The organism is Bacillus sp. TL12 (genome assembly GCF_022625245.1).
Taxonomy (GTDB): Bacteria; Bacillota; Bacilli; order Bacillales; family Bacillaceae_G; genus Bacillus_A.
The window spans coordinates 1-57,671 of sequence record NZ_JAJJBY010000022.1 but is presented as its reverse complement, the minus strand read 5'-3'; the positions used below and the strand labels follow the sequence as shown (position 1 = coordinate 57,671).

Below are 57,671 nucleotides of genomic sequence, written 5' to 3'. Positions count from 1 at the left end.
AGTGCTTCATATACGAGACTTCCTTTCAGAAGAGAAGAAATTGACGGAGCGTATTGCGGAGTATCGTGTAGAGATTGCGAATTTAGAAGAAGGCAGTACGTACGGTGATTTATTACATGAATGGGAAATGAAAAAATCACAAGTACGTGAGCAAGTGAAAAAATGGGCTGCGTATGCCACGGCAAAAACGGTGTTAACAAAAACGAAGCAATATTATCATGAAGTACAGCTGCCACGTATTTTACAAAAGGCCGAAGAATATTTTGTATACTTAACAGGCGAAAAGTATAGTAAAATATTTTCACCATCTGAAGCAGAGCCGTTTATTGTTGAGCGGAGTGATGGGATTCGTTTTTACAGTCATGAACTGAGTCAAGCGACAGCGGAACAACTTTATTTATCACTAAGATTTGCGTTAGCGCGGACGTTTGAACATGATTACCCATTTGTTATTGATGATAGTTTTGTGCATTTTGATGCGATAAGAACAGAACGAACAATCCAGTTAATAAAAGAAATTGCGAAGGATAGACAAGTGATTTTCTTTACATGTCATGCCCATCTATTATCCTTCTTTACGGAAAAACAGATTATAAAATTATCACATGAGCGTAAAGAAAATAAGGTGTAGTGTGCTATACTAAAAGTACTTAAGTTGGTGGAGGAATCAGAATGAAAAAGAAAATTGCAGAGTATGAAGTTGGTGAACAAGTCGATATCTTCCTGCTAATTAAAACAGCGACAAAAGGTATCGCGAGTAATGGAAAGCCATTTTTAACAGTAATCTTACAAGACCAAAGCGGCGATATTGAAGCGAAGCTATGGGATGTATCACCAGAAGTTGAGAAACAATATGTTGCAGAAACGATTGTGAAAGTAGCTGGGGATATTCAAAACTATAAAGGGCGCATTCAACTTCGTGTGAAGCAAATCCGCGTTGCAAATGCGAATGAAGTAACAGATATCTCAGACTTTGTTGAAAAAGCACCAGTGAAAAAAGAAGACATGGTCGAAAAGATTACACAGTACATATTTGAAATGAGAAACCCGAACATTCAGCGTCTTACAAGACATTTGTTGAATAAGCATCAAAATGAATTTTTAGACTATCCAGCAGCAACGAAAAATCATCACGAGTTCGTATCAGGACTTGCGTATCACGTTGTATCGATGCTTGATTTAGCGAAAGCAATTGCTACGCTATATCCATCTTTAGATAAAGACTTACTGTATGCAGGCGTTATTTTACATGACCTTGGAAAAGTAATTGAATTATCTGGCCCAATTTCAACAACATATACACTAGAAGGAAACCTATTAGGTCACATTTCTATCATGGTAAACGAAATTGGAAAAGCAGCAGATGAGCTGAAAATTGACGGAGAAGAAGTATTAATCCTTCAGCACATCGTTTTATCCCATCACGGGAAAGCGGAATGGGGTAGTCCAAAGCCACCACTAGTAAAAGAAGCAGAAATTCTGCATTACATTGACAATTTAGATGCAAAGATGAATATGATGGATCGCGCGCTTGGACGCACGAAACCAGGCGAATACACAGAGCGTGTCTTCGCGCTTGATAATCGTTCATTCTATAAGCCTTCTTTTCATAATTAAATAACACTTATGAGGCAAGTGATTTTAGCGTATAGCTGAGGTCGCTTGCCTTTTTTATTTTCAAAAGTAAGGGGGATATGAAAAGCAGATTTTATGGGATGATTTTTAATTGCGCTCGAATGGTGAAATATTCTGACAATTATTTTTCAATTAACGTAAAGAAGGGGTTTGATATACAATTTGTGTAATTGTATTAATATTCAGGATATTTCACGTGGAAAATAAGAAGGAGGAATCGTTATGAGTGCACATGTAATAACGAAAGAACAGATTAAGCATTCATTAGACGCTTGGTATCAGTCGATGTTGCAGCAGCAAGTGGAGAAAGCGACACGATTGAAAGAAGAGATTGATGGGAAGATTGCTAATATCGAAGAAGATCAAAATTTATTGTTATATTATGCCTTATTAGATTTTAGATGTAAAGTGTTGACTGATAGTTTAAGTATTACAAAAAATAGTTTTGATGTAATTGAATCGTATAACACACCGTCTGATGGGGTTCTTTTGTATTATTACCACTTTTTTAAAGCGATACATGCTACCTTAACAACGAATTATAATGATGCTAGTGAATATTACGAGAAAGCCGAAAAACTGTTGAAGCATGTGCCTGATGAGTTAGAACGTGCAGAATTCTATTATCGTATTTCTGCATTTTTTTACTATACAACGCAACCAATGAATACTATAAAATATGTAAACAAAGCTAAAGAAATTTTCTTAAAGCACACAGGATATGAAATGAGTATTGCCTTATCGGAAAACCTTTTAGGATTAACTGCTATCCAAATAGGACAATACGAACAAGCTGAGGAATGTTTGAGTTCCGCAATAGATATTTTACAAAAACAAGATAATGAAACTTTGCTTTTGAGGGTGCGTCATAACTTGGGATGGTTATATGCAAGTCAAAACCTTTCAGCATTGGCAATTCGTCATCTATCCGAGGTTACAACAAAAATGTCGACACACTTTAAAGCTATTTTTCTACAAGCTAGGGAACATCGTAAACTAGGCGAAATAAATATTGCTGAGGAGTTACTTATAAAAGGCTTAAATATTTGTGCTGAATTGAATAATGAAGAATATATACATCACTTCACTATTTTAAAAGCACTAAATAATAATATTTCAACAGAAGAATTAGAAAAGATTATTCTTGAAGGAATTACCTATTTCGACAAAGAATCACTATATAATTACACTCAAGAATATACAGAAAAGCTAGCAGTTAAGTTTTACGGTGAAAACAATCATGTCAAAGCAAGTGAGTATTTCCACACAGCATTACAGGCAAAAGAAAAAACGTTTGAGAAAGGGGCATTAAAATAATGTTTAAAAAAATTCGTGTTGTGGTAACAGGAGTAGCGTTAGTTGGTATCATATCTGTTGGTTTAAATAGTTCATTTTCACAACAAGCTAATCACGGGGATGTACCAGCACCAGCAAGACCTGACTTAGCATACAATGTTGGAGATGGTGGAGCACCTTCCAACTCACATGGGAACACTGGTGGAATTGTAGCACAAGAAATTTAAGTGAATTTACAGCAAAAACAGAAGAACGTTTACCCTCACTAATAGACGTTCTTCTTTTATTTTGCACTCTTTACCTCCAGCGCCATGCGATTGTTGTATCTTCTATGTAAATGGCCGGTATATCGATTTCTAAGTATTTACCTTCATTTTCATCAAAAATAGACCAATTACTTTCCGCTAAAAATTCTGGATCTACGACTTCAAAATCAAATTCATTTTCCTCATCAACCATCCCACGGAAATATTCATGAAATGGCTGACTATTTTCATTTAAGTGAATCGTTCCATGCATCCACGGTGCATCTGTGGATACTTCTGTGATTTTACCTAATTCAATATCTTTAAAGTATAGTTTCATATGGACACCTGCTTATCTGTAAATTTTATCCCGCATTAACGGGCAGTAAGACCCCCGCCTCAAGATTCAGAGAGAAACGAGGAAGGTAGGTGGGGGATCAACTGCCCGTAAAAGCCCGATTGGTGAGGGCTGATAATCAGTGGGGGATGAAGAAAACCCCCACTGATTAAAGTTTCACTTTATCATTTCCCGACAGAAAACTCCCACCTCAAGGAATGGATAGGATATGGTCCAATGAGTAGGTGGGAGATGAATGGCGGTTAGGCAAAAGGCTAAGAGTTCTTCTTGTTGAAGAGTTAGTATGAGGTATCGGAATTCGTTCGTTCCTATAGAAGGAAAGTGATGCAGTAAGAAGCATTCTTGCATATAAGGAATTGTTCCATCATAAAAGTCCGTCCATATGTATACATTTTTGAAGGGCGGGAGAGGAATTTCGACAAAAAAGAAGAAATGATACGAGAGAAGTATTTTTTTGGGTACATTCTAATATCGTTCTCATGAATAACGTGAAAAAAGCATGTAGAAAAACCAAAATAGGAAGTGAGGTGGAAAGTGGTGCTCGTCCATAAAGCGTATAAGTTCCGGATCTACCCTAGCGCAGAACAAAAAATACGTATTGCGAAAACAATGGGTTGTTCTCGTTTTGTATTTAATTACTTTTTGGCAAAATGGAATGATAAATATAAAGAAACAGGAAAAGGATTAACCTATGGCACTTGTTCTTCGCAATTACCTGCTCTCAAAAAAGAATTTGTGTGGCTCAAAGAAGTGGACAGCACGGCTCTTCAATCTTCTCTTCACAACCTCGCTGAATCGTATTCACGATTCTTCAATAAACAAAATAAAGCACCTCGGTTTAAGTCGAAAAACAATACAGTCCAATCGTATACAACGAAGCATACGAATGGGAACATCGCGATTGTAGGTAATAAAATAAAGTTACCGAAACTTGGCCTTGTTACGTTTGCCAAAAGTCGTGAGGTAGAAGGACGTATTTTGAGCGTTACTGTCAGAAGGAATCCAAGTGGGACATACTTTGTCTCGATTCTTGCCGAAGTAGAAGTGCAAGAATTGCCAAAGACAGGTTCTGCTGTTGGTGTGGATGTTGGCGTGAAAAACTTTGCGATTCTTTCAACTGGAGAGGTATTTGGTAATCCGAAATGGTTTCGGGTATTAGAGAAGAAGCTCGCTCATGCCCAACGTATTTTGTCTCGCCGTACAAAAGGTGGAGCGAACTGGCATAAACAGCGAATCAAAGTGGCTCGTATTCATGAACGACTCACAAATGCAAGAACCGATTACTTGCAAAAACTCTCTACTATGATCATTAAAAACCACGATGTGATTGGGATAGAAGATTTGCAAGTATCCAATATGTTACAGAATCACAAGCTAGCAAAAGCGATTCAAGAAGTATCTTGGTCACAATTCAGAGCGATGCTTACGTATAAGGCAGAGTGGTATGGGAAACAAGTCGTCGTGGTATCAAAAACATTCGCCAGCTCTCAACTTTGTTCGCATTGTGGAAACAAAAACAAAGACGTGAAAGATCTGGAATTGCGTGAATGGAAGTGTCTTTCTTGTGGTATGCATCATGATAGAGATATCAACGCAGGACAAAATCTGAGAAAAGAGGCCTTAAGGCTTCTAACCGTAGGGACTACGGGGATTGCCTACTTATAAAGCCGAGGGATACTTTGGTGTTCGTAGGAATCCCCCACTTCAAACAGTTCGTTAGACTGTTAAGTGGGGGTAGTTCAAAAGACTAACGGTGTTTGATAAATCATCTCAATCTTTTAGTAGAGTACAAGGAGTATAAATTTCGTAGAAAAGAATTGACTTACTTTTTGTTTGTAACTATAATGATTACAGATAGTTAAATAGTATGAAAGTAATCTAATGTATTCTTATATAGACAGAAAACATATTTTTTTGTTATAGTTGTAACTGATTTGATTACAACTGTAGTGGCTATAAAATATGTGTAAAAAGTGAAAACTAATTTTAAGTATATGTGTCCATAGTTACAATGGCAGAAAGGAGATATTTTATTTGAAGCGATTAAAGTTCTATATAATTAGTTGCCTTGCGCTTGTTGTGCTGGTCGTTTGCAATATCGTTGAGAAGCCGACAGCGAAAGTGGAAGAAGTGAAAGATGTTTTTGTTACGAAACTACACACAAAAGAAAAAATGGCAGAAATCGATGGGCAAACAATCTATTTTAAACAGATTGGGGAAGGAAAAACGCCGCTGCTTATGCTTCATGGCTTTGGAGGTTCTTCGGATGGATTTCGTGATATTTATCCGGAACTCGCGAAAGATCATACGATTATTGCGGTTGATATTTTAGGGTTCGGACGTTCTTCGAAGCCGGTGGATTTTCAGTATTCCTTCCCAGTGCAAGCAAATTTATATTATAAGTTAATGAAAAAACTAGGCTATGATCAGTTTGCGCTGCTCGGTCATTCGATGGGGGGAGAGATTTCTCTTAATTTAACTTATTTATATCCTGAGGCGATTACGCATCTCATTTTAGCGGACTCGACAGGAATCGAATCTTTTCAGCAAAAAGGAGATATTCAAAAGCCAAAATTATCAGCTGATATAAATACTGTATCTACTATTACGGATTATGATAAAAATGAAGTGAAAAATAGCAGAGATGATAAAGAACATTATCGTGAACTGACGAAAATGAGAGAGCGCCGCATGGTGATGGATGCAGATACGATTCAGGTGCCGACGTTAATTATTTGGGGGAGAAATGATAAAAGTGTTCCGTGGAAAAATGGTGAGACCTATCACCAATTATTCAAAAATAGTACATTCCATATAATCGAAAAAGGATACCATGCGCCATTTCGTCAAGAGCCGGAAGAATTTATGAAATATGTCCAAGCTTTTTTCGAACAACATGCGAATCATTAACTGATGTTTCATTATGAAAAGGTAACAGATTTTTGTTTGTGTCGTTATTTGCCGAATGGTCGATATATTTCAATTTGCGCCGATATATGGTGAGGAATGATCGATATATTTGAAAAATCGCCGATAAAAATTTCTCCACAACCTGAAAAAGGTTCTGCTTAAGCAAGCAGAGCCTTTTTTTTGTATGTTTAATTATCAGAAAAATATTTCTCAACCTTTTTTATATCTTAATTTTTAAAATATATTGAAAATTGAATAACCAAACAATATTATTTAAATATCGACAAAAAATGATAATTCGCAGGACATAGGGAGGGAATGGATTGAAAAAGAATAAGAAATTAAAACCTTTATCAGTATTAGCAACAGCGGCAGTGTTAAGTAGTACGTTTGCATTTGGGGGGCAATCTGCATATGCGGAAACGCCATCAGCATCGTTGCCGATTGACGAGCATTTAATACCGGAGGAACGTTTGGCGAAAGCGTTGAAAGAGCGCGGAGTCATTGATCAATCAGCATCACAAGCTGAGACGTCAAAGGCTGTAGAGAAGTATGTTGAGAAAAAGAAAGGGGAAAACCCTGGGAAAGAAGTAATAACAGGGGATAGCCTTACGCAAGAAGCTTCTGATTTTATGAAAAAAGTAAAAGATGCGAAGATGCAGGAGAATGAAAAAGCGCAACAGCCAGCAGTAGGTCCAGTAGCTGGTCAATATGCGGGAGTGAATACTAGGAAATTAAATGGAAAAGTTCCGACTACACCAGCGAAACAAACAGAATATAACGGTGCAGTTCGCACAGATAAAGTGCTTGTTTTACTTGTAGAATTTAGCGATTTCAAACATAACAATATTGATCAAGAACCGGGATATATGTATTCGAAGGACTTTAATCGTGAGCATTATCAAAAGATGTTGTTTGGCGATGAGCCATTTACGTTATTTGATGGGTCAAAAATTAATACATTTAAGCAATATTACGAAGAGCAATCAGGCGGTAGCTATACAGTTGATGGAACTGTAACGGAATGGTTAACTGTTCCAGGAAAAGCTTCGGATTACGGTTCGGATGCTGGTACTGGTCATGATAATAAAGGGCCTTTAGGACCACGTGATTTTGTGAAAGAAGCATTAAAAGCTGCAGTAGCAAAAGGGATTAACTTAGCTGATTTTGACCAATTTGATCAATACGATTACAACGGAAATGGAAATAAAAACGAGCCAGACGGCATTATTGATCATTTAATGGTTGTTCATGCGGGTGTAGGACAAGAAGCTGGTGGCGGTAAGTTGAAAGATGATGCGATTTGGTCTCATCGTTCAAAACTTGGATCAAAACCATATGCAATTGATGGTACAAAATCTTCTGTTTCGAACTGGGGCGGAAAGATGGCGGCATACGACTATACAATTGAGCCTGAAGATGGAGCGGTTGGTGTGTTTGCACATGAGTACGGTCATGATTTAGGTTTACCAGATGAATATGATACAAAGTATACAGGGAACGGTGAACCTGTTGAATCTTGGTCTCTTATGAGTGGCGGCAGCTGGTCTGGAAAAATTGCAGGAACAGAGCCAACGAGTTTTTCACCACAAAATAAAGAGTTTTTCCAAAAAAATATGAACGGAAACTGGGCGAATATTTTAGAAGTAGACTATGATAAGCTTCGCGGTGGTATTGGTGCAGCAACATATATCGACCAAAGTGTTACGAAATCTAAACGACCAGGAATCGTTCGCGTGAACTTACCTGATAAAAATATTAAAAATATCGAAGCAGCATTCGGTAAGCAGTTTTATTACAGTACAAAAGGGAACGACATGCATACATCACTTGAAACACCAGTATTTGATTTAACAAATGCGGCGAATGCTAAGTTTGATTACAAGGCATTCTATGAGCTTGAAGCGAAGTATGATTTCCTTGAAGTAAATGCAATTACAGAAGATGGAACAAAAGTGCGTATTGATAGAATTGGTGAAAAAGATGTAAAAGGCGGTATGGATACAACTGATGGTAAGTGGGTTGATAAGTCATACGATTTAAGCCAATTCAAAGGAAAGAAAGTAAAATTACAGTTTGAATATGTAACAGATATTGCAGTGTCTTACAAAGGATTTGCGTTAGACAATGCAGCATTAACTGTAGATGGTAAAGTTGTTTTCTCTGATGATGCAGAAGGACAATCAGCAATGACATTAAAAGGATTTACTGTATCTAACGGATTTGAACAGAAAAAACATAATTACTATTTAGAGTGGAGAAATTATGCTGGTTCTGACACGGCATTAAAACATGCGCGTGGTCCAGTATTTAATACAGGAATGGTTGTATGGTATGCGGATCAAAGCTTTACAGATAACTGGGTAGGCGTTCACCCAGGTGAAGGATTCTTAGGAGTAGTAGATTCTCATCCAGAGGCAATTGTAGGGACATTAAACGGAAAGCCGACTGTGAAGAGCAGTACGCGTTATCAAATTGCGGATGCGGCATTCTCATTTGATCAAACGCCAGCATGGAAAGTAGATTCACCAACTCGCGGAATCTTTGATTACAAAGGATTACCAGGGGTTGCGAAATTTGATGATTCTAAGCAGTATATCAACAGCGTCATTCCAGATGCAGGACGTAAGTTACCGAAACTAGGATTAAAGTTTGAGGTAGTAGGTCAAGCTGAAGACAATTCTGCAGGAGCAGTTTGGATTCATCGATAGAATAAGGTGAAACTAAGAGGAGTTGTCCCATAAGCCGGTGAAACCGACTTATGGACAGCTCTCTTTTTATTGTGGAAACGGGGCAGTTTAGTTTAGGAACCAGTTCATTGGATAGGAAGATATAAAGTTCATTTTCAATAAAAACGAGAAATGATATTGCTAGAGAATTGCCTATTCTTTTAAAGTGAAAGAGACCATAGTAAAAAAATATATAGACTATCAAAATATTAAGAGATGAGCGCATGCTACTATATAAATACAAATTGAAAAACCGACATAAAAGCCCTCCTTTCTTTTTAGGGAGGACAAGAGCATCTGGCCGTACATAGGAGTGGTCAGTGCCTTTTCCTGCCACATGCGAGATTAAAACAAAGGGAGCAAGCCAGTAGCCGTCCTGCTATATTCTGCATAGCAGCGATTTGTATGTCGAGAAATCAAAATGGATTTATATAGCATGTTGCTCTCTTTTTTTATTGTATGAGAATAAAAACACTCAAGTCATGCCGCCTTTTACCCCCTAAATTCCTCTATCCATAAATCATTGTGAAAAAGGATGTTTCTATAACAAAGAATAGAATTACCGAGAATGAAAAAATGTGAAAATTTAAAATTTAATATATGTAATTTTGCATAAATAACCACAAGATAATGTTTTATTTGTATACTCCTTAACAAGATGCATCTTTATTATTTGTAGTATTGAGAGGAGAAATAGAAATGAAGAAATCCGTCGTTACATTACTAGCAACAGGGATGGTTTTAGGTGCTCCATTTTCAAGTGCCTTTGCAGAAGAACAAGTATCGCAGCAAGAAGCTTTGGACAAAATGGAAGTCGTTCAAAAACAATGGAATGATGAGCAAGGAAATCCATCCTTCCTTTCGGGAGAATTATCTGATAAAAAAGTGGATTCAGAAAAAGCAGTAAAGGTGTTCCTTGAAGAAAATAAAGAATTATTTAAAATCAACCCACAAACGGACTTAACACTGAAAGAAGTAAAGTCAGATGATTTAGGAATGAAACATTATGTGTACATTCAATCTATTAATAAAGTTCCAGTTGATGGTGCACGTTTCATTGTTCATACAAATCGTGATGGCAAAGTAACAACGGTAAATGGAGACGTACATCCCGCTGCCGCTGACCGTTTGAAAGGAAATACAAAGGCAAAGATTTCAAATGAAACTGCCCTTTCAAATGCATGGAAACATATTAATCTAGCAAAAAAAGATACACTTGTAGAAACAAATGGGACTCCGTTAGAACAAATAAAAGAAAAAGCAAAATCTACAAATGAAAAAGCAGATTTAGTTGTTTATGAAAAAGACGGGAATTATTACTTAGCTTATAAAGTACAATTACAATTCATTAAACCTTATGGAGCAAACTGGCAAATCTATGTAAACGCGGAAGATGGAACAATTGTAAATTCATATAATGCAGTTACAGATGCAGATACTCCGCAAAAAGGCTATGGCACCGGCGTATTTGGGGATCGAAAAAACCTGAATACAACTTATAGCAGTCAATATGGAAAATACTATTTAAAAGACACAACAAAGCCGATGAATGGTGGCTTTATTGAGACAACTACAACTAATCATGGCACTGACTGGCAAAATCCAGATAATTACTATCTATTCGATAAAGATAATGCTTGGATAGATAAGAGCCAAGCTCCTGCAGTTGATGCTCATTTTAATGCAGGAAAAGTATATGATTATTATAAAAATGTTCATAACCGCAATAGTTTTGACGGAAAAGGTGCAACAATTCGTTCTGGAATCAATTTCGGAACCAACTACAATAATGCATTCTGGAATGGACAACAAATGATTTATGGTGATGGCGATGGTGTTGAATTTGCACCGCTGTCAGGTTCGCTTGATGTTGTTGCACACGAACTAACACATGCGGTAACTGAAAAGTCAGCTGAGCTTGAATACCTAAATCAATCCGGGGCACTAAATGAATCTTTTTCTGATGTATTTGGATATTTCGTTGATCCAGCCAACTGGGATTTAGGAGAAGCTGTAACTACGCCAAAAGTTGCAGGAGATGCACTTCGCAGCTTATCAAATCCTGAAAAGTATGGACAACCTGCTCATATGAATGACTATCAATATTTACCACCAACAGAAGAAGGAGACAATGGTGGCGTACATATCAATAGCGGTATTCCAAATAAAGCTGCTTATTTAACAATCAATGCTATTGGTAAGGAAAAAGCAGAAAAAATCTACTACCGTGCTTTAACAACGTACCTTACACCAACAAGTGATTTCAGCAAGGCACGTGCTGCTTTATTACAATCTGTTGCTGATTACGATGGCGTTAATAGCGCGACATATCAAGCTGTGCAAAAAGCTTGGAATGACGTAGGAGTAAAATAATAGTTTCATTGATAGAAAAATGTAAAAGGACACGCTTGCTAGGAGTATCTGGCGAGGGTGTCCTTTTTTCACTATCATTAAAGAAAGGGTTCTGGTGCAAAAACTTCAGGACAATTGCAATGAATCTATCAATCTTGGACATACTGACACTATTACTCTAAAAAGGGTGCGTGATTTGTATGGAAAAAAGTCATAATCTTGTCCTTCCTCTCATACAGTGAAACTAATAAGGCTTGTCTTAGGAAAGGAAGGAAATCAAGTGGAAACTTTACCATGGTGGATTTATCTTGTTATTATCGGGATTGTCGTAAGTGGCTACATGGTTTTATATACTTCTAAAAAAGAGCAAGATATGGATAATGAGTTTATTGAAAAAGAAGGGGAAGTATATATGAAGCGTTTAGAAGAAGAGCGCGAGAGACGGAATCAAGAAAGTGATAAGGATTCTGTGTTGCTTTAATAAAAATACTTTGAGAAGAGAAATGCACTATATTTCTCTTCTTATTTTATTTTGTAGGAAATAATGATAGTAACGATTTGCGTGTTACAATAGCGCTATTATATGGTGTAACGCATAAGTTGCGCAGTTTATGCAACTACAACTATCTTTACTCTTCATCATTCATTTACTCATACTAGAAATAGAGAGAGGCGGTGAACGCATTATGATTTTTAGCGAACGTTTAAAAGAAGAAAGAGAGAAAAGAAATTGGTCACAAAATGATTTGGATGAAAAAATTCATGTAAGTCGTCAGTCTGTTTCGAAATGGGAGACTGGAAAGAACTATCCAAGTATCGAAATTATCATTCATTTAAGTGATCTATTTTGTATTACGATAGATGAGTTATTGAGGAGTGATGAGGAGTTGAAGCAGAAAGTAATTCAAGATAGTAAACAATTAGCGCATCCAAAATGGAAGATGTTTTTTGATAGTGTATTTATGTTGGGATTATTTTTGTTACTATTAAAAATCAGTGTACTACTGTTAAATAAGTTTGCAGGAGCAAGTATAACAATTTTAGCAGGTGCACCGTATGTCATGAATTTTTTACCGTTAGTCCTTATGGTTATAGGCGGTATGGGATCTGATAAGTTGAAAAAAATATACCAATAAAAGCTGCCCCTGAATTGGGGGCGGTTTTTTATCGGCGATTTTTCAAATATATCGACCGTTTCTCACCGTATATCGGCGATTCGACATAGGATATCGACCATTCGACGCCGCGCGACAAGAAAGAGAGCTGAAAATTTCTCCTACTAGCTTTTCTTTTCGCCTAAATTGTGTACTATAAAAGGTATGATGACGTAAAGAAGGGGACTTTTTGAATGGAATTTCATGAACAAAAGATTTTGCCAGCTGTTCGGCAGATTAAGGATTTAGAAAAGTTACTACATAGCTCTTATGAGTATATGGTTATTTTAGATATTCATATCGGTCAATTGAAAAGTGTTGTGAAACTGGCGAAGCAACATGACAAAAAAGTATTTTTACATGTTGATTTAATTCACGGATTGCAAAGTGATGGCCATGCGACAGAGTTTTTGTGCCAAGAGTATAAGCCGTACGGGTTATTATCGACAAAGGCAAGTGTAATTATGAAGGCGAAGCAAAAGGGTGTTGTTGCGATTCAACGTATCTTTTTAATTGATTCGAGTGCGATGGAGAAAAGTTGCAATCTTTTAGAGAAAACAAAACCAGATTATATTGAGGTGCTTCCAGGCGCTTTAACAGGTGTGATCGCGGAAGTGAAAGAACGGACGGGTGTGCCGATTTTAGCAGGCGGATTTATTCGTACGGTGGATGATGTGGAAAGAGCGTTAGCTGCTGGTGCGACAGCGATTACAACGTCGAAAAAAGAACTATGGAAACATTACCAAAAATAGAAAAGCTTTCTTTTAGGTAGGAGAGAGGATCCACTAATGCATAGAAGCGGGTCAGTGCCTATTTTCGCTCCAAGCCGTGTGAAAACAGAGGAAGAAAATGAGTGGAAGGTTGCTTTTGTCTTCATAGCACTGGCTTGTATGTTGAGAAATTGAACCACCCCCACCTACCTCTAAACGAGCTTGAGGTGGGGGATTCTCCTGCTTCTGCTCGGGCAAAAACAGTTCCTCTCGTTCAACAAAGAGGATACAACGATATAGAGTTCGGTAGTGTCTGTATGTAAGACGACCTATTCTATCTTCCGACGAAAGGCAAACAAAATAGGTACCTCTACTTTTTCTTATATCGAGGCTAGAACACTTTATCATGCATCCAGTTCCTAGACTTATTATCTGCTCTGGTAATAAGCGTAAAAATCTGGGACAAAGTGTTCTTTTTTATCATGCAAATATTTTTGCTAATTTTTTCTTTTCATTTTCAAACAAGTGTAACCGTTCGATTTGTAAGACTTCTGTCGGCTGATCTACATCGTATAGCTGATAGAAATGATGCGTGCGAATATCCAATTGATTGTTTAATTGATGCCAATGGCTCCAGTGATGTGCTTCTTTATTTGGAATATAAGACTGCAATACCTTGGGCACTTTTTCTTTATACCCTAACCCACGGCGTCCAATCGTAAAAGCTGCGGATTGATGAATAGAGATGCCGAATTTCCGCATATATTTCATCTTTCCGGAGATTGAAGTGTACGCGGGATTCACTTGAAAGACAGCCACGCCCCTTTTATCTGCACGATTCAGAATGGCACTTGTCATCTTCTCATACGCAAACATACTCCTCATTCGATTCGCTCGCTTATTTCCGTAGCGATTCCCTGTTTTCGATTGGGTTGTATCTAACTTCTCGATGACAATCGGCTTGTTATACCGCTCCGCTAAGTCTACTAAGCGAATGGATTCCGCTTCGATGATTTTTGTGATTTGTCCTGTAGATTTCCCTATGATAGAAAAACGAAGGGAACCACTTCCTTTATAATTTCCATCCTTCGTTACATGTGCCCAAGCAAAATGCTCAAGATTACAATCTACACCGATGACACCATCTGATGTACTATAATTTGTGTTTGGATTTTCTGGTACATCGACTAAACATTTCACAATATAATAGGTACCATAGTCTTCCACAGACCATGCGATCGGTTTACCATGTTTCTTCTTGTTCTTACACTGTAATTGAGTTGTGATTACTTTCTCAATGACTTCTTGTCCATACGGGAACGTAACAGCTGGAAACATAAGTGTTTCCCCAGAACTTGTCGTCATCCATAATTCTTTTGTTTCCAGCACATACTGAAATACAAAATTGCCATGTTTGGCATCTTTCCGTCCAGATAGTATCAATTGTTTATTTCGAGCACGAGAAAATAATGTTTTCCATTTATCATGGTTACGTACAAACTCACGGATGGTAAATTGCGCGCGAAACAGTTTTTTGCTTCCAAATACTGCGCTTGGAATATTCGTTTGATCGGATGAAAGCTTTTGTATTAAACGGGATTGTCTGTGAGTGAGATGACCGATTTTCGCCTGAATTCTTTTCATTTGAACATCTAAGTATTGGTGTTCAAACAGATATTCACTTAGCCAAATTAAGGTGTCTTTTTTACGAGATAAGGAGATGAGGTTGTTGTGCTTCGCGAAGCGGGTGTTTTTCGGAAACGTCAGCGTTCCTTTCACACAACTTTGTTTGATTTTGCGAAGATTTGTTAGTTTTGTCCGTTCTTGTTTCAACTTTTTCTTGAGCTTTTTAAGCTTCTCTTGCGTTTGCTTTTCATATTGTTTTTGTAACGCCATTAAACCTGTAAACAGCGCCTTTGCTTCTTGCGCCGCACTGTTTGCATAATAATCATTCAATTGATAGTTTCGCTTGAGAACGAGATGAAGACTGTCTGGATACAACTTACGGTTCCAACGTTTTTCACGAACGATCGTTTGGAACGCAAAACGTTTTGCCTGATTAAATGTTTCGATTGTCTCTACCAATGCATCTACCATTTCATGTGGTACATCTATCTTGTAGATCCGTTTCGAAAAATACGCTTTCTTCACCTGTTCTCACCTTCTTTTATTTGATAAGATCATCATACAACAACACGAACGTATGTTCAACAAAAAAAGAGACGTTTTCTTTAAAAAGAAACAACCGATTCATCCCCCACCTTTACTTCGTTTAGAGGAGGGGGTCTTCTCGGTTAAAATGATAAAATGGATGTAAAAAGTGTCGAAAATGTGAAAAAATTTTATTGACACCGCTTTCATTTGGAGTTAACATTATAGATAAGTTAATAAACGTGACGGAGAAAAGAAGAGATCCACATTTCATTGTTTCTATATTGTTATATAGAAACGTGTTAGCTGTGGGTCTTTTTCTTTCGAAAAAAACGAATGGCCATTCATTTTCTCTCTATCACATTGGAATCATTTAAATTGAATGTGGAGGGATTTTATGTCAGCATTTTTAGGGGAGTTAATAGGGACAGCGTTGTTAATCGTTCTTGGTGGCGGCGTTTGTGCTGGTGTAAGTTTAAAGAAGTCGTTTGCTAAGGATTCTGGTTGGATTGTTATTACGATGGGATGGGGCTTGGCAGTTGCCATCGCAGCATATGCAGTAGGATCGATTAGTGGAGCACATTTAAACCCAGCACTAACAATTGGACTCGCATTTAAGGGAGCGTTCCCATGGAATGATGTACCAGGTTACATTGTAGCGCAAATGATTGGGGCAATCATCGGTGCAATTATCGTATATTTACATTACTTACCGCATTGGAAAGAAACAGAAGACCCAGGTACGAAGTTAGGTGTTTTTGCAACAGGACCAGCAATTCCGAACACATTTGCAAACCTTTTAAGTGAAATGATTGGAACATTCGTTTTAGTATTTGGTATATTAGCAATTGGTGCAAATAAATTCGCGGATGGTTTAAATCCATTCGTTGTCGGTTTCTTAATCGTAAGTATTGGTTTATCATTAGGTGGAACAACAGGGTATGCAATTAACCCAGCTCGTGATTTAGGGCCTCGTATTGCACACTTCTTCCTACCGATTCCGGGTAAAGGCGGATCAAACTGGAAGTATGCATGGATTCCGGTAGTAGGACCGATTTTAGGTGGATCACTTGCAGGTTTATTCCATCAAGTTGTATTTGACGGAAAACAAAATGCAGCACTTATTTATGTGATAATTGCAACTGTGATTGTACTAGCAATCTCTTATATGACAAGCAAAAAGAGCGGAAGTAATACAAATAGTAGAAAAGTAGCATAAGGGGGAACTGATTATGAAAAAATATATTCTTTCATTAGACCAAGGAACTACAAGTTCACGTGCAATCCTTTTTAATAAGGAAGGAAAAATTGTTCATTCAGCTCAAAAAGAGTTTACACAACATTTTCCAAAGCCAGGTTGGGTAGAGCATAATGCGCACGAAATTTGGGGATCTATTTTAGCAGTTATCGCAACTTGTTTAAGTGAAGCGGATGTAAAACCAGAACAAATCGCGGGTATCGGAATTACAAACCAACGTGAAACAACGGTTGTATGGGATAAAGAAACGGGTAAGCCAGTTTATAATGCAATCGTATGGCAATCACGCCAAACAGCTGAAATTTGTGATGAGTTAAAAGAAAAAGGCTATGGCGACATGGTTCGCGAAAAAACAGGTCTTTTAATTGATGCGTACTTCTCTGGTACGAAAGTAAAATGGATTTTAGATAACGTTGAAGGTGCAAGAGAAAAAGCAGAGCGCGGCGAATTATTATTCGGTACAATTGATACATGGCTTGTATGGAAACTATCTGGCGGTAAAGCGCACGTAACAGATTACTCAAATGCATCACGTACATTAATGTTTAATATTCATGACCTAGAGTGGGATAATGAGCTTTTAGACATGTTAACAGTGCCAAAGAGCATGCTTCCAGAAGTACGTCCATCATCTGAAGTATACGGTCATACAATTGATTATCATTTCTTCGGTCAAAATGTACCAATTGCAGGTGTTGCAGGTGATCAACAAGCAGCGTTATTTGGACAAGCTTGCTTCGGTGAAGGTATGGCGAAAAATACATACGGAACTGGTTGTTTCATGTTAATGAACACAGGTGAGAAAGCAGTTGCGTCTGAGCACGGCCTATTAACAACAATTGCATGGGGTTTAAATGGTAAAGTTGAATATGCATTAGAAGGAAGTATTTTCATAGCAGGTTCAGCAATCCAGTGGTTACGTGACGGCATGCGTCTGTTTAAAGATGCAAGTGAGAGCGAAGAATACGCAAATCGCGTAGAATCAACAGATGGCGTATATGTTGTTCCAGCATTCGTAGGACTTGGAACACCGTACTGGGATAGTGAAGTACGCGGAGCAGTATTTGGCGTAACACGCGGAACAACGAAAGAGCACTTTATTCGTGCAACGCTAGAGTCATTAGCATACCAAACGAAAGATGTATTATGCGCAATGGAAGCTGATTCAGGTATTCAGCTGAAAACATTACGTGTAGACGGCGGAGCAGTTAAGAATAACTTCTTAATGCAGTTCCAAAGTGATATGTTAGATGTTCCAGTAGAGCGTCCAGAAGTAAATGAAACAACGGCTTTAGGTGCAGCATATTTAGCAGGTCTTGCAGTTGGATATTGGGAAAACCAAGACGAAATTAAAGCGCAGTGGAATATGGATCGAAGCTTTACACCAGCAATGGAAGCGGGAACAAGCGAAGAGCTATATGCTGGATGGAAAAAAGCAATTGAAGCAACAAAAGCTTTTAAATAATCATAAACAGTGTTATAATGATGATAAGTTAATAATTCGGTAGGAGATATGGAGAGACCACAACACGCTATAGAGGCGGAATCTATAGCGGAGTTTGTGGTCTCTTTTTTCGTATAAATAGGGAGGAATTACCATGAAATTTTCAAGTAAACAACGTAAAGACGTATTAAACGGAGTAAATAAACAAGAATTAGATGTGATCGTAATTGGTGGAGGGATTACTGGTTCTGGTATTGCATTAGATGGAGCAACACGCGGTTTATCAACGATTGTGTTCGAAATGCAAGACTTTGCAGCAGGTACATCAAGTCGTTCAACGAAACTTGTACACGGTGGTTTACGTTATTTAAAACAACTTGAAGTGAAGATGGTAGCAGAGGTGGGGAAAGAGCGTGCGATCGTATATGAGAACGGTCCCCATGTAACAACACCAGAATGGATGTTATTACCGTTCCATAAGGGTGGTACATTCGGTTCATTTAGTACATCAATCGGTCTTCGTGTATACGATTTCCTAGCAGGTGTAAAACGAAGCGAGCGTAGAAAAATGTTTAGCCGTGAAGAAACAATGAAGAAAGAACCGCTTGTAAAACAAGAAGGCCTAAAGGGCGGTGGTTACTACGTAGAGTATCGTACAGATGATGCACGTTTAACAATTGAAGTAATGAAAGAAGCAATTGAACACGGTGCAAAAGCAGTCAACTATGCAAAAGTAGACGGTTTCTTATATAAAGATGGAAAAGTATGCGGTGTACGCGTTATCGACTTATTAGATGGCGAAGTATACGAAGTATATGGTAAGAAAATTGTAAACGCAGCTGGTCCTTGGGTAGATACACTTCGTGAAAAAGATAATTCTAAAAAAGGAAAAGTACTGCAATTATCGAAAGGTGTTCACTTAGTTATCGATCAAAAACGTTTCCCACTTGGGCAAGCGATCTACTTTGATACACCAGACAAACGTATGGTGTTCGCGATTCCACGCGGCGGGAAAACATATGTAGGTACAACAGATACGTTCTATGATAAAGACGCAGCAGTACCACAAATGACAACAGAAGATCGCACATATATCATCAATGCGATCAACTATATGTTCCCAAGCGTTAAGATTACAGAGAAAGACATTGAATCAAGCTGGGCTGGTGTTCGTCCATTAATTTATGAAGAAGGAAAGAATGCATCTGAAATTTCTCGTAAGGATGAAATTTGGACTTCTGAATCAGGTTTAATTACAATTGCGGGTGGTAAGTTAACAGGATATCGCAAAATGGCTGAAATGGTAGTTGACTATGTAACATCTCTACTACAAAAAGAAGGACATAGCGCATATCCGAAAAGTGAAACGAAACATATGCCAATTTCAGGCGGTCATGTAGGTGGTTCTAAACAGTTACCAACATTCATTGCGAAAAAAGCACAAGAAGGAACGAAATACGGCTTAACGACGCAACAAGCTGAAGAGTTTGCGAAATTCTATGGCTCTAACGTTGATATTCTCTTTAACTTAGCAAAAGAGCTAAAAGCAGATGCAAAAGAGTATAACATGCCGTTAGACGTACTTGTACCGCTTGTATACGCGATGGACTATGAAATGACAGCAAAACCTGTTGACTTCTTCGTACGCCGCAGAGGGGCTGTATTCTTCAACATTCATTGGGTATACGATTGGAAAGAAAACGTAATTGCGTATATGGCAGCAAAATTAGGCTGGAGCAAAGAAGAACAAATGAAATATACAGCTGAACTAGAAAAAGCATTAACGGACGCTGTAGTGCCTGTAGATCAGCAGGAGCAAGCTGCTGCGTTAGCATAAGGAAGTAGCAATAAAGAAGCGCCTAGTACCTGTTAGGCGCTTCTTTGAATTCCGTGTCATTTAGCGTATGTATCGTCACGCAATTTGTCAAATGGTCGATATCCTATGTCGAATCGCCGATATATATCAATTTGCGCCGATATATTGTGAGAAACGATTGATATATTTGCAAAATCGCCGATAAAATTTCATTTACTATTTTTTAGAGGGATAAGCTTCACTTTCTTAGTGGACATAAAAATAATAATAGCAATTTTTTTATGTTTTTTTATATTTTTTTTGTTATAATAACATACGGGTTAAGGGAAGACTTTCATCTTCCCTTGTGTTTTTATCTGCATCTAGCTTTTTGCTAGATGCTTTTTTTATATAAAAATACCTAAAAACAAAATAAGCTGCCAGGAAAGGCCTGACAGCTTATTTCATAACAATTATTTCTTTTCTTTGTCCTCTTTTGGAGTCTCAAAAGTATCTTTTAAGTCTTTATCGTTAACTTTCACGTCAGCTTTTTTCAGTTCTTTCTCTTGAAGCTTAGCCATGAACTCGCCATCTTGCATTTTTTTCGCAACAAGATCTTTTTTGATGTCAGCTTTTGAGTCATCAAATGATTTTTCTTGTTCTTTAATATCAGTTACTTTAATGATATGGTAACCGAATTGTGATTTTACAGGTTCACTTACTTCATCTTTTTTCATTTTATATGCAGCTTCTTCAAATTCTTTTACCATTTTACCAGGTCCGAAGAAACCTAAGTCGCCGCCTTTTTCTTTTGATCCTGTATCTTCAGAGTATTGCTTTGCAAGTTCTTCAAAAGATTTACCTTGTCCAAGTTCTTCTTTTACTTTTTTCGCAGTTGCTTCATCTTTTACAAGGATGTGACTTGCTTTAATTTCAGGTTTGTAATTTTCTTTTAGTTCTTTTTCAGTGATAGAACTTTCAATTGCTTTGTTCATCGCTAATTCAGCACGAACGCTTTCTTTAAATGATTTATCCGTAAATCCTTGTTGTTTTAAAGCGGCATCAAATTGATCACCAAGTTGCTTCTTATACTCGTCGTATTTCTTGTCAACTGCTTTATCGTCGATTTTATAGTTTGTAACAAGTACTTTTTCTAGTACCATACCATTTAAAATTTGTTTACCAGCTCTGTCTTTCATCTTTTCATAAAATTCGTCTTTTGAAATGTCACCAGCTTTAGAGGTAACGATTTTATCAGCTGATCCACATGCTGATAAGGCAATCAAACTTGTTGCTGCTAAGGCAAGCATAGCTTTCTTCATTCAATAAACACTCCTACTATTATGTATTTTTAATTCATCCCGCACAAATAAACATTTTTGTTCATAAGAGCCCGATTAAGTCTCACTGGTTTGCTTTTTTATAAGGTAAAAAACCTTGCTTAACAGGGCTTACCGAGGCTGAGGATGAAATCTAGCTGAAGGTAATTTTATTCTATAGTATAAGCAATATGTACAAAATTTAATATATCATATTTCGACGTCTTTTCCTATTGATAAAGAAAAATTACCCATTTGTTTATGAGGATTGTCAGATTGGGGATAAGTACCAATTTGGGCGCATGTAGCATATATATATATCCAATTTGATTTTCTAACATATAAATTGCGGTTATGAAGAATAGAAGAAGACTTCTTCTCATTTTTCTCTTCTATTTTCGCATGGCATGGGATTAAAAAGGGCACTGACCGCTTCTATCCATGAGCGGATTTTCTCTTCCACCTAAAAGGAATGGTTTTATGATGGTCTATAGACAAGAGGAGAAGGGATGGGATGAGTGAATGAATTCAACACTTATTATTTTATTGCTTGTACTGTTTATTTTATTGGTTATAGTAGGTATAATTTGCTTATAGAGGAAAAAAGTGAGGAAGGGGCTTTCCTTCCTCACTTTCCATGAAATATAATTTCTATATAACTAGAAATTAATAGAATCGTAATACATACATTAATCACTCGAAATGCGCTCGTTTGGCGTCTCTCGGATAGTTGTTTTCGTACGCAAAGTGTATGCGTCAGGAAATTCGTGTAGAATAGAACAATAAGTGCAAATGTGACAAAAACAATTTCTATAAGAGTCACGAGGAGATACCCCCTTTTGGCCAAAATACATATACTTTCATATATTGTATCATACGATATTTTGTTCGTGTTATAAAATTCAGAAATAGAAGACATTGTGTTAGAAAGTGAGGGAGAAAATGGACGTTGTAAAGAGACTAGAACAAGCTGAATATTATGTAGAACTTCTTTTTCAAATGATCGACGAAGATAAGTGTCCATTTTATTCTTTAATTATAAAGAAAAAAGCTCGTAAAAAGGATATTGAACGTATACTGAATCTTTGTGAACAATTGAACGAACAATACATAGCAGAGAAGCAAGAAGGATTACTTTTATTCGATGCTCTTTTGGAGCAGTTTGAAAAAGCGCTTCCACATCAGCTCGAAGTAAACGAGACTGCGGAAGCGCTAGTAAAACAAGGCCTATTTCAGCCACTTATGCAAGAATTTTTACGCATGACAGCGAAAAAATAATCGATTTTATTTTTTAACTAATTTTTGATCGTGTTCCGTAAAATTTTCCTCAATATTTTCTAGTGATTTCTCAAAAATATCGATAAAATCTTGTCCATAAATATTTCTTAAAATCGCGATTAATTCGATATTTTCTGGGAACTTACCGTAGAAGTTGCGAAGAGCAAGAGCGCCATTAAAGACCGAATTACTTTCAGGGTCATACTCCTCCATTAATTGCAGCAGCAATTCTTCCCCTTTTGGTGTAATTTCAATATACGTATTTCGCTTATCATCTTCTTTCTTTGAGAATACAAGATAGCCGCGCTCTTCAAGTTTTTTAGAAAAGTTAAATGCCGTCGATACGTGCATCACGCCAAACTTTGCAATCTCAGAAATAGAAGCCCCTTTTAAATGATAAGCAATCGATAAAATATGATGCTCATTAATGTTTAAATCGTATGGTTTAATCCACTGTTGCCAATCTTTTTCTACACATTTCCATAATGCCTTTGATAATTGAGCAATGCGTTGGCTAAAAATCATTGCTTCTTTGACCGAATAATCTTTTTCTCCACTTTTCATGTACTCACCCACTTTTACATTCTTATTCATTAGTATCTATTATGCCAGTAAAATAAAAATTAATAAAGTCTTTTTGTGAGAATTGTGAAAATTTTTCGGAAAAATTATAATTTTGTACAAATCATGCATAATTGTGGAAGCGTTTTAGGTGTCGTAACTATAAGTGTCATCTTCACATAGTAATGGATAACATATATTGTAAATGCATAAAAACACGACATATCTATGTGATATGTCGCGAGAAGAGAAATATTTATAAAAAATATTTGTTATATGCAAAAACTAAGAATGGAACATCGTTTACGCTTTTTCTGGAACTGCTTGTTGCAATTTTTCAATTGACTGTTGAATATCTAAAATCTCTTTTTCAATATGACGCTTGTTCTGTGAAATATCTTGTTTCCATGTGGAAAGTGTATCTTGCATATCATCTTTCAATTCTTGAAAGGCTTCTTTCCCTTCTGAAGCTGTTTCAACAATTTGACGTTTTAATAATTTTGTATCAGCTGCAATATCTGATAACGTCTTTTTCACATCATTTCCTTTTTCTTTTAGTTTACTGCGCATATCTTTACCAGAAGAAGGAGTTGAAAAAAGAACGGCTAGTCCAGCGACAGCACCGCCACAAATTAAACCTGTTACAAAGGATTTAGCTTTTGACATAAAAGGAAACCTCCTTATTTTTTGCTTGTATTCATGATGTACAAAACAGTGCATATGCTTAAGACAAGGGGGGAGAAAAGTGAAACTTGTAACAACAATTTGTTTTATCGTAAGTCTTTTCTTTCTTGTGCGCGCTATGCATTTGCTGTTATTTGTAAAACAAAAAAGATCGTATCCTCCAGCACTTTGGGTGAAAAAACAAGCCATGCAGTATATGTCTTTTGGAGGAATTGGCTTGTTATGTACAATTTTGTTTTATATGCTTCTATAGTCTATTTTACACTATTTGCAATGGTACTTGCGATGTTTTGTAAATTTTCCGTCGTATATTCATTTTGGTGTGATTTCCAAACGGCGCCAAAACCATCGTTTTCACCGTAGCGTGGAATTAAGTGAAGGTGGAAGTGGAATACAGTTTGTCCAGCTTTTTCACCGTTGTTATTTAGAAGGTTAAAGCCAACTGGGTTAAATTCAGATTTAATCGCATTTGCGATTTTCGGAACGACAGAAAAAATGTGTGCTGCAATTTCTGGCGTTAAAGCAAAAATATCTTGTTTATGTACCTTTGGAATAACGAGTGTATGCCCTTTTGTCACTTGACTAATATCTAGAAATGCAAGTACATGTTCATCTTCATATACTTTTGAGCAAGGAATTTGTCCTTCAATAATTTTACAAAAAATACAATTATCTGCTGTGTGATTCATTGTCCTCATCCTTTCAAGTAGGTCTTAGCCGTATTTTACCATACTTACATAGGAGAACAAATACGAAAAACAGGAAGCTGACTCAGCTTCCTGTTTTCTGAAGAGGGATTGAAAAAGCATTTAATTTAATCTACCGTTCGCAGACACCTCATTTATTTAGGAAATATGTGACAATTCGGCTCGTATTCTGCCTTAGACACCCCATTTGCAATGAAATGATAATCCTTTATAAAATGAACTTGTTTATTTTATAAAACAGTATATACTCTCCTCGAGACACCCCGTTTCTAAAATGAAACAAATTATCTGGTTTCGTGTAAATTTTCTTTGTCCATTATGGACACCCCATTTCATGATGATTTCGCTAGGCTATGTTCATCAATTAAGTGGTTGCTTTTTCAATGTGTTCCTTCTTCACTAATTATGATGTCCCGTTTCAGAAAAGGTATGCAAAGAAATTAAATTTTTTTGAAGAAATTTAGATACTATGTAGTGTCTTTTATTTTTTGGTAAGATGGATATATAGAAACGACTAGAAGTCACGCTGTAATAGGCGGATGAATATAACGAAGAAAGTGGTGTCATATGGGACAGTTATTACGTGTGGAAAATGTCACAGGAGGATATACGAAGCGGCCAGTGCTACAAGATGTTTCATTTTTTGTTAATAAAGGTGAACTTGTTGGCTTAATCGGTTTAAATGGAGCAGGTAAAAGTACGACGATTAAACATATTATCGGGTTAATGGAACCGAAAAAAGGTACTGTAACAATTAACGGAAAAAGTATTAGAGAAGATATGACTGCATATCGCTCTAGTTTTTCATTCATTCCGGAAACACCTGTATTATATGATGAGTTAACGTTAGAAGAACATTTGAAGTTAACAGCGATGGCATATGGTGTTGATGAGCAGCAATATGAAGAACGTGTTCAGCGACTATTAAAAGAATTTCGAATGACGAATCGTTTGAAATGGTTCCCGGCTCATTTTTCAAAAGGGATGAAGCAGAAAGTAATGATTATGAGTGCGTTTCTTGTTGAACCATCGCTTTATATTGTCGATGAACCTTTCGTTGGACTTGATCCGTTAGCGATTCAATCACTTCTTCAAATGATGGACAAGATGAAAAAGAGTGGTGCTGGCATTTTAATGAGTACCCATATTTTAGCGACAGCAGAACGTTACTGTGATTCCTTTATTATTTTACATCAAGGTGAAATCCGTGCGAAAGGAACACTATCTGAGTTGCAGTCACAATTTAACATGCCAGGTGCAACGCTAGACGATATTTATATTGCGTTAACAAAGGAAGAAGATTATGAATAGTAAAGCGTTATGGAAAGAACGATTCAAGTATTTCTTAAAAGAAGTTCGTACATATAGTAAGTATGTTTTTAATGATCATTTAAAATTTATTTTCGTATTTATCATTGGAGCAGGTGCGTATTATTATCAGCAATGGCTGCAAACACTGACTCCGTCATTTCCGACCGCGCTTGTTATGGCGGTGCTACTTGGACTTGTATTAACGGCGGGATCGATTCAAACGTTATTAAAAGAAGCAGATCTTGTGTACTTGCTTCCAGTTGAAGAAAAGCTAAAACCGTATTTTACGAAGGCGTTTCTTTTTACGTTTATGATTCAGCTATATGTAATCGCAATTGTATCTGCTGCACTTGCTCCGCTCTATTTCCAGCAGATGAAGCAAACAGGCGGGGCTTACATATGGATTGTGGCCGCACTTGTGTTAGTCAAAGCATGGAATTTATTTGTAGCATGGGAAAAATCATTTTTAACAGATCAAGGCATGCAGCGCGCGGATTGGTTCATTCGCTTTTTATGTAATGGATTATTTGTGTACTTTCTTGTCGAGCGTACTTCAGTGATTTACATTGGAGTAATCCTCTTTGTAATGGTTATCTATCTTGCCTTTATGCATCAAAAGGTAAAAGGAAAACCGTTAAATTGGGAATACTTAATTGCAGAAGAAGGCAGAAAAATGATGCTTTTATACCGCATCGCCAACATGTTTGTCGATGTACCAGCATTAAAAGAACGAGTATCACGCCGAAAATGGCTTGATTTTGTGCTTTCCATAATCGGGGAAAAACGTACATATTTATATTTGTATACACGTACATTTTTAAGATCAGGAAACTACTTGGGTCTCTATATGCGCTTACTTGCGATTGGTGGGGTAATTTTATACTTCATACCGTTTTTATATGGTCGCTTCATTGTGAGTATCGTATTTCTATATTTAATTGGATATCAACTACTAAGCCTTTGGAAACATCATCGTTTAAAACTTTGGCTTGATTTATATCCAGTGACCCATGAAGAAAAGAAAAAGGATTTTCTGAAACTGCTCAGTGCAATTTTATGTGTTGGTAGTATTGTATTTACAATCATATTTGCTTTCGCAACAAAAGATATCATCATGACTTGTATTGTGCTTGCCATTAACATAGCTTTTAGTATCGGTTTTGTTTATCAATATGGCGCAAAACGTATCGAACGTTTAAACTGAAAGGAATGAACTTATGACTGTATATGAAGAGAAGGTCATAAAAGAATTGCAGCAGTGGAAACATACAATCATGAAAGATTCTTCTATAATGACTCGGTTTTCGAAAAAGGTACAAACGAAAGTGCAACAGCTAATCCCAGAAAAAGTGCAAAATGTATTAACAGAAACAATAAAAAAGATGGTGCAAGGTATTAGCGCTGGATCCAATTTTATAAAACCGAAGTTAAAAGAAACAGATTGGTCTTTGCAACGAAGAGATGAAGAAGTGCTAAAGAAAATGGACGAGTACAAAAAGATTGCCGCAGCAGAAGGCGCTGGAACAGGAGCGGGTGGTATTCTCTTAGGACTTGCAGATTTCCCGCTCCTGCTCAGCATTAAAATTAAATTTTTATTTGATGCAGCGACTATGTATGGATTCGATACGAGCAAAGAGGAAGAGCGCCTCTTTATTCTGCATGTCTTTCAGCTGGCATTTTCCAGTGACGATCATCGTAAGGAAATATGGAAAGCAATCGAAACGTGGGACACAGAGAAAGAAAATCATATGGACTGGGAGAAATTCCAGAAAGAGTATCGCGATTATATTGATTTAGCAAAAATGCTGCAGCTTGTGCCAGTCATTGGTGCGCCGGTTGGAGCGTATGCAAATTATCAATTGTTGCAGCGGCTTGGCGAGGTGACGATGAATTGTTATCGTTTGCGTTTGCTGCAGCAGAAGGGAATACGTATATAAAAGATATAAAACCTTTCTTTTTAGGTGGAAGAGAGCGTCCGACCGAGCATAGAAGCGGTCAGAGCCTTTTTTCACCCCATGCCATGTGAAAACAAAAGGAGAGAACGAGAGGAAGTCTGCTTTTATTTTCATAGCAGCAACTTATATGTTGAAAACTAAATAGACGTGTACATTTGAAGAAAAGCTTTCACATTTTGTGGAAGCTTTTTCAGAGTGTCGGAAAATGAAATAGATTCTTGTTTTCGTGTCGTTATTTGCCGAATGGTCGATATCCTGTGTCGAATCGCCGATAAAATTTAATTGCTATATGTAGAAAAGAGGTTATTGAAAAATCTTCAAAGAAAATAACTTTTTGTATATATAATGAGTAACGAATAGAGAGGAGAAGGAAAAGATGAAATTTCGCAAAGGCTGGTTTCTCGGATTTCTTGGGCTAATAGGAGTGTATAAGTTTCCAAATGTAATTGATGCGTTTCAAGGTGAAAAAGACTGGACGGCATTGATTGGTCTTATTTGGTTCATCTGGTTCGGTTACTTTATTCCTGAGAAGAAAGATGATGAAAAGAAAGAATTATAATAAAAACATTTCTATTTCTATGTAATTTTCTGTAAAATGATAAAACGAGAGAATTCACATATTAGATTACTAAATTTGGAGTGATTAGATGCAGCCATTGGAAAATGAAATTCATCCTGATATGGTCAAAGTTTGGAAAGCTCGTGTTTTAATTGAGCTAGGTATAAGTATATTAGTCATCCTTGCGTATCTCTTTTTCATGATTAAGTTTAATTGGTGGGCCTGGATTTTGTATGTCCTGATTGGATTGACGGTTGTATATACACCGTTCGAGTATTTTGTGCTTCAAAAACTACGTCAGCGCTATCATAGCTATCAATTAAATGAAGAAGAATTAGAAATTCAGCACGGGATGTTTACAGTTAAGCGTGTATTAGTTCCGATGATTCGTGTACAACACGTTACAATTGAACAAGGACCGATTATGAGAAAACATGGTCTAGCAGAATTACAGATTTCAACTGCCGCAACTTCTCATAGTATTCCAGGGTTGAAGATGAGAGAAGCGGAACAGCTGAAGCGTCAAATTGGAGAACTTGCGAAGGTGAGTGATGAGGATGTATAAGAGGCAGCATCCGATCACGATGTTATTGGAATTAAAGATAACAGACTTTATTCCATTTATCATTTTTCTGTTTAGTTTAAAAGGAAAGTTTCCATTTTGGTATCTCGTACCGATCGGCTTCTTAGTGATTTCAATCGTCTCTGTTATTGTGGGTTGGTACTATAAAGTATATTGGATTGAAAATAATGTACTGCACATTAAACAAGGATTATTTGTGAAAAAAGAAAGTTACTTGAATAAAGAACGTGTCCAGACAATTAATACTAGTTCAAGTATGTTATATCAAATATTAGGTTTAACGAAGCTCAAAATTGAAACAGCTGGCGGTGGTAATGAGCCAGAGGTAAGTTTAGCTGGTATTAAGGCTGATGAAGCAAAAACATTAATTGCAATGTTAAATGAACAGGCAGATGAACATCAGGAAATGCAAGAGGATGCTGTAAATGTTAGTTTGGAAGAGGAGGATAAGACGGAATATAAGTTGACTTGGAAGGAAATTTTATTAGCTTCTGTGACATCCGGTCAATTTGGTTTGTTGTTCTCTCTATTATTCTTTGTTTACTCCCAAGTAGATGAATATATCCCAAAATGGATTGAAAAAAGGGTAGAAACATATGTAATGGATAATGATGTGTATGGCTGGATTTATATGATCGCAATCTTGCTTGTTATCTCTTGGATTGTATCCACATTTGGTTACGCTTTAAAGCATGCGAACTTTACCGTGCATCGGAAAAATGATGAAATTCGCATTTCACAAGGACTTCTTGAGAGAAAAGAACTTGTGCTGAAGTTGCACCGCATTCAAGGGATTACGATAAAAGAAGGGATATTCCGCCAACCATTTGGCTATTGCTCTGTGCATGTAGAGGTGATTCAAAATAATGAGGAAGGTGAGAAGAATGTTACGCTCCATCCGGTTATTCGGAAAGACCGCGTCGCAGAATTGCTTGCTCATCTGCGGTTGCCATATGAACTAAATCAAAATGTTACAGCCTTGCCAAAAACGGCACTGCGTCGCTATTTGTTAGATAGTTTTATTTTCTTTTGTATATTAGCCGTTCCAATTACAGGTGCGAGTATATACTTTGAAAAATATTTTGGCATTTGGGCGCTGTTACCTCTGTTTGGATTACTGATGTCACTTGGATATGCAACGTTTCGTGCAGGGGGCTATAGCGTAGAAGGGGAGCAGTTAACAATCGTGTATCGCAGCCTTGCGAAATATACAGGATTAGTGCGCAGAAGACATGTACAGTCAATAGAGAAAACACAGTCTTACTTTCAGCGCGGAGCTCAGTTATGTTCACAAAATTTCTTTAGTGCATCCACAAATTATAAATTAGAGCATACGCGTTTAGAAGATGCAGAACGTATGCAGAATTGGTATAAGAATAAGTAGGATATGGGGTACAGCCAACGTACTAACATAAAACCCACGCTAAGGAAAAGAAAACTTGATATAAAAGGGTTCCTTGCGTAACAAAAAGGATTACGATTAATAATGTTACAAATTATTTTTGATACACTATTTTGTTACAACTAAATCGGCTAAATGAAGGCAACTTTTATTGAAACCCATGTTGTAACAAAAACGTTCATTTTAGTTACAATCCTTAGCGTACAAAAATCAAGGTTTTTACTTCCATAAAATGTATTAGCGTAGGTTTTATGTCATTTGGTTGGCGGGACTCCTTCATGAAGTTATAAAATTAGGACCGTACATATTAGACATATCTAAAATGTACGGTCCTTTTGTTTACTAGTGGTTCACTTATCTAACCTAAAGATAAGTATGTGGTCCTTTTACAATTTGAATTTCTTTTTAAGCTTCTTATATTTTCTATATGAACGTCTAACAATGTTTAACATGAAATACGGTATTTTAACAGGGAAAGGCAATTTATAAATGAAGGGCAAGTAAAATGTAAAATATGCCTTTTCTAGGTCTCTCCACTTACTATCTTCTTTTGTTTTTAAGAAATCAGATACATCGACTACATATCCCCTTCCGTTTTCCATCATCACATTTTTCCCATGAACATCACAAGGAGTTAATCCTTGTTCCCTTGCATACTCTAAAGCTTCATTGATATCAAGGATTACCTGCTTAGGAATTTTAATTCCCTTATGGATAGCATCGTATAAGGTAATTTCTTTTAAACGTTTCAATACTATGAAATTTTCTCCTTTATATATAAGCTTTGAATAAGAAGGGTGATTTCCGATTCTTCGGTATACTTCTGACTCTTTTTCAATTCCTTCTCCTTCTCGCGCGTAAACTTTCACTACCCAATCTTTGTATTCTTTGTGCATAAATACTGCGGCATAATTACCTGTCCCTAAACACTTCCAAAGTCTAGGAATATCTTTAACTACTATAGGCTCGAATTCATCCTCACTTCTTATGCTTACCTCTTTTAATAATTCGTTCTTTATCAATCCCACAAAACTATTTATACTCATCATTTCCACTCCGGTTTTGCTAAAAGGGGTTCCATCCTATGCCCATCAAGCTAAGATTTTAAGACACCCCAATAACGAGAATTTTGCCTTTTTACAGTTATTTATGAGAATTCAGCTCATTTTTTTCGTTTGTGCTACTTTTTTTCTTGAAACTTTTTTGTTTTTTAGTAACAACTCAAAGATATAAAAAAGAATATAAACGTATAGTACCTGTAGTACGATATTCCAAAGTTGATGTTATACAGATTCTAATGTTAACTCAATAAACTTTTCAACCGCAGGGGAATGCCATTTCTTTGGCTTGACGAGTAGATATGAGTATATAGCTTCAAATTCTTCATTGTGTTCCATGATATTCAATAACCCATTCTCAACCTCATTCTTCACGGTAATATAGGGTAATGCAGCAAATCCTAAGCCACTCATTACAGCTTGTTTAATTGCTTCCAAACTCCACAGCTCCATAGTTTGAAATTTAGGTAGTTTATGATTAGCCAAGTGTGTCTCAAACATGGAACGGTAACTGCATCCCTTTTCATTTGTAATAAAGTAGTCAGCAGTTCCCTTGTTTTTATAATCATCAAAATGTTGGTTTTTGTTCGGACTTGTAATTAAAACAATCTCTTCTTTGTGCAATTGATGGTAATTACAATTATCTAACTCTAATCTTGTCCAAATCATAAAAGCAACATCGACATGTCCACTCATAAGGTCTTTTTGGTTTTGTCCGCAAGTTCCGTTACTTAATATGATTTTCACATCTGGATATCTGGTCAAATATTTCCTCAAAATGGGTCCTAATCTGGAAATCGTTAATGACTCAGGTGCAGCAATTTTTAACTCTCCACTTACTTTGTTATGATTCTTCATCTGAGATATACGGTTATAAGAATGTAGTAATTCATCAGCCAAAGGAATTAATTCTTTTGCCAAGGATGTCAATTTTAACTCTCGTTTGACGTAAGTGAATAATTGTCCACCAATCTCCTTTTCTAACGCTTGAATATGAGAAGTAATGGTTGACTGCGTATATCCTAATTTTATGGCAGCATTCGTGTAGCTTCCAACATCAACAATTGTCCTGAAAGTAATAAGGTGTCTTATTTCCATTCGTACTAATCTCCTCTTATCTATTTAAAAAAATGATATTAACTATTTATAATTTCAATTTTACCGATAGATAGGGCTATATTTGGTTCGGCTTTTAAAAAGTTATTTTTAAAATACGATAAAATAACCAATACGATAATGTGTTTATTACTCATCTATTCTGCAATTACAATTTTCTAGAAAAAAAGACCCATCTTTAAAATCTTATCAAGACCTAATTTTAAAAAAATAAATAAATTAAAGGACATAACATATTTTACATAGCTAATATGTTATGTCCTTTTTTGTTTAACTAACGCGCCCGTTAGTTAAAGATTATGGATAATTAATTTGAAGGTGTTTTTATTTAAATACACCTTTTCTTTTGGAAAGCCAATCTTCTAAGGCATCGTCGTGTTGTTTTGTGAATAATTTCGGTATTTGGTCTATTGGGAAGTATTTTAAATCTAAAGTCTCAATACCATCTGCGGTAAGTTCCCCATCAATTGGCTTGCATTGAAAAAAATGAGTGATAGTCTGAGCTTTATCTCCGTTCGGAAACTCACCAGAATATTTAGAGTAGACACCTATAAGATGTTCAACCTCAACATTTAATCCTGTCTCCTCAAGTATTTCTCGTTTAGCGGTTTCTTCAAGAGATTCTCCAAGTTCCATAGCACCACCTGGAAAACCCCACTCATTTCTATCTTCCCGTTTTTGTAAAAGAATTTCATTTCGTTCGTTATAAACAATACCTCCAGCAAAATTAAGAAATATTAAATCTTGCCCTACTTTTCCCCGAATATAATGAATGTAGTCCTTATTTGTAGTCATAAATTTCCTCCCATTTATATATAAAATACAAATTAATTATAGATTAAATAGAAGAAAATGGTAATAAAAAATAATGTTATTCCTTATATAAATATTATTCGATATTCTCAACATCTAATTAACAAATATAAAATGCCAAAGAAAAGAGGATATATGCTCATATATTGAACATAATATCCTCTTATTAGTTTAGTATATTTAATATATAGAAAAGGGGTCTTTTTCTATTAAAAACATAACATATCTACAGCAAGGAAATGCTTGTATGCTGATTTGTACGGCATTCGCTTATTGATAATTCGAAAGAGCTGTCCATGACCTGATAAATCTCCAATCCAAAGCAACATTTTACTCATAATCAGTAACAATAAAGTCGTTTGAAAATCAGATATATTAAATGAACGCACGCGTTACTTTAAGTGTTTTTCTTCATAATTTAATAACTATCATAAATCAACTAAATCCTGTTAATGTTTAGAAAATGAAGAATTTACTATTAAAAGGTGGGGCTTTAAATGAAGGTTAATAGCTTTTATCCTGTAATAACGACGGATCACGTTGCGGAAAGTGCAAGTTTTTACAAACGTCACTTTGGATTTGAGGCGGTATTTGAATCCGATTGGTATGTCAGTCTGCAAAAGACGGAAAATGAGATTCCATTTGAGCTTGCGGTACTGAACGCTTTCCACGAAACAATTCCCTCACATTCTCGCAAGCCTGTAAATGGGCTGATTCTCAACTTTGAAGTTGACGATGTCGATAAATGGTACGAGAGATTAATCATCCAGGAAAAACTCCCCTTGCACCTTCCACTGCGAAATGAAGAATTCGGTCAACGCCACTTTATCACAAGTGACCCAAATGGAGTGTTGTTAGATATTATAACGATTATTCCTCCTTCAGAAATTCACCAGGAGCAATATGCAGAGAAGGTTTGGGATATATAAGAAAAAACAATCCAGTTAACTAGTTTAGATAGTTAATTCATTGACACATAAGGGAATAATAAAAGCTATTTTCTTTCCAATCGTTTTTATCCCGCATTAACGAGCAGTAAGACCCCCACCTCAAGATTCAGAGAGAAACGAGGAAGGTAGGTGGGGGATCAACTGCCCGTAAAAGCCCGATTGGTTCAACTAATAATCAGTGGGGGATGAAGAAAACCCCCACTGATTAAAGTTTCACTTTATGCAATATCGCATAAAAAATGATTGGAATTTTTGTTATAATAGCATAATTGTAGACTTTAAATCTCGTTTTTTAGTCGATAATATTGAATATTTGTTTTAGTTTTGCAACGCCCCTAGTGTTAAGGCTTAATAGATAAATAGGTCAAGAGAAGGGGAATATTGGATTTATGAAACAGAATATAAAAGTTTTAGCTATGGCAGTTGGTCTAACAGTTATGGGATCAACAGTAGCCACTTATGCAAGCGCTGATACAGGTTGGAAACAAACGAGATCAGTATGGAATTACTACAATGTAAACGGCGTGAAGCAAACAGGTTGGCAGCAGGTAAACGGAGCATGGTACTACTTCAACGGAAGCGGAGCAATGCAAACAGGCTGGCAGCAGGTAAATGGAGTATGGTATTACTTTAACGGAAGCGGAGCAATGCAAACAGGCTGGCAGCAGGTAAACGGAGCATGGTACTACTTCAACGGAAGCGGAGCGATGCAAACAGGCTGGCAGCAGGTAAATGGAGTATGGTATTACTTCAACGGAAGCGGAGCAATGCAAGCAGGCTGGCAGCAGGTAAACGGAGTATGGTATTACTTCAACGGAAGCGGAGCAATGCAAACAGGTTGGCAGCAGGTAAACGGAGTATGGTATTACTTCAACGGAAGCGGAGCAATGCAAACAGGTTGGCAGCAGGTAAACGGAGCATGGTACTACTTCAACGGAAGCGGAGCGATGCAAACGGGCTGGATCCAAGATAACGGGAAAAAGTACTACTTGGAAAGTAATGGTGTTTGGAATCCGAATGCTAAATCCACAAATAATGGTTCACGACCTGATGGGCAGCTGTTAGATGCATTTCAAAAGGAAATGAAAGTGCATATTAATAATCAAGAAGAAAATATAACAATGACATACAAATCCAAAAACTCTAATATTGATGAGGTTATGGATGCACTTGTTAAAGAATATGACAAGGCAGTCGAATCTAACGAATACTTGAATTATAATATTGCGCGTGCGCAATATTCTGTTCGTGGTATCCCAGGGAATTATACGTTTACAGTACAGGTTACATACCGTGAATCTAAAGCACAAACGAACTATGTAAAGACACAAGCGAAATCAATCGTCAAGTCCATTATCAAAGCTGGCATGGATGAACACGAAAAAGTAAAAGCGATTCATGATTATGTCGTAAAACACGTCTCTTATGATACTTCTTTTCAAGCTTATACAGCATATGAAGCTTTAGCAAATCGCTCTGCGGTTTGTCAAGGATATGCATTATTAACGTATCAATTGTTAAAAGAGGCTGGAATAGAAAATCATATTGTAACAGGAACTGGAAATGGACAACCACATGCTTGGAATCAAGTGAAAATTGAAGGGAAATGGTACCACCTTGATACAACTTTTGACGATCCAATTCCCGATGTGCAAGGGCGATTAGTGTATTCATACTATAACTTGTCAGATGAACAAATCGCTAAAAATCATCAGTGGGATCGTAATAAATTTGCGGCAGCAAAAACAAACTATGCGAATGAATTGGCAAGTAAAATCCAGTCGGGTAGCCCTAAATCAGGAAAATATCAGGAGATTTTAAAAGTTATTAAACATTAAAATGTAAATTTTGATGCAAACGCTTTAAAACACGTGTTTAAGCATACGGATATTATGAACCTGTAAAGGTGAGGAATATCCGTATGAAAAAGTACATGTATTCACGTAGAGGGTGTTGCAAAACCAAAATAAATATTCAATATTACATATTAATAAAACTAGCTGAATATATAGTAATTCGGTTTTTACGATCTTTTCTGTATCACGATAGAAAGTGTTGAACGATAATCATGTTGTTTTATTTGTTATGAGAATAACAAAGCTAAACATAGAGGAATATTGGAATCAGTAACGAAATGTTCAATGAATGACGACGGTATTGGCTCTTCGATAATATTTTTCAGGAGATGATTGATTTGAAGTTGTTGCAAATAAGGCTTTTGGTCAAAGATTTTAAGAAAAGTGCCATGTTTTACAGAGATGTATTGGAATTTCCAGTGAGTTGGTACGAGGAAAACATAGAATATGCTCTTTTCAATAATGGGGAAACGAAAATTGAACTTGTATCTCGAAAAGTGATGGCCGAATTGGTCGGAGAAGGAAATAAACCCTTAGAAGCTGAGTCTCAATCAAAATTTTTGCTTCAATTTGAAGTGGAAGATGTCGATCAAACTTATAACCGTTTAAGAGAAAAGGGAATTGAATTTGTTAATGAACCGCATGATCGTAAAGAATGGCGAGCGCGTGTTGCGCATTTTCGAGACCCTGACGATAATTTAATTGAAATATATAAAATGCTGTTAGGTTAAACGATATTAAATAATCTTAGTAGCACAGTTCAATTTATTTGAACTGTGCTACTTGTGTTTGAAGTAGAAGATTCCTATATTCAGTATGTTTCAATTCTATGAAAAGAGGACCAGCTAAGAATAGCAGGTCTTCTCCACGATGGCAAAGAATAGTTCTTACTCTACTCTTTAGTTAAAATAATACACGATTATTAATAAAAATTCTAGATTCTATATATTGAGAAATGAAGAAGATGGATTCTAATAAAAATTCATTTTGTAGAAAAATAAAGCCCTAGTTCCCTAGGGCAATGGGTATAACTGCTCGTTTCCGTCGAGCTATTACATGATATTCTGTAACAGTATGGGATACAACAGTGATTGTTACCAACAAAAGAGTAGCTAGCAAAAGCTAACTGCTCTTTTGTTGGTAATGGAAGAAATGGGGTGTCTGCATTATTGACGGAATATTGAGATTTATTATGAGAGAGGAGAGAGAAAGTTATGTTATATATTTGATGAAAAATTCTTTTATTAACAGTACCATTCCCAGAAAAAACAAGACTTCAAGTGAGAACCAGAACATACTTTTTTGTGGATTTTTAAATTCCATCATTACAGAGAAAAATAAATAAATTGCAATGAGCATGACAATAAAGAGACGGATTATATCAGACATTTATAGCACTCCTAATATTCACTGAGTTTTGTTATACAGTTATTTCCAATGTGATGGGATTTAAAAAGTATCTTATCAGAATTTAAACAAAATAATTTTTTTAATAGAAGCCGAGGAATGGCATTTGAAGTGCTTATTAATCTGTTGAATGAAATGTACCAAAGAGAGGAAGGGCACTTCACCTATAAACTAAGGATCCGACTTTTCAAGGAGGGGCTTGTTGAACTAAGCCCCATTATATTAATAGACAAATATTAATTAATGAATTTTAGCCTTACGAATACCATCAAATACACTGATTGCTGCAGATAATAGAAAGATGAAAATGCTACCCCCAATTATCCGCGATTCAAATTGGTTAGCAGTAATGTTGAATAAATCTGCTGTATACGCAATAAAATCTGGGTTCATTACATTTGGATTCGTGAATATCACAATGAATACAATGGTTCCGATAAGCTGGAGAGCGGTATTAAATATTGCGATTCCTTTTGTCCATTGCCTCTTCATTAATTTATAAATAGACAATGCGATTTCCAAAACGATTACAACAAGAACGATTGGCCAATATTGAAGCAATACATCCTGATTAAAAGCTGAGGTTACAAAGTCGAGTCCATGTGTACTACCTCTATACATGCCCACAAGCTGATTTGCGTAAAAATAAACGGTTGCCCAAATAGCAGTCCATAGTAAACTTCCAAATACTTCACACTTCGTAATAGCTTTTTTCTTGGGAATATAAGATATATCTTTCAAATTGTCCGCAGTCCATTTGGTAAACTTTGTTGTGAATGGTTGGATTCCTTTCGAATGATCTACTCGTTCAATAAGTGCGAAAACGAGTGTAAGCCAGAAAAAGACATGTATACCGACTTCAATGATGCTCCCTATACTAAAACCAATCATATCAAAAACGACATTAATGACTGCTTCTTCGCCATGATACCCTATAAAATATTTGGCAATGAGTGAGATTAGAGAAATAGTAGCAGCAATCGGTAAAATCATTTTTAATAATGTAACATATGTTTCAAAATAGTGGGGACCAATAAGATGCATTGGTCGATCGCGGTATTTACTAGCTAATATAGCAGGATTCCCTAATGTTTCAAGGACCCCTTTTATATTTTCTTCACTGTAATCATCAAGTAACATATCTTCAATAGTCGATCTTAACTCGAGAGCGATATCCTCACGACTTTTTTCAGGTAGTCTTCGAGTCACTTCTTGTATATAAATCTCAATTAGATTCATCATTTTCATCCCCTTTTAACACTTCTAAGAGTTTTTTAGAATTGTCCATCCATTCTCTTTTTAACTGTAAAAAAATTTCTAAACCATATTCACTTAGAACATAGTACTTACGCGGCCTACTTTCAGACGTATCCCAGCTACTTGTTACTAACTCCTGTTTTTCTAAGCGGCGTAGCAATGGATATAAAGTGCTTTGATCAATGCGAATATCTGACTGTTCTAACAATTGAACAAGTGAATATCCATACTGGGGCTTTTGTAATTGACTTAAAACAGCTAACGTCAAAGTTCCTCTCCTAAGCTCTGTTGTTAATGAATTCAATAAAGTATTCATTCATCCACCTCTTTTCTTGGTGTATGTTATACGGTATATGTTTTATACTATGCGTCACACACCATTATTGTTCCAACATCAATGTAAAAAATAATTTAGTATGAAATACATATTCTCTGAGCGACATCATTGTATTCTACATAGTAAGAAAAATAACAATCTATGGATTTACATAAAATGTTTGTTTTCCCTTGTTTTGTGTGATTGTGACATATTACAATGAAAGGGAAATAATATACATATTTCATAGATTTTTTAATTTGGAGTGATGAAATGCAGCCGTTAGAAAATGAAATTCATCCGAGTATGGTCAAGGTGTGGAAGATTCATGCTTTGATTGGGACGGGGGTACTGGTAAGTATTGTTTTAGCGTATCTCTTTTTTATGATCCAATATAACTGGTGGGGCTGGTTGTTCGGTATATTGGTTACCGTAACGATTGCATATGTACCATTAGATTATTTTATTTTTCCGGCATTACGTCAGCGGTACTATAGCTACCGATTAGATGAAGAGGAGATTGAAATTCAAAAAGGGATGTTCGTTGTAAAGCGTGTGCTCGTTCCGATGATTCGCGTTCAGCACGTGACGATTGAGCAAGGGCCGATTATGAGAAAATATGAGCTAGCAGAATTACAAATTTCAACGGCAGCGACTTCTCATAGTATCCCAGGTTTAACAAAGAGAGAAGCAGAAGAGTTAAAACGAAGAATTGGGGAACTGGCGAAAGTGAGTGATGAGGATGTATAAGAGGCAACATCCGATTACGATCTTATTTGATATAAGAATTTCTAGTTTAATTCCTCTTATTATCATTGTGTTGCTTGATGAAGATGGGGTAGAGCCTTGGTATTGGTTTCCTATTTTCATTGTGGGATTCGTGTTAATTTTGGCTATCTTTTCGTTTGTGAAATGGTACTTTAAAGTATATTGGATTGAAAATAATATTTTACATATAAAACAAGGAGTATTTGTTAAAAAGGAAAGCTATTTAAATAAAGAGCGTGTGCAAACCATTAGCACAACTTCCAATATCATCTATCAGCTTTTTGAATTGACGAAACTCAAAATTGAAACGGCTGGTGGCGGCAGTGAACCAGAGGTCACATTAGCTGGTATTAAGGAAGAAGAGGCGAAAGAATTAATCGCCTTATTAAATAAAGTAGAAGATGAGAAACCAGTAAAAGAAGAGGAAGGCTTGCGACGAGAAACAAATACAACGGTTTACCAGTTAACAGCGAAAGAAATTTTGCTAGCGTCTATTACGTCTGGTCAGTTTGGTTTGTTATTTTCAGGATTGTTTTTCCTCTATACACAGTTTGATAACGTTCTTCCAAAATGGTTAATAGAAGAAGTTGAAACATATGTGAAAGACAATAGTGTATATAACTTGTTATATATGGTCGCTATTTTGATTGTAATTTCATGGATCATTTCTACAATTGGCTATGCTTTAAAACATGCGAATTTTACCGTACAGAGAAATGGCAATGAGATTCGTATTTCACAAGGACTATTTGAGAAGAAAGAAATGGTTTTAAAACTGCACCGGATTCAGGCATTGACAATGAAAGAGGGAATTCTTCGTCAACCGTTTGGCTATTGTTCTATGGAAGTAGAAGTGATTCAAAGCATAGATACAAAGAATATGAATGTCATACTGCACCCGCTTATGAAAAAAAAGGATGTACAAGAGCTATTGACATATTTAAAGTTGCCGTATGAAATAGAAGAGGAAATTGTACATTTGCCAAAAGCAGCGCTACGCCGTTATCTGATTATGGGGTGGATGATTTTTGGGGCTATTGCGGCACCAATTATAGGAGCGAGTATGTATTTTCAGCAATATAGCACCCTATTTGTGCTTATCCCATTATTTTTATTCATTACGATTCTTGCATACGGTAAGTATAAGACAGGTGGCTATGCAATAAAAGGTGATCAGGTAACGCTTGTGCACAGGGGGATTGCAAAGTATACAGGATTTATGAAGAAAAGGCATGTACAAGCGATGACAAAATCGCAATCATACTTTCAGAAGAAAGACCGGCTATATACATATATTGTCGCAGTCGCTTGCAGCGTGGCAGGGCGTCATTACGAATTGAAGCATGTACGTGAAGAGGATGTAACTTGTGTACATGAGTGGTATAAGAAAAAATAAAGTTAGATATGTAACCCGGGTAGTGGATTGTTTAAAAATTCTATTATTCGGGTTTTTTGTATGCTATGGTCACTCTTAAATTAGGAAGGAGAGAGGAATGATAGAAAACAGCACCTCTTTTCCTTTTCATTAATTGCCCGTAAAAGCCCCTCACTGATTACAGTTTCACGTTATCTAGTTAAAAATAGACACTTATAAGCATATTTTGTGGTTAGAGAACTTAAATAAATGTGTGAAGATTCATTGTAGAGGAGAGAAATGTGATGGGATTAATAATTTTACATATAGAAGATGATGAAGAAATTGGATTATGGGTAAGTGAGTTTTTTACTGAACGGGGATATAAAGTAATTTGGTTGAAGTCTGGCCATCATGCATTTGATTACATGGAACAAACGGACGTTGTTATTATGGACATTATGCTTCCAGGACTTGATGGTTATACAGTTGGGCAGCGAATGAAGCGAAAGTTTCCTGAAATACCAATTATGATGCTCACAGCGAGAGCTTCAATAGAAGATAAACTGCAAGGGCTTGCTTTTGCAGATGATTATATGACGAAGCCGTACCATCCTGATGAACTCGAGGCCCGCATTCAGGTTCTCTTAAGGCGACTCGATGTAGTTTCCCCGGATCATATCCAGTTGAACCATTTAAGCATTGATCGGAAAGCCAACCGTATTTTGAGTTCACAAACGAATAAAGAGATTGTCCTAACTGGTAAACAGTTTCATATCTTTATGTTTCTTCTCAATCACCCAAATCAGATTTTGACTCAAAAGCAAATATATGAAGCTGTGTGGGAAGATTCCTATATAAAAGGGGATCGGACCCTTATGGTCCACATTCGTCATTTGCGTGAAAAAATAGAGATTGATCCTAGTCATCCGCAGATTATCGAAACGATTCGCGGCATCGGGTATCGGTTGAAGTTATGAATATTCGAAAATCACTCGTTACCAAATATTTGTTGTTGATCCTCGCCTCTTTACTCATGTGGCCTATTTTGCCAACAATCTATTATTTACCTGACATTTTGCTTAAACAAGATGAGATACAGGAGCCACTGGAAATAGAAAAAATGTGGGAACATGAAGCTGAACAACTACATGAAGCTAATGAGAATACAATCAATGAAAAGCTCGGTAAAATCCAAGAACATTATCCGAAAGCTGGGCTGTTTTGGGTCGACAAAGCGGGGAAAACCCATGTGATCAATCAGCGTATCGTAGACATTCCTGATCAATGGACACCTTTGAGTCTCATCAACTATCTCGATAGGAAAAAGAAACAAGATACATTCACTGTGACAGCTACGATTGGTAAAGATGGTGAACAAGGATTTATGATATTTCATATCCCAAAATCTCTTACGACGCTTGCGATTCAGCCAGTAAATGGAGATCTCTTTTTAATCCTTATTATTTTTGTCGTAGGTGTTTCGATTGTAGTGGTATCTTTGTTATTTTTCTTAAGTATTCGCAAAAGACTTGTACAACTTCAAAGTACAATGTCAGATACCGTAAATGATGGAATACCTGATAAGGTTACAGTCAATAACAGTGATGAGATTGGACAATTAGAAAAAGCCTTTAACAGGATGATCGATCAGTTAAAAGCCAGCCGGAAGCGCGAGAAGGAAGAAGAGTATCTGCGAAAACAATTGATTGCAAATATCTCTCACGATTTACGGACGCCTTTAACTGTTATTAGACAGCATGCCTACTCCATTCAGAATAATCCATCATCCTTAAAAGCAACCGCATCGGTACAAATTATCGTCAACAAACTAAACGATGTTGGAAAATTACTTGAAAATCTTCTTACTTACACATTGCTTTCAGCTGGAAAGTATCCATTAGAGAAGGCAAACATAGATGTGATTGAAGAGTTACGTAATGCTGTTGCTGAGTGGTATCCGGTTTTTGAGAAAGAAGGTTTTGAAGTGGATGTCCATTTGGCTGACCGTTCGCTGATTTGGGAGGTGGATCCTCTCTGGCTGCGCAGCATATTGGATAACCTGTTTCAAAATGTCATTAGGCATGCCAATTCTGGCGGATATATTTATGTAGAAACAATTGATCGTGACGGTGACTTATTTTTGGTTATCAGAGATAAAGGACGGGGAATGGAGCACCACTCGGAAGCAAAAGGAGCGGGCATCGGGCTATCCATCGTTTCGCTCATGACCAAGGAAATGGATATTTTTTGGGAGGTATCCAGTTCACCGCAAGGTACATGGCATTATTTAAGGAAAAAATTAAACTAGATTTAAACTTGAGGTCACCTTGATTTTCCATTCGCTCAATACAATGGATATCGAGGTGATTTTTTATGGTAGCTAAAAAAGAAAATAGGCTGTGGGTAAGGTTAGTGGCAAATTTGGATGCATGTGTATAAAAGAGTAGATCAGTTTCAAGAAAATAATAGGAAAGGGTGTTTTTTGAGTGGATTCAAAGACTTCGATTGACAAATCTAACATGGATACAAATGATGTATTGCCTTCACGAAAGAAAAGAGAAGGAATGAGCCTAAAGCGGTGGCCATCTTGGATTGGGTATATAGCCATTGCTTGGTCAGCCCTTTATGGATCAATGCATCTTTACTGGTTGCTTGGAGGAGAGGGGTATCCTTTTAAGAATGAAGATGGTATGGATTTGTTTGCTGGCAAGGTTAGTTATCTTCCGTCTCATATTGGAGGTATCATATTTGTTGTTCTTTGTCTCATAGGTATATTGGTTGGATTTTCAATGAGGAAGCCAGTGGAAAAGACTTTCCAAGAGCGGCTTATTCTTATCTATGCCTGGGGAGTTGCGGCCGCTTTACTCCTCTTTGTACCGGATGCCAGTCTGATTGCGGCCATGGCCTATGCTTTTTTATTAAAATTTAAGTTTGACTGGCTAATGTTCAATCAAATTATATGTGTTGTAGGAGCGGTATCTTGGGGGTTTTTCGCTGTAGCTTATCGGAGAAAAATACGCCATGCATGTGAATATTGTGGAAGGACGACAGATGGGAAAACATCTCTTCTCATGCGATGGAGTCGATGGATTACCTATCTTGCGGCTCTTGCTCCTATTCCATACGCAATTACGCGCTATGCTTGGGCACTGAAAATCCCGTTAGGAATTGACGCGAAGTTTTTGCAGGACTTTTCCAATGTCAACCCAGCGCATCATATTACTGAATGGGCTTTTGGATCGATATGTATCGCCGGTAGTATTCTTACGCTAGGTTTGATCCAGAAATGGGGTGAAACCTTCCCGCGGTGGTTCCCATTTGTTAACGGTAAAAGGGTGCCAATCCTACTGGCGGTGATTCCAGCATCGTGTGTAGCGATTGCTGTAACCGCTGCTGGTTTCACCTTTACTTTCGCTTTTATCGCGGTTCAACTTCAACTCGTGTCTACAGATAATATTTTGCTGAGTCACATTTGGGGTTCAATAGGGCCAATGCTTTTATGGATTTTCTGGGGTATAGCGCTTGGTCTTGCTTCTATCGCTTATTATTATCGTAGGAGAGGTCGATGTAATCATTGTGGTAGAGGTGAAATAGAAAGTATTTCTGGATAACAGGATAATGACTTTGTGGAAGACATAGAAAAAAGCTGTAGCTTCTTTTCAATCGAAGTTACAGCTTTTTTGTCTAAGCTAACACATCAAAAGTCGTCACAAAAGAAGGTCTTGAAAAAATACTCTTTTGCGGCTCTGTACTCGCTTGCGTCGGGCGTTTTTTATGTGCATTTTCGAAAGAACGTGACTCTGTCCAATCTTTAAAGTTTTGCTCTGTTTCCCACATTGTCATAATGACATATGTATCGTTACTTAATGGACGAAGAACGCGGATTGCTTGGAAGCCAGGTTCGTTTTCAATAAGACCTGCGCGGTTTTTGAAACGATTTTCAAAAACGGGACGGCCTTCGTCTGTAACGGAAATGTTGTTACAAACAATAAATCCAGGTTGGCCTTTAAATTCTCCAACAGCGTCTAGCACGTCATAATGAAGTGCTCCTTCTACCGCTTCTTCTGTATTTTCTTTATAAAACATATCTTTTTCATTATCTTTTGCAGTGAAATGTGGTTTTTCTAGAGGTGTTTCGTATGAAATAATCGCTTTCATTTGTAATGCCCCCTTTATAAGTTTGATTTCATTATAGCAACTCTTCCGAAAAAGTTCGAAGATTATATACATAAAGAGAATCGTTTTTCAAATAATAAATGTACCATCATTTGGAAAGAAGGACGACGAATGAAGAAAATAAAGTGGACTTTAATAAGCGGCGTAGCAGTGTTTGTAGTGGCGATTGTACTCTATAAACTGATTGTGTTAGCTGGTGGTTATATGATGGATGAAAAAAAACTTGTTTTCCACTCTTCATCACGTATCGTTGATCAGCGAAGAAAAGAAATTACAAAATTATATGTAGAAAATAGAGATCTTGTACCGATTGAGCAAATTCCGAAACATGTGCAGCAAGCATTTATCGTTGTAGAGGACTCCAGATTTTATGAGCATCATGGAATTGACTACCCTTCTGTATTTCGCGCGTTGTATAAAGATGTTTTAGCGAGAGAAAAAGTAGAGGGAGGTAGCACGATTACGCAGCAACTCGTCAAAAATGTTTTTTTAACACATGAAAAAACATTTACGCGCAAATTAAAAGAAGTAGCTATCGCTCTTAAATTAGAACAAACATATACGAAAGACCAGCTTCTTGAAATGTATATGAATCATATTTATTTCGGTCATGGTGCTTACGGAATTCAGGCCGCAGCAAAATTGTATTTTAATAAAGATGTAGAAAAGTTAACAGTAGAAGAAGGTGCGTTGCTTGCGGGGCTTCCAAAAGCACCAAATGGGTATTCTCCGTTTCTGTATCCAGAAAAAAGCAAGGAACGCCGTGATTTAGTATTGTCTCTTCTGCATAAACAAGGGTATTTATCAGCAGAGGAAAGCGTTCGCTATCAAGGGAAAACCATTGCGCTTTATAAAAATTTAGATGAACGGGAACTCGCTTATATGCCGTATGTTGATATGGTTGTAGATGAAGCGGCGCGTTTGTATGGTTTATCGCATCAGGAAGTTCTCCGCGGAGGCTATACATTTGTTGTTTCAATGGATGAGAAAATTCAAAAAGTAGCGTATGATCAATTTCAAGATGCGCGGAATTTTCCAGGGAAAGAGGGCGGTGCACAGGGAGCCTTTTTATTAATGGATCATGCGACAGGAGGCATTAAAGCTGCAATTGGCGGGAGAGGGTATGTGCCAAGAGGATTTAATCGAGTGTTTGCGAAACGTCAACCAGGTTCTGTTTTAAAGCCGCTTATTGTGTACGCACCGGCGCTAGAAACGAAAAAATATAATCCGTATTCTTTATTAACAAATGAACGAGTCTCTTTTGAAGGATATGAGCCGCGAAATTATAATCAACGGTATTCAAAAGAAGTAACGATGTATGATGCGCTCTTGGAATCGGCAAACGTACCAGCTGTATCTTTATTACATGAAATGGGAATTGAAGAAGGGAAGCAATATTTAGAGAAGGGAAATATTCATATTGCAGATGCTGGCTTAAGTGCGGCACTTGGCGGATTAAAAGAAGGCGTTTCTCCATTTGAACTTGTAAAGATGTATCGTGCGTTTTTGGCAAATGGAAAAATTATTGAGCCACATGTGATTGAGCGGGTACTTGATCGGCACGGAAAGGTCATTGGGGAATCACCTAAAAATGAAACGAAAATTTTTTCAAAACAAACAGCATGGTATATGACAAAAATGCTAGAAGGTGTTGTAAGAGAAGGAACTGCAAAAACGGGTGAATATAAAGGTGCGCTAGCAGGAAAAACGGGTACAACGTCACTTCCAAATCAAAGTGAAGGTGCTAGAGATGTTTGGTTTGTTGGATACACGCCAAGTTTAGTAGGCGCCGTATGGATTGGGTATGATCGTACAGATAGACAACACCAATTATATGATGGAAGTGCGTCTGCAACAGAATTGTTTAAAAAGATTTTAACGAAAGCGAATGTACAAGATAAAACGAAGTTTAAGAAGCCAGAAGGTGTTGAGACGATTGGAAACCCAATTCACCTAAGTAGAATTGAAAATATAGAGGCGAAATTATCGTTTAATCCGTTTGGTTTATTTACTACGAAATTGAGCTGGAAACCACTTCAAGATAAAAGAGTTATATATCGAATTTATAAGGTTGAGAATGGAGTCCATACTCATGTTGGAACAGTAAAAGGGATTGGTGAGTATGAAGACAAGTTTACGAATATATTCGCTAAACCAAGTTTTTATGTTGTCCCGTATAATCCACAAACAAATCGAGAAGGAGAAAAGACAAAAGTAGCTAAACCGTAGTTTTTGCTTGTGATATAATAAGAATGTTGTGAAAATAGTAAGCGGTTTTACGAACGTTTGTGTCAATTTCATGAACAACGTACATAAAGTTATGCATTTTGTTTTTACAAGCTGTATAGTAAAAAAAGATAATAAATAGGATAGGGTTCGTATAGGTAAGGAAGGGAGCAAGGGTCTTGGTAAGAACTATAAATGAGACATTTTTAAAAGCGTGTATGGGGGAACAAACAGAATATGTACCAGCTTGGTATATGAGACAAGCAGGTCGTTCGCAGCCTGAATATAGAAAGATAAAAGAGAAGTATTCTTTATTTGAAATTACACATAATCCGGAGCTATGTGCGTATGTTACAAAGCTTCCAGTTGATCAATATAATGTAGACGCGGCGATTCTGTATAAAGATATTATGTCACCATTACCAGCAATCGGCGTTGATGTAGAAATTAAATCAGGAATCGGACCGGTGATTGATAACCCAATTCGTTCTTTACAAGATGTAGAAAAACTTGGTGAAATTCATCCGGAAGACGATGTTCCATACATATTAGATACAATTCGTTTATTAACAACAGAAATGTTAGATGTTCCGCTAATTGGTTTTTCAGGGGCACCATTTACATTGGCGAGTTACATGATTGAAGGAGGACCTTCTCGTAACTATCATAAAACAAAGGCATTTATGTATGCAGAGCCAAAAGCTTGGTTTGCGTTAATGGATAAGCTAGCAGATATGGTGATTACATATTTAAAAGCACAAATCAAAGCAGGAGCAAAAGCAGTGCAAGTCTTTGATTCTTGGGTTGGAACGGTGAATGTAGCAGATTACCGCACATTTATGAAACCTGCAATGGAGCGTATTTTCACGGAAGTTCGCGCAATGAATGTTCCGATGATTATGCACGGCGTTGGAGCTGGGCATTTAGCAAATGAATGGAATGAATTGCCTCTTGATGTAGTCGGACTTGATTGGCGCCTGTCAATTGAAGAAGCGCGCGCACGTGGCATTTATAAAGCGGTACAAGGCAATATGGATCCTTCTTTCTTACTTGCGCCATGGGACGTAATCGAGGAGCATGTAAAAGGGATTCTAGATCAAGGAATGAAGCAGCCTGGTTATGTATTTAACTTAGGTCACGGTGTATTCCCAGAAGTAAATCCGGATACATTAAAACGTTTAACAGCGTTTATTCATGATTATTCGAAAGCACAGTTAGCGAAGTAAAGGAGAATACGTGTATGAAAAAGAAAATTGGTTTGCTTGTAATGGCATACGGAACACCGTATAAAGAAGAAGATATTGAACGTTACTATACACATATTCGTAGAGGCAGAAAGCCAAGTCCAGAAATGTTAGAGGATTTAACAGAACGTTACCGCGCAATTGGTGGTATTTCTCCTTTAGCTACTATTACATTAGAACAAGCAAAAAAGCTAGAACAACGTTTAAACGAAATGCAAGATCACGTGGAATTCAATATGTATCTTGGTTTAAAACATATTGAACCTTTCATTGAGGATGCCGTACAAGCTATGCATAATGATGGGATTGAAGAAGCAATTGCTCTTGTTCTTGCTCCGCATTATTCTACGTTCAGCGTAAAATCATATGTCGGCAGAGCGCAAGAAGAAGCAGCTAAGCTTGGAAACTTAACAATTCACGGAATCGATAGCTGGTATAAAGAACCGAAGTTTATCCAGTACTGGGTAGATGAAGTGAAGAAAGTATATAGCACTATGTCAGAAGAAGAACGCGAAAAAGCGGTTTTAATTGTATCTGCTCATAGCCTACCAGAAAAAATTATCGCTTTAGGTGATCCTTATCCAGAACAGTTAAATGAAACAGCTGATTATATTGCGCGTGGTGCGGAAGTTCGAAATTATGCAGTTGGTTGGCAGAGTGCCGGTAATACACCGGACCCATGGATTGGGCCAGACGTACAAGATTTAACGAGAGAATTAAACGAAAAATATGGTTACACTTCATTTGTATATGCACCGGTTGGGTTTGTAGCTGAACATTTAGAAGTACTATATGACAACGATATTGAATGTAAAGTTGTTACAGAAGAAATTGGAGCGAAGTATTATCGTCCGGAAATGCCAAATGCATCAGACGCATTTATTTCTTGTCTAGCAGATGTCGTATTAAAAAAACACACCGAAGTTTCATAATTCCAGGGGAGAGGAGGGGCCTTTTTGAAAAAGAAAGTTGTTATCATCGGTGGTGGAATTACAGGTTTAACAACAGCGTATTACTTACAAAAAGAAATTCGCGAAAAAGAATTGCCGGTTGATACATTGTTAATAGAAGCGTCGGGCAAGCTTGGCGGGAAAATTCAAACCGTTCGAAAAGATGGATTTACAATTGAGCGTGGCCCAGATTCTTTCTTAGAAAGAAAAAAGAGTGCGGCTAGATTGGCAAAAGAACTAGGGCTTGGAGACCAGCTTGTAAACAACGCAACAGGTCAATCATTTGTTCTTGTAAACAATCGATTACATAAGATGCCGAGCGGATCCATGATGGGAATTCCAACGCAAATTACCCCGTTTTTATTTTCAGGATTGTTCTCTCCGATTGGTAAAGTTAGAGCAGGTTTTGATTTTGTATTACCACGTTCAAAGCCTGTTTCTGATCAATCACTTGGTCAATTTTTCCGTCGTCGTTTAGGAAATGAAGTGGTTGAAAATTTAATTGAACCATTGTTATCTGGAATTTATGCGGGAGACATTGATCAGATGAGTTTAATGTCAACATTTCCGCAGTTTTATCAAGTAGAGCAAAAGTATCGTAGTATTTCACTCGGTATGCGTAGTTTGGCTCCGAAAAAAGCAAAAGATGCCGCGCCGAAAGGAATCTTTTTAACGTTAAAAACAGGTTTGCAATCTATTGTAGAAGAGCTAGAAGAACGACTAGAAGTTGGAACAGTTGTGAAGGGAACTCGCATTGAAAAAGTCACAAAAATGGGCGATGGTTATTCGATTACACTAAGCAATGGAAAGGAAATTGAGGCGGACGCTATCGTAGTCGCTGCGTCTCATAAAGTATTGCCCTCTATGTTTGCACAGTATAAAGAGTTCCGCTTCTTCCGCAATGTTCCATCGACATCCGTTGCGAATGTTGCATTAGCCTTTCCGAAAGAAGCCATCCAGCGTGATATTGATGGAACGGGCTTCGTTGTATCTCGCAATAGTGATTTTTCGATTACAGCATGTACGTGGACATATAAGAAATGGCCGCATACAACGCCGGAAGGGAAAGTGCTTCTTCGCTGCTATGTTGGGCGCCCTGGTGACGAAGCAATCGTCGAACAATCAGATGAAGAAATTGTTCAATTTATATTAGAAGACTTGCAAAAAACAATGGATATAACAGCGGAGCCAGACTTTACTGTCGTAAGTCGCTGGAAAGATGCCATGCCGCAATATACAGTGGGGCATAAAGAAAGAATGAAGAAGTTAACAACATTTATGGAGCGAGAATTACCTGGTGTATATTTAGCTGGTAGCTCTTATGCTGGATCTGGCCTTCCTGATTGTATTGATCAAGGGGAAGCGGCAGTAAGGAATGTATTGTCTTATTTGGAAAAAGTGGATGAGACGGAATTGATTGCGCAATAATGAAACAGGAGCCAGCAGGCTCCTGTTTTTTGTCGGTTGGTCGATATCCTTTGTCGAATCGCTGATATATTCGAAGAAACGATTGATATAATTTCATTTACTGATATAGGTACAAGTTATCATTGTATATTCACTAACTCTTTGTATTCATACTGAATCATTTTATTATTGCGGATGGCACATCTATGTTCAAGGGGCTTCGAGTTATCGATAATTTTTGGTAAGATATGAGGAATAATCTCATCTAATCCATAATTCTCTTCGTCTAAAAGCCATGAAATCTTTTTCCAGTCTAATATGCCCTCAGCTACCTTTTTAGGAGTAGGATAAGAATAATCTTGTGGAATCGTAACTAAGTACACATACATCCCGCCAAAATAAGCATCATTAAATTCCCACTTTATAATTCCTTTAAACTGGACTTGATTTTCGGTTATGTTAACATCTGTTTCGTCTTTTACTTCACGAATGATGCAAGCTAAAGGTGATTCCCCATGCTCTATTTTTTCTCCCACACCATTCCACAATCCCCTCAGTGGCTCATACTCTCTGTTTAGCATTAGGATTTCATCATTTCTTTTCATAAAGCACAAAGTCTGTTTATACAAAATACATTTTCTCCTTTTACATAGCAATTAATCAATCTCGCCAACATAAACAGGCCCCGACTCGTTACCAGCATGAAAGTCTTGAATCAGCTTCTTGATGCCACTAGGAAACAGAGGATAATGTACTAAGTCATCGATTGGTAACCAGGAAATACCCGTCTGTTTGCTGTCCATATGTAGAGCTTTTGTAAAGGATACAGGCGTACAAGAGTACATAAATTCAACTCTGTGTACCTCTGGATCTAGGAAACATTCTCTTATAAATAAGAGGTCACCTTTTTTTACTTCAATCTCCGTTTCTTCAAGACATTCTCTTTTCAAAGTTTTGTCTAGCGTTTCACCAATCTTTTGTCCGCCGCCAGGGAGTAGGTGATATGTACCGTCTTGATCTTCATACGTTGTTACTAATAATTTGCTTTCGTGTATGAGTATGGCTTTAACTGAATTTCTCATCTTCATGTATGTCACTCCCTTCAGTTAACAGCAAGGGGATATTCTTCTAGGGTATGCTCTTCAATCAGATCTATATTTCTCTTTTGTTTCGCATAATGAATAATATGATCTCTTATATTTGGATATAGAATAATATTATGTAAATCAGATAGCGGTACCCATTTCACATCTGTTTGATTTGAATCGGGATTAGCAGGCATTTTTGGGGTAGAACCATTTTTTATTTTACATTCAAAAATAAGATGTAAAGAATGAGTCGGACCATATTTATGATCGTTTAGATGCGGAGCGTATTCATAAGCAAATGCCAATGAATCGACTTCTACATCAACGGATGCTTCTTCTTTCGCTTCCCTTTGCACGGCGTCTATAACCGTTTCATTCGGTTCAACTCCGCCTGCTGGTAAATTATAATGGAGTCCATTTTCGTTGTTAAATTCAATTAATAGGATTGAGTCATTTTCGATAATAACTGCTCCAGCTCTTACTCTAATATGGTAATTCATTGGTTATTCCCACCTTTTGAAAAATATACCATATCATTTTACAGTATTTTTAGAGTTTTGTATTCGATTTTAGTTAAGTATTACATTTAGTGCTCCAGCTGCTTTCGGCCATCCAACGTAAAAGGCTAGATGTGTGATTAAAGCGATCATTTCTTGCTGAGTCATTCCATTTTTTTTGGCTAATTGAAGGTGAAACGGTAGTTGTTCGGTATTATCAATACTAATTAAAGCAGAAAGTGTAATGAGACTTCTTTCTTTTGATGTTAAAGTAGAGTCTCTCCATACTTTTTCAAATAATACGTTTTCACTATAATCAACAAAGTCGGGAGCAGTATCTCTCATTTTCTGTGAAACATTGAGTTCGATACGGTCATTCATGATTCTTTTGCCTCCTTCATAGTAACCATTTGAGCTATCCCTTGACCAAATGACCAGTTTTCAGCAGATGTCTCGTTTAGTGTAATAAAAATATCGGTTGTAGAGATGTTTAAATGGTTATAAAAAGCTTCTGAGATGGATTGATACAAATTTCTTTTTTGCTGTATTGTTCTTCCTGGTCCACATGTAATAGAAACATGTATCATTTTGTCTGTTCTTTTCTTCTTCTCTTCTAAGAGATAATATGGATCGTAAAAAAATTGATGAGATGGATAGGGTAAAAACATGTGAAAGTAATCATCTTTTGGGATTTGAAAATGTTCCATTAGTGCAAGGTGAATACCATTACTTACTTTTTTTAACTTTTCTTTATTCGATTGATTTTCTGGATAATAAACAGTAACAAACGGCATTTCTTCTTCACTCCCTTTCGTATGGATTTATTGTACTCCTGCAATTTTAATTTTGATAATTGAAAAATTATCATATAATTATCAATAATACCGATAGAGATTAGGTGCGAAAATGGAAATAAAAGAGTTGAAAACATTCAAAATGATTATTCAGGAAGGAACTTTCTCACTTGCAGCCAAAAAGTTAAACTATGCGCAGTCAACTGTAACAACACATATAAAAAAACTAGAGAAGGAACTTGGATTTCTGTTATTTGAAAGAGGATGGGATGCAAGGTTAACAGACGAAGGTACTTTATTTGCAGAGGAAGTAGATCATTTGTTAATGCATTGGGACTATTCAGTATCTCAAGCGCAGCGTATAAGCAATGAGGAGAAGGGAACAGTAAGAGTCGGTCTATTAGACTCAATTGCAGAAAAATTGATTCCTCCACTATTAAAATATTTAAATGCGGAGAAACCATATATACATTGTGATTTTGTTGTAGGAAATACAGCGCTTTTATCACAAATGGTAGACCAAAATAAGATTGATTTTGCTGTTTGTGGAAACAACAAAAATATTTCCGATGTAAAATTCACTCCACTTTACAATGAACAAATCGAATTTATTGTCAATAATCCTCATCATCCATTATTACAAAAAGAGTCAGTAGAAGTATCTGATATCATTGATTATCCTATTTTAATTGGAGAGAATAGTTGCTATTATTATCAATCTGTGAATGCTTTCTTATTAGAAAACAATGTATCCTTTAAAAAAGTCTATAATTGTAGTGCACTACACCTTATTCCACAAATGATTTTTGGAGAGATGATAGGTATTATTCCTAAGGGAACTAATTTAAAAGAGGAAAATATATCGTTTAAGGTTAAAGGGTTTGATCCTGAAATGCCGATAGGATTATGCATTTCTTCTAAAAAAAGAGATTATTTGAGTCATACCAAACAACAGTTGATGAAGCAAATTGAATTGTTGTTTTAAATCATTATTGTATCTAGAAATCTTGAAAAGCCCCTTTCGAAATCAGAAGGGGCTTTGTTTTACACTTATAATTCTCTTAAAAAGCGGCTGAATTTCTTTAAACCTTGTGATTGCTGTTTTCTCCGTTTAATCACAAAATCAATTTTGACTGCTTCAGGTATTTCTTCATACTGAATTGTTTCTGTCTTTGTTCGGCTATATGCAACATTAGCAGGTACAAGCGTAATTCCAAGTCCACCATGAGCAGCTTGCATAATAGATTCAAGCGAATCAAATTCCAGTATCGTCGTCTGATCAAAACTATTCATATGACAATAATCTAATAACGTCTTTCTATATATACAATTCGGATCACTGTTTACGAGTAAAGTTTGGTTTTCGATCAGAGTATCTCTTGATGAAATAAGAATCATATTTTCTAAATAACTGTACACACTTTCGAATTGTGATTCATTATATGTACCGCTTAAAAAGATTCCATCAAGTTCTCCGTACAAAAGCATTTCTTGTAATTTTACGTTATTATTTGTTTTTATCTTCAAATCAATATTTTGATATGTTGCCAAAAAGGAAGAGAATAGCTGAGGCACTTTCACTGCAGAAATCGTTTGAGATGCTCCGACGGTTAAAGATTCTCGCCATTTTTGAGGATTTATTTTTGATTTTGCTTCACTCATTAGGAACATAATTTGATTTGTGTAATCTAGTAACATTTCTCCTTCTTTCGTTAATGTGACGCCTTTATTATTACGTTTGAATAGTTTAACGCCTAATTCATCCTCTAAAGTTTTTATGCGCTGGCTTATATTCGGTTGAACATATCCTAACTTTTCAGCAGCTCTAGATATTGATTGCAGTTCCGCAACGTGTTTAAAAATCCATAAGTCATGGCTTTCCAATAATCGATCCCTCCACATAGATATCATTTAAAATGATACCTACTTCATTATTCAGTATTATACTCCTCAAATGAACGAAGATAAAATGAAATGGAATCAGATACAGTGAGGAGATTTCCAGATGAACATAAAAGATAAAGTAGTCATAATAACAGGTGGCGGTACTGGGATTGGAAAGGCTTCTGCTTTGAAGTTAGCGAGTTTAGGCGCTAAAGTTGTGGTGAATTATAGTCGTTCCGAAAAGGGAGCGTTAGAAACTGTTCATGAAATTCAAGAGCGAGGAGGTACGGCAATTGCCATTAAGGCTAATGTAGCAAAAAAAGAAGAAGTGGAGACGATGGTTTCTCAAACTGTTAACCTCTTTGGAACAGTTGATTGTTTAGTAAACAATGCGAGTATAACAGTTCAAATACCGATGGATGACTTAGAGTCCGTAAAGGATGAAGTGTGGGATGACCTTTTTAGTGTAAACGTGAAAGGGATGTTTCATTGTATAAAAGCTGTTGTTCCTTATATGAAAAAGCAAAAATCAGGTGCTATCGTGAATATGGGGAGCGTTGCCGGGATAACGGGACTTGGATCATCTGTACCGTATGCCGCAACAAAATCAGCGATTCATACGATGACAAAATCGCTCGCTATTGCATTAGCACCTGCTATTCGAGTAAATAGCATTTCTCCTGGTGCAGTCGATACGAGGTGGTGGGCAGGCAATGAAGATAAGATGTACCAGCTTGCGGGACATTTGCCACTTCAAAGGATTTCGACACCAGATGATATTGCAGAAGCGATTCTTTTTCAATTGACGCAGGAATCTATTACAGGACAGATATTTACAATTGATAATGGACAGACGCTTTAGTATGACGTGGCATTATGCAGTAAGATTATCAGCTTACTAGAAAGTTGTATTCATTTTATATAATTAGAAGAGGATACTATGTCCGATATGAGGGCATAGTATCCTCTTTTTTGCATGATATATAGGCTGTTATATATGGGGTGCTAATCTTAATGTAACAAAAAGGTAATGATAATTACTAATGAGGCAATTTTGTTACAATTAATTAAAAAAATATTACATTTTTATTACAAAAACTATTGATTATATTTAAATGTCATAATATAATTCTGTTTGTGGAAATAAAAACTAAAATTATACATTATTTAGGGGTATGGAGAATGAAGAAAATTATTTTACCAATCTTAATGTCTACTATGTTTATAGTTCCTGCAGTTTCTCATGCAGAAGAAAATGGTATTACGAAAGATCATACATATGCAAGTGAGCAAGTTAAAGCAAAAAGTGGATGGATTCAGGATAAAGGAAAATGGTATTTCTTTAATGAAGATGGATCTATGGCTAAAGGGTGGAAAAATATAACTGGAACATGGTATTATTTTGAAAATGATGGGGCAATGGTTTCATTTTCCCTAAAGAAAATTAATGGAAAAACGTATTACTTTGATGATAACGGCGCCATGATTACAGGCTGGAAACGTTTTGAAGGAATGGATAAAACAAACTGGCACTACTTTGATGAAGATGGCTCCATGGCTACTGATTGGAATTACATCAATGGAAATTGGTATTATTTTTCTCAATACGGGTATATGGCTAAAGGCTGGAAAAATGTCGACGGATATAGGCATTACTTTAACAAAGATGGCTCTATGGTTGGAGCGATGGTTAAAGGCTGGAAAACTATCGACGGAAATTGGTATTACTTTAACGAAGATGGCCCTATGGCAACAGACTGGGTAAAAGTGAATGGTATATGGTACTACATGAATGCAAATGGGGAGATGCAAAAAGGTTGGGTACAAGTATTTGGAAAATGGTACTACTTACAATCTAATGGTGCAATGGTAGTAGGAAAACATTTCATTGATGGAAAATGGTATTCATTCAATGATGATGGCGTTATGATGTAACAAAAGGTCTTTTAAACTGAATAAATGAACACCAGATATCTATTTTAAGATATTTCTATAATAAAAAAGGCACCTGTGGGGGTGTCTTTTTTGTGTGTTCCCTCTTCTTATTAATCTAGAAAAAATAACGTCTTTAAGAATAATGGGGTAGTAAATATTCTTAAGTTGATGGGCAT

At 36.7% G+C, this 57,671-nt stretch carries 58 protein-coding genes and 1 pseudogene (1 of these 59 running past the window's edge); 38 read left to right on the top strand and 21 right to left on the bottom strand.

Annotation, left to right across the window (positions count from 1 at the left end; all coding sequences use genetic code 11):
* The 4 genes from LOK41_RS18825 to LOK41_RS18810 form a co-directional block, all read left to right on the top strand.
* Positions 1-631: the 3' portion of an ATP-binding protein gene (locus tag LOK41_RS18825; protein ID WP_241817822.1), read on the top strand. 2,282 nt of this gene lie to the left of the window's left edge; 631 of the gene's 2,913 nt are visible here — the last part of the coding sequence; its start codon lies beyond the left edge, outside the window; it ends in the stop codon at positions 629-631.
* A gap of 41 nt (positions 632-672) precedes the next feature.
* Positions 673-1,617 (top strand): 3'-5' exoribonuclease YhaM, encoded by a 945-nt coding sequence (gene yhaM, locus LOK41_RS18820; protein WP_241817821.1) that lies wholly within the window; start codon positions 673-675, stop codon positions 1,615-1,617.
* A 240-nt stretch (positions 1,618-1,857) separates the two neighbouring features.
* Positions 1,858-2,952, top strand: coding sequence for a Rap family tetratricopeptide repeat protein (locus tag LOK41_RS18815; protein ID WP_241817820.1), 1,095 nt, complete (start codon positions 1,858-1,860; stop codon positions 2,950-2,952).
* Positions 2,952-3,158 (top strand): Phr family secreted Rap phosphatase inhibitor, encoded by a 207-nt coding sequence (locus tag LOK41_RS18810; RefSeq protein WP_241817819.1) that lies wholly within the window; start codon positions 2,952-2,954, stop codon positions 3,156-3,158. The genes LOK41_RS18815 and LOK41_RS18810 overlap by 1 nt, the downstream gene beginning before the upstream one ends.
* 70 nt (positions 3,159-3,228) lie before the next feature.
* Here LOK41_RS18810 and LOK41_RS18805 read toward each other — a convergent pair whose 3' ends face one another.
* The gene (locus LOK41_RS18805; protein ID WP_241817818.1) at positions 3,229-3,516 is read right to left on the bottom strand and encodes a hypothetical protein; all 288 of its coding nucleotides are present in this window, start codon (positions 3,514-3,516) and stop codon (positions 3,229-3,231) included.
* Positions 3,517-4,071: 555 nt separating this feature from the next.
* Here LOK41_RS18805 and tnpB point away from each other — a divergent pair.
* From tnpB to LOK41_RS18770, 7 genes are all read left to right on the top strand, one after another.
* Positions 4,072-5,199, top strand: coding sequence for an IS200/IS605 family element RNA-guided endonuclease TnpB (gene tnpB / locus LOK41_RS18800; protein WP_241817817.1), 1,128 nt, complete (start codon positions 4,072-4,074; stop codon positions 5,197-5,199).
* Positions 5,200-5,568: 369 nt separating this feature from the next.
* On the top strand, positions 5,569-6,444 hold the full coding sequence (locus LOK41_RS18795; RefSeq protein WP_241817816.1) for an alpha/beta fold hydrolase: 876 nt from the start codon (positions 5,569-5,571) through the stop codon (positions 6,442-6,444).
* Between the two features lie 323 nt (positions 6,445-6,767).
* Complete coding sequence (locus tag LOK41_RS18790) at positions 6,768-9,155, top strand: immune inhibitor A domain-containing protein (RefSeq protein WP_241817815.1); 2,388 nt, start codon at positions 6,768-6,770, stop codon at positions 9,153-9,155.
* A 717-nt stretch (positions 9,156-9,872) separates the two neighbouring features.
* The gene (locus LOK41_RS18785; protein WP_241817814.1) at positions 9,873-11,546 is read left to right on the top strand and encodes a M4 family metallopeptidase; all 1,674 of its coding nucleotides are present in this window, start codon (positions 9,873-9,875) and stop codon (positions 11,544-11,546) included.
* 259 nt (positions 11,547-11,805) lie between these two features.
* On the top strand, positions 11,806-12,006 hold the full coding sequence (locus tag LOK41_RS18780) for a sporulation YhaL family protein (protein WP_003195714.1): 201 nt from the start codon (positions 11,806-11,808) through the stop codon (positions 12,004-12,006).
* Between the two features lie 205 nt (positions 12,007-12,211).
* Positions 12,212-12,661 (top strand): helix-turn-helix domain-containing protein, encoded by a 450-nt coding sequence (locus tag LOK41_RS18775; RefSeq protein WP_241817837.1) that lies wholly within the window; start codon positions 12,212-12,214, stop codon positions 12,659-12,661.
* Between the two features lie 212 nt (positions 12,662-12,873).
* Positions 12,874-13,431, top strand: a complete 558-nt coding sequence (locus tag LOK41_RS18770) for a glycerol-3-phosphate responsive antiterminator (RefSeq protein ID WP_241817813.1) — start codon at positions 12,874-12,876, stop codon at positions 13,429-13,431.
* Positions 13,432-13,869: 438 nt separating this feature from the next.
* Here LOK41_RS18770 and LOK41_RS18765 read toward each other — a convergent pair whose 3' ends face one another.
* The gene (locus LOK41_RS18765; protein WP_241817812.1) at positions 13,870-15,540 is read right to left on the bottom strand and encodes an IS200/IS605 family accessory protein TnpB-related protein; all 1,671 of its coding nucleotides are present in this window, start codon (positions 15,538-15,540) and stop codon (positions 13,870-13,872) included.
* 397 nt (positions 15,541-15,937) lie between these two features.
* Between LOK41_RS18765 and glpF the strand changes: the two genes are divergently transcribed.
* The 3 genes from glpF to glpD all read left to right on the top strand — a co-directional run bounded on the left by glpF (position 15,938) and on the right by glpD (position 20,079).
* On the top strand, positions 15,938-16,759 hold the full coding sequence (gene glpF, locus LOK41_RS18760; protein WP_241817811.1) for a glycerol uptake facilitator protein GlpF: 822 nt from the start codon (positions 15,938-15,940) through the stop codon (positions 16,757-16,759).
* Positions 16,760-16,772: 13 nt separating this feature from the next.
* Positions 16,773-18,263 carry a glycerol kinase GlpK gene (gene glpK / locus LOK41_RS18755; RefSeq protein ID WP_241817810.1) on the top strand — a complete coding sequence of 497 codons (1,491 nt, stop codon included), beginning with the start codon at positions 16,773-16,775 and terminating at the stop codon, positions 18,261-18,263.
* 133 nt (positions 18,264-18,396) lie between these two features.
* A complete protein-coding gene (gene glpD, locus LOK41_RS18750) occupies positions 18,397-20,079 on the top strand; it encodes an aerobic glycerol-3-phosphate dehydrogenase (RefSeq protein ID WP_241817809.1) in 1,683 nt (560 codons plus the stop codon).
* Positions 20,080-20,510: 431 nt separating this feature from the next.
* On the opposite strand, the gene prsA is transcribed toward glpD, so the two are convergent.
* Positions 20,511-21,359 (bottom strand): peptidylprolyl isomerase PrsA, encoded by an 849-nt coding sequence (gene prsA / locus LOK41_RS18745; protein ID WP_241817808.1) that lies wholly within the window; start codon positions 21,357-21,359, stop codon positions 20,511-20,513.
* A gap of 625 nt (positions 21,360-21,984) precedes the next feature.
* Positions 21,985-22,179, bottom strand: a complete 195-nt coding sequence (locus LOK41_RS18740) for a hypothetical protein (protein WP_098338972.1) — start codon at positions 22,177-22,179, stop codon at positions 21,985-21,987.
* 119 nt (positions 22,180-22,298) lie between these two features.
* Between LOK41_RS18740 and LOK41_RS18735 the strand changes: the two genes are divergently transcribed.
* The gene (locus LOK41_RS18735; RefSeq protein ID WP_241817807.1) at positions 22,299-22,634 is read left to right on the top strand and encodes a DUF1878 family protein; all 336 of its coding nucleotides are present in this window, start codon (positions 22,299-22,301) and stop codon (positions 22,632-22,634) included.
* A gap of 6 nt (positions 22,635-22,640) precedes the next feature.
* Here the strand turns inward: LOK41_RS18735 and LOK41_RS18730 are convergent, their stop codons facing one another.
* A complete protein-coding gene (locus tag LOK41_RS18730; protein ID WP_241817806.1) occupies positions 22,641-23,198 on the bottom strand; it encodes an HTH-type transcriptional regulator Hpr in 558 nt (185 codons plus the stop codon).
* A 300-nt stretch (positions 23,199-23,498) separates the two neighbouring features.
* Complete coding sequence (locus LOK41_RS18725; protein ID WP_241817805.1) at positions 23,499-23,861, bottom strand: YtxH domain-containing protein; 363 nt, start codon at positions 23,859-23,861, stop codon at positions 23,499-23,501.
* 79 nt (positions 23,862-23,940) lie between these two features.
* On the opposite strand from LOK41_RS18725, the gene yhzF reads away from it, so the two are divergent.
* Positions 23,941-24,132: a membrane protein YhzF gene (yhzF, locus tag LOK41_RS18720; RefSeq protein WP_241817804.1), complete on the top strand. Its 192-nt coding sequence runs from the start codon at positions 23,941-23,943 to the stop codon at positions 24,130-24,132.
* Position 24,133: 1 nt separating this feature from the next.
* Here yhzF and LOK41_RS18715 read toward each other — a convergent pair whose 3' ends face one another.
* Entirely contained in the window at positions 24,134-24,568 is a 435-nt protein-coding gene (locus tag LOK41_RS18715) for an HIT family protein (RefSeq protein WP_241817803.1), read from the bottom strand.
* 585 nt (positions 24,569-25,153) lie between these two features.
* On the opposite strand from LOK41_RS18715, the gene LOK41_RS18710 reads away from it, so the two are divergent.
* From LOK41_RS18710 to LOK41_RS18685, 6 genes are all read left to right on the top strand, one after another.
* Entirely contained in the window at positions 25,154-25,897 is a 744-nt protein-coding gene (locus tag LOK41_RS18710) for an ABC transporter ATP-binding protein (protein WP_241817802.1), read from the top strand.
* Positions 25,890-27,101 (top strand): ABC transporter permease, encoded by a 1,212-nt coding sequence (locus LOK41_RS18705; protein WP_241817801.1) that lies wholly within the window; start codon positions 25,890-25,892, stop codon positions 27,099-27,101. The genes LOK41_RS18710 and LOK41_RS18705 overlap by 8 nt, the downstream gene beginning before the upstream one ends.
* 13 nt (positions 27,102-27,114) lie before the next feature.
* Positions 27,115-27,834 (top strand): EcsC family protein, encoded by a 720-nt coding sequence (locus LOK41_RS18700; RefSeq protein ID WP_241817800.1) that lies wholly within the window; start codon positions 27,115-27,117, stop codon positions 27,832-27,834.
* A gap of 394 nt (positions 27,835-28,228) precedes the next feature.
* Positions 28,229-28,411 (top strand): hypothetical protein, encoded by a 183-nt coding sequence (locus LOK41_RS18695; protein WP_241817799.1) that lies wholly within the window; start codon positions 28,229-28,231, stop codon positions 28,409-28,411.
* 88 nt (positions 28,412-28,499) lie between these two features.
* Positions 28,500-28,976: a PH domain-containing protein gene (locus LOK41_RS18690; protein ID WP_241817798.1), complete on the top strand. Its 477-nt coding sequence runs from the start codon at positions 28,500-28,502 to the stop codon at positions 28,974-28,976.
* Positions 28,969-30,378: a PH domain-containing protein gene (locus LOK41_RS18685; protein WP_241817797.1), complete on the top strand. Its 1,410-nt coding sequence runs from the start codon at positions 28,969-28,971 to the stop codon at positions 30,376-30,378. Before LOK41_RS18690 ends, LOK41_RS18685 begins: the two co-directional genes overlap by 8 nt.
* 404 nt (positions 30,379-30,782) lie before the next feature.
* Here the strand turns inward: LOK41_RS18685 and LOK41_RS18680 are convergent, their stop codons facing one another.
* Both LOK41_RS18680 and LOK41_RS18675 read right to left on the bottom strand, forming a co-directional pair.
* A complete protein-coding gene (locus LOK41_RS18680) occupies positions 30,783-31,442 on the bottom strand; it encodes a protein kinase family protein (protein ID WP_241817796.1) in 660 nt (219 codons plus the stop codon).
* A 237-nt stretch (positions 31,443-31,679) separates the two neighbouring features.
* The gene (locus LOK41_RS18675) at positions 31,680-32,552 is read right to left on the bottom strand and encodes a LysR family transcriptional regulator (protein WP_241817795.1); all 873 of its coding nucleotides are present in this window, start codon (positions 32,550-32,552) and stop codon (positions 31,680-31,682) included.
* A gap of 81 nt (positions 32,553-32,633) precedes the next feature.
* On the opposite strand from LOK41_RS18675, the pseudogene LOK41_RS29310 reads away from it, so the two are divergent.
* Positions 32,634-32,732 (top strand): annotated as a pseudogene (locus LOK41_RS29310) (lysine transporter LysE); the annotation flags it as partial.
* Between the two features lie 162 nt (positions 32,733-32,894).
* On the opposite strand, the gene LOK41_RS18670 reads toward LOK41_RS29310, so the two are convergent.
* Positions 32,895-33,365, bottom strand: a complete 471-nt coding sequence (locus LOK41_RS18670) for an NUDIX hydrolase (RefSeq protein WP_241817794.1) — start codon at positions 33,363-33,365, stop codon at positions 32,895-32,897.
* A gap of 227 nt (positions 33,366-33,592) precedes the next feature.
* The gene (locus tag LOK41_RS29005) at positions 33,593-33,721 is read right to left on the bottom strand and encodes a hypothetical protein (protein WP_277818686.1); all 129 of its coding nucleotides are present in this window, start codon (positions 33,719-33,721) and stop codon (positions 33,593-33,595) included.
* A 159-nt stretch (positions 33,722-33,880) separates the two neighbouring features.
* Here LOK41_RS29005 and LOK41_RS18665 point away from each other — a divergent pair, with 159 nt between their 5' ends.
* From LOK41_RS18665 to LOK41_RS18655, 3 genes are all read left to right on the top strand, one after another.
* Positions 33,881-34,312: a VOC family protein gene (locus LOK41_RS18665; protein ID WP_241817793.1), complete on the top strand. Its 432-nt coding sequence runs from the start codon at positions 33,881-33,883 to the stop codon at positions 34,310-34,312.
* Between the two features lie 410 nt (positions 34,313-34,722).
* Complete coding sequence (locus LOK41_RS18660; RefSeq protein ID WP_241817792.1) at positions 34,723-36,171, top strand: transglutaminase domain-containing protein; 1,449 nt, start codon at positions 34,723-34,725, stop codon at positions 36,169-36,171.
* 356 nt (positions 36,172-36,527) lie between these two features.
* Positions 36,528-36,920: a VOC family protein gene (locus LOK41_RS18655; protein WP_241817791.1), complete on the top strand. Its 393-nt coding sequence runs from the start codon at positions 36,528-36,530 to the stop codon at positions 36,918-36,920.
* Between the two features lie 481 nt (positions 36,921-37,401).
* Here the strand turns inward: LOK41_RS18655 and LOK41_RS18650 are convergent, their stop codons facing one another.
* From LOK41_RS18650 to LOK41_RS18640, 3 genes are all read right to left on the bottom strand, one after another.
* Positions 37,402-37,578, bottom strand: a complete 177-nt coding sequence (locus tag LOK41_RS18650; protein WP_241817790.1) for a hypothetical protein — start codon at positions 37,576-37,578, stop codon at positions 37,402-37,404.
* Positions 37,579-37,836: 258 nt separating this feature from the next.
* Entirely contained in the window at positions 37,837-38,835 is a 999-nt protein-coding gene (locus tag LOK41_RS18645) for an HAAS signaling domain-containing protein (RefSeq protein WP_241817789.1), read from the bottom strand.
* The gene (locus tag LOK41_RS18640) at positions 38,822-39,169 is read right to left on the bottom strand and encodes a PadR family transcriptional regulator (protein WP_241817788.1); all 348 of its coding nucleotides are present in this window, start codon (positions 39,167-39,169) and stop codon (positions 38,822-38,824) included. The genes LOK41_RS18645 and LOK41_RS18640 overlap by 14 nt, the downstream gene beginning before the upstream one ends.
* Positions 39,170-39,442: 273 nt before the next feature.
* Between LOK41_RS18640 and LOK41_RS18635 the strand changes: the two genes are divergently transcribed.
* The 5 genes from LOK41_RS18635 to LOK41_RS18615 all read left to right on the top strand — a co-directional run bounded on the left by LOK41_RS18635 (position 39,443) and on the right by LOK41_RS18615 (position 44,905).
* A complete protein-coding gene (locus tag LOK41_RS18635) occupies positions 39,443-39,919 on the top strand; it encodes a PH domain-containing protein (RefSeq protein WP_241817787.1) in 477 nt (158 codons plus the stop codon).
* Positions 39,912-41,333: a PH domain-containing protein gene (locus LOK41_RS18630; protein ID WP_241817786.1), complete on the top strand. Its 1,422-nt coding sequence runs from the start codon at positions 39,912-39,914 to the stop codon at positions 41,331-41,333. Before LOK41_RS18635 ends, LOK41_RS18630 begins: the two co-directional genes overlap by 8 nt.
* Before the next feature lie 263 nt (positions 41,334-41,596).
* The gene (locus tag LOK41_RS18625) at positions 41,597-42,271 is read left to right on the top strand and encodes a response regulator transcription factor (protein ID WP_241817785.1); all 675 of its coding nucleotides are present in this window, start codon (positions 41,597-41,599) and stop codon (positions 42,269-42,271) included.
* Positions 42,268-43,602: a HAMP domain-containing sensor histidine kinase gene (locus LOK41_RS18620; RefSeq protein ID WP_241817784.1), complete on the top strand. Its 1,335-nt coding sequence runs from the start codon at positions 42,268-42,270 to the stop codon at positions 43,600-43,602. The genes LOK41_RS18625 and LOK41_RS18620 overlap by 4 nt, the downstream gene beginning before the upstream one ends.
* A 178-nt stretch (positions 43,603-43,780) precedes the next feature.
* Positions 43,781-44,905, top strand: a complete 1,125-nt coding sequence (locus LOK41_RS18615) for a hypothetical protein (protein WP_241817783.1) — start codon at positions 43,781-43,783, stop codon at positions 44,903-44,905.
* Positions 44,906-44,978: 73 nt separating this feature from the next.
* On the opposite strand, the gene LOK41_RS18610 is transcribed toward LOK41_RS18615, so the two are convergent.
* Positions 44,979-45,452, bottom strand: a complete 474-nt coding sequence (locus tag LOK41_RS18610) for an antibiotic biosynthesis monooxygenase family protein (RefSeq protein ID WP_241817782.1) — start codon at positions 45,450-45,452, stop codon at positions 44,979-44,981.
* A 129-nt stretch (positions 45,453-45,581) separates the two neighbouring features.
* Here LOK41_RS18610 and LOK41_RS18605 point away from each other — a divergent pair, with 129 nt between their 5' ends.
* From LOK41_RS18605 to hemY, 4 genes are all read left to right on the top strand, one after another.
* Positions 45,582-47,699, top strand: coding sequence for a transglycosylase domain-containing protein (locus LOK41_RS18605; protein WP_241817781.1), 2,118 nt, complete (start codon positions 45,582-45,584; stop codon positions 47,697-47,699).
* A gap of 176 nt (positions 47,700-47,875) precedes the next feature.
* Complete coding sequence (gene hemE / locus LOK41_RS18600; RefSeq protein ID WP_241817780.1) at positions 47,876-48,922, top strand: uroporphyrinogen decarboxylase; 1,047 nt, start codon at positions 47,876-47,878, stop codon at positions 48,920-48,922.
* 14 nt (positions 48,923-48,936) lie between these two features.
* Positions 48,937-49,872, top strand: coding sequence for a ferrochelatase (gene hemH / locus LOK41_RS18595; protein WP_241817779.1), 936 nt, complete (start codon positions 48,937-48,939; stop codon positions 49,870-49,872).
* Positions 49,873-49,896: 24 nt separating this feature from the next.
* Complete coding sequence (hemY, locus tag LOK41_RS18590) at positions 49,897-51,318, top strand: protoporphyrinogen oxidase (protein WP_241817778.1); 1,422 nt, start codon at positions 49,897-49,899, stop codon at positions 51,316-51,318.
* Between the two features lie 119 nt (positions 51,319-51,437).
* Here the strand turns inward: hemY and LOK41_RS18585 are convergent, their stop codons facing one another.
* The 5 genes from LOK41_RS18585 to LOK41_RS18565 all read right to left on the bottom strand — a co-directional run bounded on the left by LOK41_RS18585 (position 51,438) and on the right by LOK41_RS18565 (position 53,676).
* The gene (locus LOK41_RS18585) at positions 51,438-51,926 is read right to left on the bottom strand and encodes an NUDIX hydrolase (protein ID WP_241817777.1); all 489 of its coding nucleotides are present in this window, start codon (positions 51,924-51,926) and stop codon (positions 51,438-51,440) included.
* Between the two features lie 27 nt (positions 51,927-51,953).
* The gene (locus LOK41_RS18580) at positions 51,954-52,379 is read right to left on the bottom strand and encodes an NUDIX domain-containing protein (RefSeq protein ID WP_241817776.1); all 426 of its coding nucleotides are present in this window, start codon (positions 52,377-52,379) and stop codon (positions 51,954-51,956) included.
* A gap of 20 nt (positions 52,380-52,399) precedes the next feature.
* Positions 52,400-52,885, bottom strand: coding sequence for an NUDIX domain-containing protein (locus LOK41_RS18575; RefSeq protein WP_241817775.1), 486 nt, complete (start codon positions 52,883-52,885; stop codon positions 52,400-52,402).
* 69 nt (positions 52,886-52,954) lie between these two features.
* Entirely contained in the window at positions 52,955-53,263 is a 309-nt protein-coding gene (locus LOK41_RS18570; RefSeq protein ID WP_241817774.1) for a carboxymuconolactone decarboxylase family protein, read from the bottom strand.
* Positions 53,260-53,676: a tautomerase family protein gene (locus LOK41_RS18565; RefSeq protein ID WP_174101603.1), complete on the bottom strand. Its 417-nt coding sequence runs from the start codon at positions 53,674-53,676 to the stop codon at positions 53,260-53,262. The genes LOK41_RS18570 and LOK41_RS18565 overlap by 4 nt, the downstream gene beginning before the upstream one ends.
* Before the next feature lie 112 nt (positions 53,677-53,788).
* Between LOK41_RS18565 and LOK41_RS18560 the strand changes: the two genes are divergently transcribed.
* Positions 53,789-54,661 carry a LysR family transcriptional regulator gene (locus LOK41_RS18560; protein ID WP_174101510.1) on the top strand — a complete coding sequence of 291 codons (873 nt, stop codon included), beginning with the start codon at positions 53,789-53,791 and terminating at the stop codon, positions 54,659-54,661.
* A gap of 65 nt (positions 54,662-54,726) precedes the next feature.
* Here the strand turns inward: LOK41_RS18560 and LOK41_RS18555 are convergent, their stop codons facing one another.
* Positions 54,727-55,560, bottom strand: a complete 834-nt coding sequence (locus tag LOK41_RS18555; RefSeq protein WP_241817773.1) for a LysR family transcriptional regulator — start codon at positions 55,558-55,560, stop codon at positions 54,727-54,729.
* Between the two features lie 121 nt (positions 55,561-55,681).
* Here LOK41_RS18555 and LOK41_RS18550 point away from each other — a divergent pair, with 121 nt between their 5' ends.
* Positions 55,682-56,422 carry an SDR family NAD(P)-dependent oxidoreductase gene (locus LOK41_RS18550; RefSeq protein ID WP_241817772.1) on the top strand — a complete coding sequence of 247 codons (741 nt, stop codon included), beginning with the start codon at positions 55,682-55,684 and terminating at the stop codon, positions 56,420-56,422.
* A 320-nt stretch (positions 56,423-56,742) separates the two neighbouring features.
* Positions 56,743-57,495, top strand: a complete 753-nt coding sequence (locus tag LOK41_RS18545; protein ID WP_241817771.1) for a PspC-like choline-binding domain-containing protein — start codon at positions 56,743-56,745, stop codon at positions 57,493-57,495.
* The last annotated feature ends 176 nt before the right edge of the window (positions 57,496-57,671 follow it).

Bases quoted from the DNA above. Each gene is read 5' to 3' on its own strand.
- glpK (WP_241817810.1), top strand. From the start codon at position 16,773: ATGAAAAAATATATTCTTTCATTAGACCAAGGAACTACAAGTTCACGT.
- LOK41_RS18660 (WP_241817792.1), top strand. From the start codon at position 34,723: ATGAAACAGAATATAAAAGTTTTAGCTATGGCAGTTGGTCTAACAGTT.
- LOK41_RS18650 (WP_241817790.1), bottom strand. From the start codon at position 37,578: ATGTCTGATATAATCCGTCTCTTTATTGTCATGCTCATTGCAATTTAT.
- prsA (WP_241817808.1), bottom strand. From the start codon at position 21,359: ATGAAGAAAGCTATGCTTGCCTTAGCAGCAACAAGTTTGATTGCCTTA.
- LOK41_RS18725 (WP_241817805.1), bottom strand. From the start codon at position 23,861: ATGTCAAAAGCTAAATCCTTTGTAACAGGTTTAATTTGTGGCGGTGCT.
- LOK41_RS18705 (WP_241817801.1), top strand. From the start codon at position 25,890: ATGAATAGTAAAGCGTTATGGAAAGAACGATTCAAGTATTTCTTAAAA.
- LOK41_RS18680 (WP_241817796.1), bottom strand. From the start codon at position 31,442: ATGAGTATAAATAGTTTTGTGGGATTGATAAAGAACGAATTATTAAAA.
- LOK41_RS18695 (WP_241817799.1), top strand. From the start codon at position 28,229: ATGAAATTTCGCAAAGGCTGGTTTCTCGGATTTCTTGGGCTAATAGGA.
- LOK41_RS18640 (WP_241817788.1), bottom strand. From the start codon at position 39,169: ATGAATACTTTATTGAATTCATTAACAACAGAGCTTAGGAGAGGAACT.
- LOK41_RS18575 (WP_241817775.1), bottom strand. From the start codon at position 52,885: ATGAATTACCATATTAGAGTAAGAGCTGGAGCAGTTATTATCGAAAAT.
- LOK41_RS18730 (WP_241817806.1), bottom strand. From the start codon at position 23,198: ATGAAAAGTGGAGAAAAAGATTATTCGGTCAAAGAAGCAATGATTTTT.
- LOK41_RS18635 (WP_241817787.1), top strand. From the start codon at position 39,443: ATGCAGCCGTTAGAAAATGAAATTCATCCGAGTATGGTCAAGGTGTGG.
- LOK41_RS18785 (WP_241817814.1), top strand. From the start codon at position 9,873: ATGAAGAAATCCGTCGTTACATTACTAGCAACAGGGATGGTTTTAGGT.
- LOK41_RS18645 (WP_241817789.1), bottom strand. From the start codon at position 38,835: ATGAATCTAATTGAGATTTATATACAAGAAGTGACTCGAAGACTACCT.
- LOK41_RS18715 (WP_241817803.1), bottom strand. From the start codon at position 24,568: ATGAATCACACAGCAGATAATTGTATTTTTTGTAAAATTATTGAAGGA.
- LOK41_RS18560 (WP_174101510.1), top strand. From the start codon at position 53,789: ATGGAAATAAAAGAGTTGAAAACATTCAAAATGATTATTCAGGAAGGA.
- LOK41_RS18675 (WP_241817795.1), bottom strand. From the start codon at position 32,552: ATGGAAATAAGACACCTTATTACTTTCAGGACAATTGTTGATGTTGGA.
- glpF (WP_241817811.1), top strand. From the start codon at position 15,938: ATGTCAGCATTTTTAGGGGAGTTAATAGGGACAGCGTTGTTAATCGTT.
- yhaM (WP_241817821.1), top strand. From the start codon at position 673: ATGAAAAAGAAAATTGCAGAGTATGAAGTTGGTGAACAAGTCGATATC.
- LOK41_RS18735 (WP_241817807.1), top strand. From the start codon at position 22,299: ATGGACGTTGTAAAGAGACTAGAACAAGCTGAATATTATGTAGAACTT.
- LOK41_RS18805 (WP_241817818.1), bottom strand. From the start codon at position 3,516: ATGAAACTATACTTTAAAGATATTGAATTAGGTAAAATCACAGAAGTA.
- LOK41_RS18665 (WP_241817793.1), top strand. From the start codon at position 33,881: ATGAAGGTTAATAGCTTTTATCCTGTAATAACGACGGATCACGTTGCG.
- glpD (WP_241817809.1), top strand. From the start codon at position 18,397: ATGAAATTTTCAAGTAAACAACGTAAAGACGTATTAAACGGAGTAAAT.
- LOK41_RS18580 (WP_241817776.1), bottom strand. From the start codon at position 52,379: ATGAGAAATTCAGTTAAAGCCATACTCATACACGAAAGCAAATTATTA.
- LOK41_RS18570 (WP_241817774.1), bottom strand. From the start codon at position 53,263: ATGAATGACCGTATCGAACTCAATGTTTCACAGAAAATGAGAGATACT.
- LOK41_RS29005 (WP_277818686.1), bottom strand. From the start codon at position 33,721: ATGAGTAAAATGTTGCTTTGGATTGGAGATTTATCAGGTCATGGACAG.
- LOK41_RS18625 (WP_241817785.1), top strand. From the start codon at position 41,597: ATGGGATTAATAATTTTACATATAGAAGATGATGAAGAAATTGGATTA.
- LOK41_RS18605 (WP_241817781.1), top strand. From the start codon at position 45,582: ATGAAGAAAATAAAGTGGACTTTAATAAGCGGCGTAGCAGTGTTTGTA.
- LOK41_RS18620 (WP_241817784.1), top strand. From the start codon at position 42,268: ATGAATATTCGAAAATCACTCGTTACCAAATATTTGTTGTTGATCCTC.
- LOK41_RS18670 (WP_241817794.1), bottom strand. From the start codon at position 33,365: ATGACTACAAATAAGGACTACATTCATTATATTCGGGGAAAAGTAGGG.
- LOK41_RS18630 (WP_241817786.1), top strand. From the start codon at position 39,912: ATGTATAAGAGGCAACATCCGATTACGATCTTATTTGATATAAGAATT.
- LOK41_RS18550 (WP_241817772.1), top strand. From the start codon at position 55,682: ATGAACATAAAAGATAAAGTAGTCATAATAACAGGTGGCGGTACTGGG.
- LOK41_RS18545 (WP_241817771.1), top strand. From the start codon at position 56,743: ATGAAGAAAATTATTTTACCAATCTTAATGTCTACTATGTTTATAGTT.
- LOK41_RS18565 (WP_174101603.1), bottom strand. From the start codon at position 53,676: ATGCCGTTTGTTACTGTTTATTATCCAGAAAATCAATCGAATAAAGAA.
- LOK41_RS18775 (WP_241817837.1), top strand. From the start codon at position 12,212: ATGATTTTTAGCGAACGTTTAAAAGAAGAAAGAGAGAAAAGAAATTGG.
- LOK41_RS18685 (WP_241817797.1), top strand. From the start codon at position 28,969: ATGTATAAGAGGCAGCATCCGATCACGATGTTATTGGAATTAAAGATA.
- LOK41_RS18770 (WP_241817813.1), top strand. From the start codon at position 12,874: ATGGAATTTCATGAACAAAAGATTTTGCCAGCTGTTCGGCAGATTAAG.
- LOK41_RS18700 (WP_241817800.1), top strand. From the start codon at position 27,115: ATGACTGTATATGAAGAGAAGGTCATAAAAGAATTGCAGCAGTGGAAA.
- LOK41_RS18710 (WP_241817802.1), top strand. From the start codon at position 25,154: ATGGGACAGTTATTACGTGTGGAAAATGTCACAGGAGGATATACGAAG.
- LOK41_RS18810 (WP_241817819.1), top strand. From the start codon at position 2,952: ATGTTTAAAAAAATTCGTGTTGTGGTAACAGGAGTAGCGTTAGTTGGT.
- LOK41_RS18815 (WP_241817820.1), top strand. From the start codon at position 1,858: ATGAGTGCACATGTAATAACGAAAGAACAGATTAAGCATTCATTAGAC.
- hemH (WP_241817779.1), top strand. From the start codon at position 48,937: ATGAAAAAGAAAATTGGTTTGCTTGTAATGGCATACGGAACACCGTAT.
- LOK41_RS18690 (WP_241817798.1), top strand. From the start codon at position 28,500: ATGCAGCCATTGGAAAATGAAATTCATCCTGATATGGTCAAAGTTTGG.
- LOK41_RS18610 (WP_241817782.1), bottom strand. From the start codon at position 45,452: ATGAAAGCGATTATTTCATACGAAACACCTCTAGAAAAACCACATTTC.